49 protein-coding genes (1 of these 49 only partly in view) are annotated in these 57,081 nt (G+C 72.7%); 22 read left to right on the top strand and 27 right to left on the bottom strand.

Going from position 1 to position 57,081, the window contains the following annotated elements; all coding sequences use genetic code 11:
• Positions 1–444: the 3' portion of a winged helix-turn-helix domain-containing protein gene (locus M8542_RS12620; protein ID WP_257920296.1), read on the top strand. It extends 21 nt beyond the left edge of the window; the window shows 444 of its 465 coding nt (coding positions 22–465); its start codon lies off the left edge, out of view; the stop codon is at positions 442–444.
• Here the strand turns inward: M8542_RS12620 and M8542_RS12615 are convergent.
• Both M8542_RS12615 and M8542_RS12610 read right to left on the bottom strand, forming a co-directional pair.
• Positions 405–1,103, bottom strand: a complete 699-nt coding sequence (locus M8542_RS12615; protein WP_257920295.1) for a DNA alkylation repair protein — start codon at positions 1,101–1,103, stop codon at positions 405–407. The two genes, M8542_RS12620 and M8542_RS12615, sit on opposite strands and share 40 nt — an antisense overlap.
• Positions 1,104–1,221: 118 nt before the next feature.
• Complete coding sequence (locus tag M8542_RS12610; RefSeq protein ID WP_257920294.1) at positions 1,222–2,427, bottom strand: oxygenase MpaB family protein; 1,206 nt, start codon at positions 2,425–2,427, stop codon at positions 1,222–1,224.
• A gap of 115 nt (positions 2,428–2,542) precedes the next feature.
• Here M8542_RS12610 and M8542_RS12605 point away from each other — a divergent pair, with 115 nt between their 5' ends.
• Positions 2,543–3,208 carry a TetR/AcrR family transcriptional regulator gene (locus tag M8542_RS12605; protein WP_257920293.1) on the top strand — a complete coding sequence of 222 codons (666 nt, stop codon included), beginning with the start codon at positions 2,543–2,545 and terminating at the stop codon, positions 3,206–3,208.
• Between the two features lie 78 nt (positions 3,209–3,286).
• The gene (locus M8542_RS12600; protein WP_257920292.1) at positions 3,287–4,393 is read left to right on the top strand and encodes an acyl-CoA dehydrogenase family protein; all 1,107 of its coding nucleotides are present in this window, start codon (positions 3,287–3,289) and stop codon (positions 4,391–4,393) included.
• A gap of 3 nt (positions 4,394–4,396) precedes the next feature.
• On the opposite strand, the gene M8542_RS12595 is transcribed toward M8542_RS12600, so the two are convergent.
• The gene (locus M8542_RS12595) at positions 4,397–5,779 is read right to left on the bottom strand and encodes an MFS transporter (RefSeq protein ID WP_257920291.1); all 1,383 of its coding nucleotides are present in this window, start codon (positions 5,777–5,779) and stop codon (positions 4,397–4,399) included.
• Positions 5,780–5,872: 93 nt separating this feature from the next.
• Here M8542_RS12595 and M8542_RS12590 point away from each other — a divergent pair, with 93 nt between their 5' ends.
• Positions 5,873–6,382, top strand: a complete 510-nt coding sequence (locus tag M8542_RS12590) for a winged helix-turn-helix transcriptional regulator (RefSeq protein WP_257920290.1) — start codon at positions 5,873–5,875, stop codon at positions 6,380–6,382.
• 6 nt (positions 6,383–6,388) lie between these two features.
• On the opposite strand, the gene M8542_RS12585 is transcribed toward M8542_RS12590, so the two are convergent.
• Positions 6,389–7,165 (bottom strand): acetoin reductase, encoded by a 777-nt coding sequence (locus tag M8542_RS12585; RefSeq protein ID WP_257920289.1) that lies wholly within the window; start codon positions 7,163–7,165, stop codon positions 6,389–6,391.
• Positions 7,166–7,309: 144 nt separating this feature from the next.
• On the opposite strand from M8542_RS12585, the gene M8542_RS12580 reads away from it, so the two are divergent.
• The gene (locus M8542_RS12580) at positions 7,310–9,139 is read left to right on the top strand and encodes a glycoside hydrolase family 5 protein (protein WP_257920288.1); all 1,830 of its coding nucleotides are present in this window, start codon (positions 7,310–7,312) and stop codon (positions 9,137–9,139) included.
• A 10-nt stretch (positions 9,140–9,149) separates the two neighbouring features.
• Here M8542_RS12580 and M8542_RS12575 read toward each other — a convergent pair whose 3' ends face one another.
• Together M8542_RS12575 and M8542_RS12570 are read right to left on the bottom strand one after the other, a co-directional pair.
• Complete coding sequence (locus M8542_RS12575; protein ID WP_257920287.1) at positions 9,150–10,055, bottom strand: RIP homotypic interaction motif-containing protein; 906 nt, start codon at positions 10,053–10,055, stop codon at positions 9,150–9,152.
• An 89-nt stretch (positions 10,056–10,144) separates the two neighbouring features.
• On the bottom strand, positions 10,145–10,390 hold the full coding sequence (locus M8542_RS12570) for an ATP synthase subunit C-like protein (protein ID WP_257920286.1): 246 nt from the start codon (positions 10,388–10,390) through the stop codon (positions 10,145–10,147).
• A 230-nt stretch (positions 10,391–10,620) separates the two neighbouring features.
• Here M8542_RS12570 and M8542_RS12565 point away from each other — a divergent pair, with 230 nt between their 5' ends.
• Positions 10,621–11,703, top strand: coding sequence for a serine hydrolase domain-containing protein (locus tag M8542_RS12565; RefSeq protein ID WP_257920285.1), 1,083 nt, complete (start codon positions 10,621–10,623; stop codon positions 11,701–11,703).
• A gap of 605 nt (positions 11,704–12,308) precedes the next feature.
• Here M8542_RS12565 and M8542_RS12560 read toward each other — a convergent pair.
• The 4 genes from M8542_RS12560 to M8542_RS12545 form a co-directional block, all read right to left on the bottom strand.
• Positions 12,309–13,475 carry an MFS transporter gene (locus tag M8542_RS12560; RefSeq protein ID WP_257920284.1) on the bottom strand — a complete coding sequence of 389 codons (1,167 nt, stop codon included), beginning with the start codon at positions 13,473–13,475 and terminating at the stop codon, positions 12,309–12,311.
• A 27-nt stretch (positions 13,476–13,502) separates the two neighbouring features.
• Positions 13,503–15,302 (bottom strand): rhamnogalacturonan lyase, encoded by a 1,800-nt coding sequence (locus tag M8542_RS12555; protein WP_257920283.1) that lies wholly within the window; start codon positions 15,300–15,302, stop codon positions 13,503–13,505.
• Between the two features lie 29 nt (positions 15,303–15,331).
• Positions 15,332–17,587: a cellulase family glycosylhydrolase gene (locus M8542_RS12550; protein WP_257920282.1), complete on the bottom strand. Its 2,256-nt coding sequence runs from the start codon at positions 17,585–17,587 to the stop codon at positions 15,332–15,334.
• Positions 17,588–17,749: 162 nt separating this feature from the next.
• Entirely contained in the window at positions 17,750–18,493 is a 744-nt protein-coding gene (locus M8542_RS12545; protein ID WP_257920281.1) for a GAF and ANTAR domain-containing protein, read from the bottom strand.
• Between the two features lie 102 nt (positions 18,494–18,595).
• Here M8542_RS12545 and M8542_RS12540 point away from each other — a divergent pair, with 102 nt between their 5' ends.
• Positions 18,596–19,330 (top strand): GAF and ANTAR domain-containing protein, encoded by a 735-nt coding sequence (locus tag M8542_RS12540; RefSeq protein ID WP_257920280.1) that lies wholly within the window; start codon positions 18,596–18,598, stop codon positions 19,328–19,330.
• A gap of 5 nt (positions 19,331–19,335) precedes the next feature.
• Positions 19,336–20,667 (top strand): PP2C family protein-serine/threonine phosphatase, encoded by a 1,332-nt coding sequence (locus tag M8542_RS12535; protein WP_257920279.1) that lies wholly within the window; start codon positions 19,336–19,338, stop codon positions 20,665–20,667.
• Between the two features lie 126 nt (positions 20,668–20,793).
• On the opposite strand, the gene M8542_RS12530 is transcribed toward M8542_RS12535, so the two are convergent.
• Entirely contained in the window at positions 20,794–21,189 is a 396-nt protein-coding gene (locus M8542_RS12530; protein ID WP_257920278.1) for an STAS domain-containing protein, read from the bottom strand.
• A gap of 227 nt (positions 21,190–21,416) precedes the next feature.
• Between M8542_RS12530 and M8542_RS12525 the strand changes: the two genes are divergently transcribed.
• Positions 21,417–22,349 (top strand): PfkB family carbohydrate kinase, encoded by a 933-nt coding sequence (locus M8542_RS12525; protein WP_257920277.1) that lies wholly within the window; start codon positions 21,417–21,419, stop codon positions 22,347–22,349.
• Between the two features lie 192 nt (positions 22,350–22,541).
• Here the strand turns inward: M8542_RS12525 and ligD are convergent, their stop codons facing one another.
• The 4 genes from ligD to M8542_RS12505 all read right to left on the bottom strand — a co-directional run bounded on the left by ligD (position 22,542) and on the right by M8542_RS12505 (position 26,232).
• On the bottom strand, positions 22,542–24,107 hold the full coding sequence (gene ligD, locus M8542_RS12520) for a non-homologous end-joining DNA ligase (protein WP_257920276.1): 1,566 nt from the start codon (positions 24,105–24,107) through the stop codon (positions 22,542–22,544).
• 100 nt (positions 24,108–24,207) lie between these two features.
• The gene (locus tag M8542_RS12515; RefSeq protein WP_257920275.1) at positions 24,208–24,387 is read right to left on the bottom strand and encodes a hypothetical protein; all 180 of its coding nucleotides are present in this window, start codon (positions 24,385–24,387) and stop codon (positions 24,208–24,210) included.
• Positions 24,387–24,575: a hypothetical protein gene (locus M8542_RS12510; RefSeq protein ID WP_257920274.1), complete on the bottom strand. Its 189-nt coding sequence runs from the start codon at positions 24,573–24,575 to the stop codon at positions 24,387–24,389. The genes M8542_RS12515 and M8542_RS12510 overlap by 1 nt, the downstream gene beginning before the upstream one ends.
• Positions 24,576–24,660: 85 nt before the next feature.
• Positions 24,661–26,232: a glycoside hydrolase family 13 protein gene (locus tag M8542_RS12505; protein ID WP_257920273.1), complete on the bottom strand. Its 1,572-nt coding sequence runs from the start codon at positions 26,230–26,232 to the stop codon at positions 24,661–24,663.
• A gap of 26 nt (positions 26,233–26,258) precedes the next feature.
• Between M8542_RS12505 and M8542_RS12500 the strand changes: the two genes are divergently transcribed.
• On the top strand, positions 26,259–27,077 hold the full coding sequence (locus M8542_RS12500; RefSeq protein WP_257920272.1) for a class I SAM-dependent methyltransferase: 819 nt from the start codon (positions 26,259–26,261) through the stop codon (positions 27,075–27,077).
• On the opposite strand, the gene M8542_RS12495 is transcribed toward M8542_RS12500, so the two are convergent.
• Genes M8542_RS12495 through M8542_RS12475 form a run of 5 tightly spaced genes read right to left on the bottom strand, consistent with a single transcriptional unit; the run spans position 27,061 to position 32,815 of the window.
• The gene (locus M8542_RS12495; RefSeq protein ID WP_257920271.1) at positions 27,061–27,450 is read right to left on the bottom strand and encodes a hypothetical protein; all 390 of its coding nucleotides are present in this window, start codon (positions 27,448–27,450) and stop codon (positions 27,061–27,063) included. The genes M8542_RS12500 and M8542_RS12495 overlap by 17 nt on opposite strands.
• Positions 27,451–27,459: 9 nt before the next feature.
• Entirely contained in the window at positions 27,460–30,603 is a 3,144-nt protein-coding gene (locus M8542_RS12490) for a WXG100 family type VII secretion target (RefSeq protein WP_257920270.1), read from the bottom strand.
• Positions 30,603–30,920, bottom strand: coding sequence for a hypothetical protein (locus M8542_RS12485; protein WP_257920269.1), 318 nt, complete (start codon positions 30,918–30,920; stop codon positions 30,603–30,605). The genes M8542_RS12490 and M8542_RS12485 overlap by 1 nt, the downstream gene beginning before the upstream one ends.
• Position 30,921: 1 nt before the next feature.
• Positions 30,922–31,179: an acyl carrier protein gene (locus tag M8542_RS12480; protein ID WP_257920268.1), complete on the bottom strand. Its 258-nt coding sequence runs from the start codon at positions 31,177–31,179 to the stop codon at positions 30,922–30,924.
• Positions 31,172–32,815 carry a fatty acyl-AMP ligase gene (locus tag M8542_RS12475; protein WP_257920267.1) on the bottom strand — a complete coding sequence of 548 codons (1,644 nt, stop codon included), beginning with the start codon at positions 32,813–32,815 and terminating at the stop codon, positions 31,172–31,174. The genes M8542_RS12480 and M8542_RS12475 overlap by 8 nt, the downstream gene beginning before the upstream one ends.
• A gap of 79 nt (positions 32,816–32,894) precedes the next feature.
• Here M8542_RS12475 and M8542_RS12470 point away from each other — a divergent pair, with 79 nt between their 5' ends.
• Positions 32,895–33,380 (top strand): DUF2087 domain-containing protein, encoded by a 486-nt coding sequence (locus M8542_RS12470; RefSeq protein ID WP_257920266.1) that lies wholly within the window; start codon positions 32,895–32,897, stop codon positions 33,378–33,380.
• A gap of 1 nt (position 33,381) precedes the next feature.
• On the opposite strand, the gene M8542_RS12465 is transcribed toward M8542_RS12470, so the two are convergent.
• Positions 33,382–33,897, bottom strand: a complete 516-nt coding sequence (locus M8542_RS12465; RefSeq protein WP_257920265.1) for a bifunctional nuclease family protein — start codon at positions 33,895–33,897, stop codon at positions 33,382–33,384.
• A 160-nt stretch (positions 33,898–34,057) separates the two neighbouring features.
• Here M8542_RS12465 and M8542_RS12460 point away from each other — a divergent pair, with 160 nt between their 5' ends.
• A complete protein-coding gene (locus M8542_RS12460) occupies positions 34,058–34,525 on the top strand; it encodes an SRPBCC family protein (protein WP_257920264.1) in 468 nt (155 codons plus the stop codon).
• Between the two features lie 85 nt (positions 34,526–34,610).
• Positions 34,611–36,035: an MFS transporter gene (locus M8542_RS12455; RefSeq protein WP_257920263.1), complete on the top strand. Its 1,425-nt coding sequence runs from the start codon at positions 34,611–34,613 to the stop codon at positions 36,033–36,035.
• On the opposite strand, the gene pdxR is transcribed toward M8542_RS12455, so the two are convergent.
• Complete coding sequence (gene pdxR, locus M8542_RS12450) at positions 35,963–37,366, bottom strand: MocR-like pyridoxine biosynthesis transcription factor PdxR (RefSeq protein ID WP_257920262.1); 1,404 nt, start codon at positions 37,364–37,366, stop codon at positions 35,963–35,965. The genes M8542_RS12455 and pdxR overlap by 73 nt on opposite strands.
• 81 nt (positions 37,367–37,447) lie before the next feature.
• Here pdxR and M8542_RS12445 point away from each other — a divergent pair, with 81 nt between their 5' ends.
• Positions 37,448–38,665: an MFS transporter gene (locus M8542_RS12445; protein WP_257920261.1), complete on the top strand. Its 1,218-nt coding sequence runs from the start codon at positions 37,448–37,450 to the stop codon at positions 38,663–38,665.
• Here M8542_RS12445 and M8542_RS12440 read toward each other — a convergent pair.
• The gene (locus M8542_RS12440; RefSeq protein WP_257920260.1) at positions 38,640–40,103 is read right to left on the bottom strand and encodes an AAA-type ATPase lid domain-containing protein; all 1,464 of its coding nucleotides are present in this window, start codon (positions 40,101–40,103) and stop codon (positions 38,640–38,642) included. The genes M8542_RS12445 and M8542_RS12440 overlap by 26 nt on opposite strands.
• Positions 40,104–40,268: 165 nt before the next feature.
• Between M8542_RS12440 and M8542_RS12435 the strand changes: the two genes are divergently transcribed.
• From M8542_RS12435 to M8542_RS12425, 3 genes are read left to right on the top strand one after another with little or no spacing between them, the layout of a single operon-like run.
• Positions 40,269–41,282, top strand: a complete 1,014-nt coding sequence (locus tag M8542_RS12435; RefSeq protein WP_257920259.1) for an amidohydrolase family protein — start codon at positions 40,269–40,271, stop codon at positions 41,280–41,282.
• A gap of 1 nt (position 41,283) precedes the next feature.
• Positions 41,284–41,964, top strand: coding sequence for an iron-sulfur cluster assembly protein (locus M8542_RS12430; protein WP_257920258.1), 681 nt, complete (start codon positions 41,284–41,286; stop codon positions 41,962–41,964).
• Complete coding sequence (locus M8542_RS12425; RefSeq protein ID WP_257920257.1) at positions 41,961–42,986, top strand: NAD(P)-dependent alcohol dehydrogenase; 1,026 nt, start codon at positions 41,961–41,963, stop codon at positions 42,984–42,986. Before M8542_RS12430 ends, M8542_RS12425 begins: the two co-directional genes overlap by 4 nt.
• A gap of 75 nt (positions 42,987–43,061) precedes the next feature.
• Here M8542_RS12425 and M8542_RS12420 read toward each other — a convergent pair whose 3' ends face one another.
• From M8542_RS12420 to M8542_RS12405, 4 genes are all read right to left on the bottom strand, one after another.
• Positions 43,062–43,850, bottom strand: coding sequence for a hypothetical protein (locus M8542_RS12420; RefSeq protein ID WP_257920256.1), 789 nt, complete (start codon positions 43,848–43,850; stop codon positions 43,062–43,064).
• 87 nt (positions 43,851–43,937) lie between these two features.
• Positions 43,938–45,449 (bottom strand): CehA/McbA family metallohydrolase, encoded by a 1,512-nt coding sequence (locus M8542_RS12415; protein ID WP_257920255.1) that lies wholly within the window; start codon positions 45,447–45,449, stop codon positions 43,938–43,940.
• A 99-nt stretch (positions 45,450–45,548) separates the two neighbouring features.
• Positions 45,549–45,869, bottom strand: a complete 321-nt coding sequence (locus M8542_RS12410) for a hypothetical protein (RefSeq protein ID WP_257920254.1) — start codon at positions 45,867–45,869, stop codon at positions 45,549–45,551.
• A gap of 19 nt (positions 45,870–45,888) precedes the next feature.
• Positions 45,889–46,257: a VOC family protein gene (locus M8542_RS12405; protein ID WP_257920253.1), complete on the bottom strand. Its 369-nt coding sequence runs from the start codon at positions 46,255–46,257 to the stop codon at positions 45,889–45,891.
• Positions 46,258–46,318: 61 nt separating this feature from the next.
• Between M8542_RS12405 and M8542_RS12400 the strand changes: the two genes are divergently transcribed.
• From M8542_RS12400 to M8542_RS12380, 5 genes are all read left to right on the top strand, one after another.
• The gene (locus tag M8542_RS12400; RefSeq protein WP_257920252.1) at positions 46,319–46,762 is read left to right on the top strand and encodes a MarR family winged helix-turn-helix transcriptional regulator; all 444 of its coding nucleotides are present in this window, start codon (positions 46,319–46,321) and stop codon (positions 46,760–46,762) included.
• Positions 46,763–46,948: 186 nt separating this feature from the next.
• Complete coding sequence (locus tag M8542_RS12395; RefSeq protein WP_257920251.1) at positions 46,949–48,574, top strand: DUF6345 domain-containing protein; 1,626 nt, start codon at positions 46,949–46,951, stop codon at positions 48,572–48,574.
• A 159-nt stretch (positions 48,575–48,733) separates the two neighbouring features.
• Entirely contained in the window at positions 48,734–50,944 is a 2,211-nt protein-coding gene (locus M8542_RS12390; RefSeq protein WP_257920250.1) for a hypothetical protein, read from the top strand.
• A 94-nt stretch (positions 50,945–51,038) separates the two neighbouring features.
• Positions 51,039–51,278 carry a hypothetical protein gene (locus tag M8542_RS12385; RefSeq protein WP_257920249.1) on the top strand — a complete coding sequence of 80 codons (240 nt, stop codon included), beginning with the start codon at positions 51,039–51,041 and terminating at the stop codon, positions 51,276–51,278.
• Between the two features lie 257 nt (positions 51,279–51,535).
• Positions 51,536–57,004 carry an ATP-binding protein gene (locus M8542_RS12380; RefSeq protein ID WP_257920248.1) on the top strand — a complete coding sequence of 1,823 codons (5,469 nt, stop codon included), beginning with the start codon at positions 51,536–51,538 and terminating at the stop codon, positions 57,002–57,004.
• The last annotated feature ends 77 nt before the right edge of the window (positions 57,005–57,081 follow it).

Genomic DNA, 57,081 nt, shown 5'->3' with positions numbered 1-57,081 from the left:
GAGGTGCTCCACGTGACCGTCCGGATCGACCTGGCCGGCCGCGCGGGCGACGCGGCCCAGGTCGCCGCCCGGCTGGCGACGGCGCTGGACGGCCTGGCCGCCGTCGACGTCACGACCGCGCCGCCCCGGCACCCGCAGCTGGTGGAGGACCCGCTCCTGCACATCGAAACCGGGTCACGCCGGGCGATCCTGCTCGGCAGCGCGCTCCCGCTCACCCGGCTGGAGTTCGACCTGCTGCGGTTCCTGCGCGCGCACCCGGACCGCGTCTTCACCCGCGCGGCGTTGAAGACCGCGCTGTGGCCGCGCCAGGACGGCAACGACCGGACGGTCGACGTGCACGTCCGCAAGCTGCGGGCCAGGCTTTCCCCGCACCTGGACCCGATCACGACGGTGCGCGGGGTCGGCTACCGCTTCGAAGGTTCGGCGCCGGTGCTGTTGTCCTGACGCCGCACCATTTCCTCGATCCACACCGGCGCGTACGGCGAGGTGCACCCGGGCGAGGTCGGATAGTCCTTGAGCACGCCCAGTTCCTCGCCGATGCCGATCGCGCGGGCCCGCAGCTCCGGGTGGTGGATCCCGATGGTGGCGAGGCATTCGTTCATCGCCCACTGCAACCGTTCGGGCGCGTTCTTCAGCTCGGCCTCGACGCGGTCGAGCAGCCCGGGCAGGTCGAGCCCGTCGGGCGCTTTCGCGACCCGGTCACTGGTCAACGCCCACCCGGCGCCGGCGACAACCGGGTCCGGGTCGGCGAACCAGCGCACCCGCAGTTCCTCGACGTGCGGGTTCTTCTTGACGAGGTAGCCGATGAGCCAGTCGTGCACTTTCGGGATCCGCGCGTCGCGGAGCATGCTGTCCAGCTCGGCCGCGGTGTACAGCTTGGGCCGGCTGATCAGGATGGCGACGAGCCGGGCCGCGGAGTCACCGGTGGCCCACAGTTCGACGGCGAGATCGTGCTGGGTCTTGAGGCGCTTGGCGACCGCGCGCAGCTTGCCGAGGTTGACACCGTGGTCATCCCCGTGGCGTTCGTTGACGGCGCGGGCCTTGGGGTCTTCCAGGGCCGCCAGCTCCGTCAGCACTTCGGTGACTGCCGCGTTCGTCGCCATGGTCGCAAGCTAGCACTTGAAGAACGGGTCGTCCGCGTCCGTCTTCCCCGGTACCCGCGGTACGGCCCGACGGCGAGGTGTTCGATCTCCGAGTCACCACCGCGCCCACGCGACACCCTCAAGCCGGCCGGTTCCCGTCCGGGATCTCGATGCTGATCGGCTTCCCCTCCGAAAGGAACAACAACGCCGCCTGCCGGAGGAACTCCTCGAACGTCCAATAAGCCGCCGGGGCCAGCGGGAACGGCAACAACCCTTCCCGCACCGCGATGAACGGCCCCCAAGCGACGTCCAGCAGCGGGTCCCACACCGGCTCGCGCGGGATCCGCAGCCACCCCGCGATCCGGTCTCCCAGCATGAACCGCGTGAACGCGCCGAGGACGTGCGTGCTCAGCACCCCACCGTCCACCGACGCGCCGAGGTTCAGCAGGATGTCCGCCAGCTCGATCCCCTCGTCCGTCGGCGCCAGCACCGGGGTCAGGACCTGCTCGGCCTGGGCGTCGGCCTCCGCCCACGACGCCGGGAGGTACTCGTCCATGATGCCGAGCAGGTGCCCGGTCAGCTGCCAGGAGTGCAGGAACCCCTCCGACTCCGCCCGCGGGATCGGCACCTGCCACGCCGTCAGCTTCCCCATCACCGTCGTGGGCAGGCTGTGCCACGTCACGAGCATGTCCCGCTGGCTGATCGGCACCGTCTGGTCGGCGGTGCCCGTCCACTGCGGGGACTGCGGCAGCAGGTGGCGGACGGCGGCGTGCACCAGCCGGGTCTTCACGCACGTCACGATCATTTCGCCGGCGGGCTCGAAGGCGTTGCGCGTCATGATGTCGTAGCCGAGCTTGGCCGTCTTGGAGATGCGGTCCTTCATCGCCGCGCCGCCCTTGGAGTAGTACACCGCGCGGGCCTCGTGCGGGATGACCGTGCTCATCATCCCGCTCGCCAGCCCGTACAGGACGCCGAGGTAGAGCCCGCGCTTCTCGGTGAACGTGAACGACGAAGCCAGCTTGCCCCGGTCCGCCCAGGAAGGCAGCTGACGCGCCCGCTCGACGAAGTCCCGCACGTCCGCCGGCAGCCCGGCGGGCAGGGCCTGGCCGTTCTTCTGCCACGTCCGCAGCAGCGCGTTCACCGTGGGCACGTCGCCCCGGTCGAGCACCGACGCGAGCAGCGCGTCGGCCTCCGGATCCCACACCCACCGGGGATCCGCGCCGGCTCCGGTCCGCGCGACCGACGCCTCGGCCGGCCACGTCCACAGCGCCGTCACCGCGCCCAGCACTCCCAGCGCCCCACCGCGCTTCAACGCGAGCCGACGGTTGACTTCGTCCTTGGCCATCGCTTCTCCTCCGGGAGCCGAGATCAACACTGATACTCTGATACGCGACTTGCCTCCTTGTATCTCATCAGGTTGTGCCGACGCGGGCAAGCCCCCGAGTGGAAGGATGTGGCCCGTGGACCCCGTCGCCTCGCCTTTCACCGCCGCGCCCGGCGCGGAGTCGTTGCTGGAGCGCGCCTACACCGACGCGCTGGCGCAGGTCGACGAGGCGGACGACATTCGCGTCCGCGTGCTCGACGCGGCCTACGAGCAGTTCTGCCGGATGGGCATCCAGCGCTCCACGATGGAGGACGTCGCCAAGCGGGCCGGGCTCTCGCGCATCACCGTCTACCGGCGGTTCGCGACGAAGGACACCCTCGTCGAGCACGTCGTGCGCCGGGAGTACCGCCGCTACTTCGACCGGTTCCTCGTCGAGATCAAGCAGGCCGAGACGGTCGCCGACCGCGTCGTGCTCGGCTTCGTGAGCTCGTTGCGCGCCATCCGCGGCAACCCGCTGATCGGCGGGCTCATCGCCGCGGAACCGGGACTGCTCGCGTCGTCCATGATCACCGACGACGGCCGCACGCTGGCCACCGTGCGCGCGTTCGTGGCCGGCCAGCTCCGGCAGGAGCAGCACGCCGGCACCGTCTCCACCGGGCTCGACGTCGACGTCGTGGCCGAGCTGATGGTCCGGGTCTCGGCCTCCTTCCTCGCCATCCCCAGCCAGGTCGTCGACCTCGACGACGACGAGCGGCTGGCCGAGCTGGCGCGGCGCTACCTCGTCCCCATGCTCGAAGCCTGACCTCCTTGAGTTCCGGCGGCGTAGATATGAAGATACAAAGCACGTAATCTTGTATCTCCACGACCGCCGGGAGCACTCGTGAGCCTGACCACCGAGCAACGCGACTTCGTCGCCGCCGTCGACGACTTCTGCCGCCGGGAGGTGGGCCCGCGGACCACTCCGCACGACGACGCGCTGTACCGCAAGATGGCCGGCCTCGGCTGGCTGGGCCTCACCATCCCGCAGGAGTACGGCGGCGCCGGCCAGGGCATGCTGGACCTGGTGCTGTTCCTCGAAACCACGGCGTACCACCAGGCGCCGATCGGCGGGTTCGCGACGTCGGTGATCACCGCGGCGTCCTACGAGAAGTTCGCTTCGGAGGAGCGCAAGCGCGAAGTGCTGGGCGACTTCCTCAGCGGCGAGGTGCTCGCGGTCTCGATGTCGGAGCCGGGCGCGGGTTCGGACGTCGGCGCCCTGACGTGCAAGGCGGTCCGGCAGGACGGCGCTTGGGTGATCGACGGCCAGAAGACGTGGTGCTCGAACGCGCACCTCGCGCGGCACATCCTGCTGGTCGCCCGGACGTCGGCCGACGGCGGCAAGCACGACGGCCTGACGATGTTCTCGGTGCCGTCGGGCATCGAAGGCCTGGCGGTGCACGGCATCGACACGATGGGTGGGCGCGAGGTGAACGACCTGTACTTCACCGGCTGCGCCCTGCCGCCCGACGCGGTGGTCGGCGAGGCCGGCCAGGGCTGGCGGCAGCTGATGACGGGGTTGAACCTGGAGCGGATGATCCTGGCGGCGGTGATGCTGGGCACGGCCCGCCGCGCGTTCGACGACACGGTGGCCTACGTCCGCGAGCGCCGCCAGTTCGGTCGGCCGGTCGGGTCGTTCCAGGCACTGCGGCACCGGATCGCCGACCACGCGACGGAGCTGGAGTGCACCCGCCTGCTGGTGCACGACGTCGCCCGCAAGATCGACGCGTCGGCCGGGAAACCGTTGCCCCGCGAGGCATCGATGGCCAAGCTCAAGGCGACGGAGTTCGCGAAGGCGATGGCACTGGACGGGATGCAGATGATGGGCGGCTACGGCTACGCGACGGAGTACGGCATGGAACGGCTGCTGCGCTCGACGGTGGTGTCCACTGTGTACGGCGGGACGAGCGAGATCCAGCGCGACATCATCGGCAAGACGTACGGCTTGTAGGAATCAGGCCGCGACCGGCGCGGCGGTGCGGCGGCCGCCCAGCACTGTCAGCGCCGCGATCGCGGCCGCGCCGGCCAGCGAAACCGCGATCCCCACCCACACCGCCACGTTCCAACCCGCCACCAGGCTCGCGGCCGAACCGGCCGGGTGCACCGCCAGCACCGTCACCACCGTGACGCCCAGCGCCGAGCCGACGTACCGGCTCGTGTTGTTGATCCCGCTGCCCATGCCCGCCCGGTGCGTCGGCACGCTCGCCACCGCCTCGCGGCCCAGCGACGCGTTCACCACGCCCGTCCCCAACCCCGCGAGGATCAGGCCGCCGAGCAGCGCGCCCGGCCCCGAGTCCGGCGTCAGGAACGCCAGCGGCGCCAACCCGGCCGCCACCACCACCAGGCCGGCGCTCAACCGCGCGCCGCCCGGGACCGAAGCCGGCAGGTGGCGGGTCAGGAGCGCGGAAAGCACACTCGTCGCCGACCACGCCAGGACCACCAGGGCCGCCGTCAGCGGCGACCGTGCCAGGCCCTTCTCCAGCATCGTGCACAGGAACGCCATCAGCGCCGTCACCCCGGCGCCCGCCACGAACGCGCCGGTCGTCGCCGACAGCAACGCCGGGCGGCGGAACAACGCCGGGTCGAGCATGCCGCCCTCGATCCGGCTCTGGTGCACGAAGAACGCGGTCAGCAGCACCACCGCGGCAGCGATCAGCGTCAGCTCGAACGGGCTCGTCCAGCCCTGCCGCCCCTCGGTGAGCGCGGCCAGCAGTGCCGCGAGCCCGCCGCCGAGCAGCAGCGATCCCGTGGCGTCGATCTTGCGGGCCCGGCCCGAAACCGATTCCTCCAGCAGCACGCGCCCCAGCACGGCGACGCCGAGCGACAGCACCGTGATGACGACGTACAGCGCGCGCCACCCGGCGACCGCGTCGAGGACCGCACCCGCGACCGGGCCGATCGCGATGCCGGCCCCGAGGAACGCACCCCACATCCCGGTCGCGCGGGCCCGCCCGGCCGGGTCGGGGAAGGCCGGGCCGAGCACCGCGAGCCCGCACGCGATCAGCGCGGCCGAGCCGAGTCCTTCGACGATCCGGCCGGCGATGAACGTCGTCGGCCCGGGTGCCACCGCGGACAGCAGCGAGCCCACCGCCGTCACGACGCCGCCGGCCACGAACACGCGCCGCCGGCCGAAGTCGTCACCGATCGCGCCGGTGGGCAGCAGCGCGACGGCCAGGCCGAGGCTCATCGAGCTGAGGATCCACGCGGTCGCGACCGTGCCGGCCCCGAGCCCGCCCGCGACCGCCGGGACGATCGACAGCGGCGCGGTGAAGACGAAGAGCGCGAGGAGCGTCCCGCCGCCGGAGGCGACGAGGACAGCTCCGGAACGACCGGCCATGAGGGCTCCAGATTGATTCGGTGACCGAACTCTCTGGCGGAGGTTAGCACGTTTGGTTCGATGAACGAACTCTTCTGTGGCACACTGAGACCCATGGCACTGCCCCGCGAGTACACCAACCAGGCCTGTTCGATGGTCCGCGCGCTGGAGATCGTCGGCGAACGCTGGACGTTGCTGATCATCCGCGACGCCGTCTTCGGGGTCCGGCGCTTCAGCGACTTCGTCGAGCACCTCGGCATCCCGCGCGCGGTGCTGACCGAACGGCTGGAGTTCCTCATCGGCGAAGGTGTGCTGGCGCGCGTCGCGGGGCCCGGCAAGCGCAGCGAGTACGAGCTCACAGCCAAGGGCGAGGCGCTCTGGCCGGTCGTGCGCGCGCTGTCGGCCTGGGGAGACGAGTACTACGCCCCTCGTGGGCGCCGCCGGGTGTTCGTGCACGCCGGCTGCGAAGGCGAGGTGACCCAGACGGGCAGTTGCCTGCGTTGCGGCGCCGAGGTTCCGCTCGCCGAGACGGTGATGACACCGGGCCCGGGCCTGACCCCGCCCGGAGACCCGGTGTCCACCGTCCTCGCGGACCCGCGGCCGCTGCTGCGGCCGGTGCGCTGAACCGCCTCAGGCGAACTGGATGCCGCCGTCGATCATCACCGACTGCCCGGTCATGTAGTCCGAGTCGGGTGACGCGAGGTAGGAGACGTAGCTCGCCACGTCCTCCGGGACCGACACCCGGCCGAGGTGGATCAGGTCGGAGTACTTCGCGATCGCCTGGCCCTTCCGGAGCCCCTCGGACTCGGCCAGCTTCTCGTCGATGAGGTCCCACATCGCGGTCCCGACGATGCCCGGGCAGTAGGCGTTCACGGTGATGCCGTGCTTGGCCCATTCCATCGCCGCGGCCTGGGTGAGCCCGCGCACCGCCCACTTCGACGCCGAGTAGTGCCCGAGCAGCGCGAACGGCCGGTGCGCCACGATCGAAGCGGCGCCGATGATCTTGCCGCCGTGGCCCTGCTCGATCATCTGCTTCGCGGCGGCCTGGTAGCAGAGGAAGATGCCGCGGGCGTTGATCGCCATCATCCGGTCCCAGTCCTCCGGCGTGATCTCGAGCAGCGGCAGCACCTGCGCGATGCCGGCGTTCGCGATCATGACGTCCAGCGAGCCCAGCTCGGTCACGGTCGCGGCGACCATGGCGGTGACCGCCTCGGGGTCCGACACGTCCGCGGTGATCGCCGCCGAACGCCGTCCGGCCGACTGGATCTCCCCGACCACCGTCTCCAGCTCGGCTTTGTTGGCGGGGATGTCGTTGACCGCGACGTCGTGCCCGTCCGCGGCGAGCCGCAGCGCGATCGCCTTCCCGATCCCGCGTGCCGCGCCGGTGACCAGAACGTTCTTGCTCATGCGATGACTCCCTTGTGGTCGCTGGGCTTCCTCGCAAAGTAGGTGGGCAGGCCGGGCACCAGAAGTGCCCGGCTGTCTCATCTTGAGACGCATCCGGGGGCGATGGTCTATACAACTGGCCGGTAGCTTGGCTAACCTCCGCCCGTGAGGATCCTGGGTCTTGTGCTCACCGTCCTGTCCGCCGCCGGTTTCGTGGTTCCCCTCGCCGCACCGGCCTCGGCCTCGACCGCGACGTGGGCCGGGCCGCTCAGCACCCGCGGCCGCTACATCGTCGACGCGACCGGCGACCGCTTCAAGCTCAAGGCGGCCAACTGGCACGGCGCGAGCGGCACGTGGACCGGGTCCGGTGATCCGGCCGACCCGGCGAACAACCACGCGGGCGAGGTCGCGTACGAAACCCAGCTCGGGCTCGACCGCGCGTCGATCGACACGATCATCGACGGGCTCGAACGGCTGGGGCTCAACAGCGTGCGGCTGCCGTTCTCCAACGAGATGGTCCACGACAGTCGGCCGGTGCCGGACCTGGCGGCCAACCCGGGCCTGCACGGCTTGACGCCGCTGCAGGTGTACGACCGCGTCGTCGAGCGGCTCACCGCGCGCGGGTTCGCCGTGATCCTCAACAACCACACCACGACGTCGCGCTGGTGCTGCGGGCTCGACGGCAACGAACGCTGGAACACCGCGCAGTCCGAGCAGCAGTGGCAGGACGACTGGCTGTTCATGGCCCGCCGGTACGCCGCGAACAAGCGGGTGGTCGGCGCCGACCTGTACAACGAGGTCCGCCGCAACACCTTCGACGACCCGAACTGGGGCTGGGGCAACGGCACCGACTGGCAGCGCGCGAGCCAGCAGGTGGCCGACCGCATCCTCACCGAGGCGAATCGCGACCTGCTGATCATCGTCGAGGGCATCAACTGGACCGGGCTGCCGATCGACGGCTTCGCGCACGGCCGGCCGACGCTGGAGCCCGCCCGCACGCTGTCGCACACGCTGATCGACTCGGGGAAGCTGGTCTATTCAGCCCACTTCTACGGCTACACCGGTCCGAACCACTCGGGCGCGACCGGCATCGGCGAGACGCACGACCCGCGCTACCGCGACCTCTCACCCCAGGAACTGCGCGACACCCTGTACCGGCAGGCGTTCTTCGTCTCGGCGGAGACCGGAAAGCACTACACGGCGCCGCTGTGGATCAGCGAGTTCGGCGAGGGCCGGGGCACGACCGACGCCGCGTCGCGCGCCTGGTTCGAGAACTTCGTCGACTACCTCGCCGAGACCGACACCGACTTCGCCTACTGGCCGGCGGTCGGCTTCGGCAACGACGGCTGGTCGGTGCTCTCGTGGGACGCGGCGGGCCACGGCACCGACGTCCTGGACCCCGCGGACTGGCGCGGCCCGGCGTGGCGGCGGCTGGTGAACGCGCCGTCGCGGACCGGCCAGGTCCCGCGGGCCGAGCAGTGGTCGATGCTCAACCTGGACTACGCCGACTTCCAGGAGTCGCGCGCGGTCCGGGCCCAGCCGGACTGGGATTCGGGCACCCGCAAGGGAGCCTGCCCGGACGGCCAGCGCCTCGTCGGCCTGGCCCACACGGGCAACCGCGGCCTCTGCAGCGGCGCCCTGGCCACGCCGTCGTCGTACGTCGTGGTGCGCGACGAGTCCTATGTGGACACGGACTGGGCGTCCGGCTACACGAAGGCCCAGTGCCCGCCGGACCACGCGGTGGTGGGGTACAGCGTCCGCGGTGCGGCGGTGTCGGCGGTGCTGTGCGGCCGCTCCCCCACGCCGCTGGGCCGCACGGGCCACACCGTGTGGTTCGACCGCGGCGACAACCGGCCCGCGGGCGGCCTGGGCGGCGACTTCGCTTCGGGCCACTACAAGGGCCAGTGCGCGGCCGGCGAATACGTGGCCGGGGTGGCCTACACGGGCCGCGTGGGGTCGAGCCGGACTCCGGACGCGCTGCTCTGCCGTTCCTGACCGGGCTCGCTCAGAAGAACGACCAGGGTGACGGCAGCGTCGGCGGTTTCGGCGGCTCGGGCTCCGGCGGCTCGATGGTCGGCGGCTCGGGTTCGGGCAGGCGCTTCAGCGCACCGCGGGCGCCGTCCGGATCGGTGAAGCCGAGCAGCTCGGTCAGCACGACGTCGACCACGTCGATGTGCTCGCGGATCTTCTGCGTGTTGTCCTGCCCGTACGCGGACGCGATCGTGTCTTCGAGGACGGGTGGCGGACTCGGCAGGTTCTCGTTGCTGGTCACCTCGAGCGCGTCGTACAGCGGCGCCGCGTCCGCTTCGAGCCGGGTGCGAGCCAGCCGGACGAGCTCCCGCTCGGCCGCGTCGAGCCGCCCGGCACGCACCAGGTCCACGACCTGGCGGTCGGCGGGGCCCAGTTCGAGCTCCGGCCCGGTGACGACGTGCCGGAACACGGTGCGCTGCCGGTTGAAGTCCCCCACCTGCACGCCACGTGAGTTCCAGATCGAGACCTTCGTGTAGCCGTCCGCCGCCGGTCCCGCGGAGACGTCGGCCGCGAGCTGCCGGGCCAGCACCCGGTCGAGGGTGATCCGGACGTCCTCGACCCGGAACCGGTGGACGGTGGTCTGCGTGTTCCGGTTCCCGATCTGGATCGCCGCGCAGTTGCGCACGACGAGCGCGTTCTCCGTCGGCAGCCCTTCGGCCTCGAAGGTGGCCGGCAGGTCGACGGCGTGCGTCGTGCGGTGGGCCGCCGACAGCACCAGGACCTGCGCCGTGGCCGCCCACTCTTCGACGACGTCCGGCGCGACGACCACGACCGGGGCATCGTGCCAGGAAGCCTCGAGGACGGGCTCGTCCCGGCTCCGCCTCAAGCGGGTGAGTTCCGCCCAGGGCGCCGGTTCCAGGATCCAGCCGTCGTCGTCCACCCCCGCAGCCTAGGGCCGCAGGAGCGTTACAGTCGACAAACGCACTGGACTGCCCGCGCCCGACCGTGGCCGGGCGCGGGCGGCCCGCGTCACTTGTTGGCGGTGATGAAATAGACGACGATCCCGATCAACGCCAGCACTTCGGCCAGTACGAACGTCGAATACCCGATCGTCTGCAGTTTCCCCTGTGCTTCCGGCTGGCGGGCGGTGCCATTGATGACCGCGGCGAAAATCAGCCCGACGCCGATTCCCGGGCCGATCGCGCCCAGCCCGTAACCGATGGCCGCGAGGCCGGGGTTGATGTCGGCCGCTTGGGCCAGAATGGTGTCACTCATGGGCATTCCCCTTCACTTCGGTCCACGCGCAGGCTCGCGTGGATCAGCGGCTTGCGGGTCACGCGGGTCGAGCGATCGGAGCAACGGGAGAATCGCACCGGAAATTGACGGTGGCGGTGAGGTAGGTACCGATTGGTTCGGCCGACACCAGGATATCACCGAATGGCGATCGGCGTCGGCGGCGCGAAAACCGGTTGCCGCGGGCGGCGGTGGCGGGGTTGGCTACGCCCATGGCCCACACCCACGGCACGTGTGACGAGCGGTTCGAAGCAGTGCGTGACGCCCTCGGGGCGTCGCTGGACGGCCGGGACGTCGGCGCGTCCGTCGCGGTCTTCCTTGACGGCGAACCGGTGGTCGACCTCTGGGGCGGCTACGCCGACGCCGAACGCACGCGGCCGTGGGAACGCGACACGATCACGTGCGTGTGGTCCACCACCAAGACGATGACGGCGCTGTGCGCGCTGGTCCTCGCCGATCGCGGGGTGCTCGACCTCGACGCGCCGGTCGCGGCGTACTGGCCGGAGTTCGCGGCCGCGGGCAAGGAAAAGGTGCTGGTGCGGCACGTGCTCGGCCACACGTCGGGCCTGCCGGTCTGGCGGGCGCCACTGCGGACCGAAGACCTCTACGACTGGCCGAAGCTGACGTCGCTGCTGGCCGCCCAGCCGCCGGACTCGGCGCCCGGGACCGTGGCCGGCTACCACGCCGTCACGCAGGGGTACCTGATCGGCGAGGTGGTCCGCCGGATCACCGGGCGCACGCTCGGCCGGTTCTTCGCCGAGGAGATCGCCGGGCCGCTGGGCGCGGACTTCCACATCGGACTGCCGCCCGAGCACGACCACCGGGTCGCCCCGGTCATCCCACCGCAGACGCGGGCGCCGGAGATCGTGGCCCGCGGCCCCGGAAACCCGCCCATCCCAGCGGAGATCGCGGCGACGGAGGCGTGGCGCCGGGCGGAAATCCCGTCGGGCAACGGTTTCGGCAACGCCCGATCGGTGGCGGCGGTGCAGTCGGTCCTCTCCGACGGCGGCCGGGGCCTGCTGTCGGCGGCGGGCTGCGAGCGAGCGCTGGAGGAACAGTTCCTCGGCGAGGACGAGGTCCTGGGCACCCGCATGCGTTACGGCATGGGCTACAGCATCCAGGGCCGGTCGTGTTCTTGGGGCGGCTGGGGCGGGTCCATCGTGCTGGCGGACCTCGGCACGCGGATGACGGTGGCGTACGTGATGAACCGGATGCTGGAGGAGGGCCCACTCGGCGACGACCGCGGGCTGGGCATGGTGATGGCCGCGTACGAGGGACTGCGAAACGCGGCTTGAGTGACCGAAGTGGACGGCCGGCGGCGAGCGGGCCCGCGGCGCGGCTGCTTCGCGGCGCGCCTGCGGGCGGCCACGCACGAGTCGCCGCGCGGGGCCGAAGCCCTACGCCCGCGCGCCGGCTCACCGGCACAGCGCCGCGGCGCCACCCCCAACCCGCCCTGCTCAGCCGCCCACCGAGACCAGCACCGCGAAGCCCGCACACCTCACCGAGTTCCCCCAAAGGCATCCCCACCGCGGCAAGCCAGCGGCGCACCGCGAGCCGCACGGCCCACGCCCACCCCCCTTCGCGCCGGCCCACCGGAACACCGCGAAGCCCGCACACCCCACCCCCGAACGCCGCGCCCCGACCCACCCCGACTCAGCCGCCTACCGCGAAGCCCGCACACCCCACCGAGTTCCCCAAAAGGCATCCCCACCGCGGCAAGCCAGCGCCGCGCCGCGAGCCGCACGGCCCAAGCCCACCCCGCACGCCGGCCCACCGGCACACCGCGAAGCCCGCACACCTCACCCCCGAACGCCGCCCCCCGACCCACCGCGACTCAGCCGCCTACCGCAAATCCCGCACCTCCCCGAGCGCCCCGCGACGCGTCCCCCGCCGCGGCAGCTCAGCGTCGCGCGGTCGCGGCCACCACCGCCGCGAACACCACCAGCAACCCGGCGAGCCCGAGCAACCCGACATCCAGCGAAACCGCCGCCGCCAGTGCCCCCACCAGCAACGGCCCACCCGCGTCCCCCAGCTCCCGGCCCACCTCAGCCGACCCCATCGTCTGCCCCAAGCGCTCCGCCGGCGTCGACGCCGCCAGGTGCGCGAACCCCAGGGGGGTCGCCAGCCCGGTGCCGACACCGATCGCCACGGCCGCCGCCAGCAGGCCGGCGACGCCCGGCAGGACCGTCGTCGTCGCGATGCCCGCGGCCGCCAGCCCCAGTCCCGCCGCCATGCCCGGGCCGTCCGCTATCCGGCCCGCGTCGCGGGCCCGGCCCGCCCACGGCTGGATCAGCGCGCCCGTCGCCGCCAGCAGCGACACCACCGCCCCGGTCGCCAGTGGGCCGAGGCCGTACCCGGCGCCCGCCACCGGCAGGAACCCGACGCCGACCGCCACCGCGCCCGTCGCGCCCGCGAGCGTCGCCGTCGGGCGCAGGAAGCCGCGGGCCGTGAGGCGGCGTGCCAGGTCCAGCACCGTCTGGCGGGCCCGCGGCAGCGGCGGCACCACCGGGACCGCCGCCGCGGCCCAGGCGGCGACCGCCAGCGCCAGCCCGCCCAGCGTGCCGAACAGCAGCGGGTAGCCGCCGACCGTGATCAGGACGCCGCCCAGGACCGGGCCGAGCGTGTAGCCGAGCCCCTTCCAAGCGCCGTAGCCGCCGAACGCGCGGCCGTGACCCGTCCGAGGCGTCAACCGCGCCACCAACGCCCCGGCCGCCGGCGAGAACGCGGCCGCGGCGGCACCCTGCCCGAGCCGCGCCAACCCGACCAGCGCGGGGTTGCCGGCCACGACGAACGCCCCCGACGCGACGGCGAACGCCACCAAGCCCCCGAGCAGCACCGGCCGCGGCCCGACGCGGTCGGCCAGCGCGCCGAACACCGGCTTCAGCACCACCTCGGCGCCGTCGTAGACCGCGAGCAGCAGCCCGAGCGTGAGCAGCGACGCGTGCTGAGACTCGGCGTACCCGCCCAGCCCGGCGGCGATGCTGTGGGCGCCGAACGCGGTGACGAACCCGGCCGCGTAGACCGGCAACAGCCGCCGCTTCGGCACATCACCCGCCGGGCTGGTCACGCCTCGAATGTAGCAGCCGCGGTCGGCTCACTTCGCCAGCGCGAAACTCGGGTGCGGCGGCTGGTTGTACGCCGTGTTCTGCCACGCCACCGCTTCCCGGTACTGCCGGTCCTGCATCAGCGACACGTGCGAAATGCTCGTCGGGTCCGTGGTCGAATAGATCCGCAACGCCCGGTTGTCCGAAGTCGGCCACACGACTTCTTCGCGCCAGTCCCCGAACAGGTCCGCCTGCAACGACGGCGTGTTCTTCGTGCCGTTGTTCGCGTGCACGCCGGACGCGGTCAGCAGCCGGGTGTCGGCGCTGGTGCCGTACTTGTCGATGTGGGTGCCGTCGAGCAGCTCACGCTGGGCGTCGCCGTCCCACCAGAGCACGAAGTTCGCCGAAGACGGCTTGCGCCCGATGTTCTGCCCGCTGGTGTTCAGCAGCCCGGACACCGCGGACGACCACGACTCGGCGCCGGGGCTGCCGGCGTAGACGTCGTCCGAGACACCGCGGCCGTTGTCGCAGGCGCAGGACGCGTTCTGCCAGATGAGCTGCCCGGTCTTCGCATCGGCCATCCAGGCGGCCGGCTTCGACTTGTCCTCGTCCACTTTGAACTCTTCCAGGCCCGCCCGGCTCGGGATCAGGTCGCCGACGTGCATGGCGTCGCCGTGGCCGAGCCGCGTGTTCCACAGTGGCGTGCCGTTGTCGTCGATCGCCATCGCGCCGAAGACGATCTCGTCTCGGCCGTCGCCGTCGGCGTCGGCGATCGCCAGCTGGTGGTCGCCCTGGCCGGTGTACTGCGCGCCGGCGGAGTTCGAGTCGAACTTCCACCGCTCGGTCAGCGCGCCACCCCGGAAGTCCCACGCCGCGATCACCGTTCGCGTGTAGTAGCCCCGCGACATGATCAGGCTCGGGTGCGAGCCGTCCAGGTACGCCGTGCCGGCCAGGAAGCGGTCGACCCGGTTGCCGTAGCTGTCGCCCCACGAGGACACTGTGCCGCGTGGCGGGTCGTAGTTCACCGTGGCCACCGCGGCACCGGTCTGGCCGTTGAACATCGTCAGGTACTCCGGGCCGGCCAGGACGTACCCGCTGGAGTTGCGGTAGTCGGCACTCGCGCTGCCGATGACCTGGCCGGTGCCCGACCGCGTGCCGTCGGCGGTCTTCATCGCGACCTCGGCGCGGCCGTCGCCGTCGTAGTCGAAGACCTGGAACTGCGTGTAGTGCGCGCCGGCTCGGATGTTGCGGCCCAGGTCGATCCGCCACAGCCGGGTGCCGTCGAGCCGGTAGGCGTCGACGTAGCCGTCCCCGGTGTAGCCGGACTGCGAATTGTCCTTGGCGTTGCTGGGATCCCACTTCAGCACGAACTCGTACTGGCCGTCACCGTCGAGGTCGCCGACGCTCGCGTCGTTCGCACTGTAGGTGTAGCTCTCCCCGGACGGCGTCGTGCCACCGGGCGGGACCTGGATCGTGACGTCGCGGGTGGCCGCCGCGGCCGTGCTGTCGAGCGTCAGCGACTTCTCCGCCGCGAACGCCGACACGCGCTCGACGCCGTTCACCACCGCGCGGACGGTGTACGCCGCCCCCGCGGCGGCCCCGGCGTCCAGCACACCGGTCGGCCCACCGGGCGTTGTCCCATTGACCTTGACGCCGTCGCGGTAGACGTTGAACGCCACACCGGCCGGGTCGTCGGCCAGCAGCCGCCAGCCGACCCGGTTGCCCTGTGCCGTGTGGACACTGATCACGCCGCGGCCGAGCCGGTCGAACCGCGGCGCGGTCTCCGCCGCCGCGGTGGCGGGCACCAGTCCCGCCACGAGCACACCGACAGCGAGCATGCGCAGGAACATCGTCGTTCTCCTGTCTGCTGTGGACGGACTCAGCTGGTCGCGCAAGGGGTTCCGTTGAGGGTGAACGAGGTCGGCGCCGGGTTGGCCCCGCTGTACGTGCCGTTGAAGCCGATGCCGGTCGACGCGTTCGGCGCGAGCGCGCCGTTCCAGGACAGGTTGGTGGCGGTGACACCGCCGCCGTTCTGGGTGAAGGTGGCGCCCCAGCCCGGCAGGGTGACCCGCTGCCCCGACGGGTAGGCGAAGGCCAGGGTCCAGCCGGTGAACGCGGTGGCGCCGGTGTTGGTGATGGTCACGTTTGCGGTGAAACCGCCGCCCCCACCCCAATCGGAGGCGGAGTACCCGACCTTGCACGTCCCCGCGCCGCCGCCCGCACTCGTCGTCGCGGTGGCGATCCCGGAGTCCGCCGAGACGTTCCCCGCGGCGTCGCGGGCGCGCACCCGGTAGCGGTAGGTGGTCGACGCGGTCAGGCCCGTGTCGGTGAAGCCGGTCGTCGCGCTGGAGCCCACCAGGCCGAACGAGCCGCCGGTGGCGCGGAAGACGTCGTAACCCGTGACGCCGACGTTGTCGGTCGCGGCGGTCCAGGACAGGGTGACGCCGGTGGCCGTCACCGCCGAGACCGCCGGGGTGCCCGGGGTGGAGGGCGCCTGGGTGTCCGCGGTGCCGCCGCCGAAAACGGTGGCTTCCTTCGAGGTCTGCCGGATCCCGTTGGCGCCGTTGAGGAACCGCTCACCCCACGGGGTGAGGCTCGCCGGATCGAAGCCGTTGACCATGTCGAGGTAACCGACGTCGGCGCTGTTGCCACTCCACGACCAGCCGAGGTAGCCGAGCCCGCGGGCCTGCGCCTGGGCCATGATCGTGTCTTCGTCCGGGTCGCCGTCGGTGTGCATGCTCCCGAACTCGCCGATCACGAGCGGCAGGCCCGCGGTGCGGAACGCGTCGAAGTAGCCGGTGATCTCGGCGGCGGTGTCGTAGACGCCGTACATGTGGATGGAGAACACCGTGTTGTGCTGGGGATCCGCGGCGAGCACCGAGGCGGCGTCGTCCCGCATGATGTTCTGCCAGTCCTGGCCCCACATCGGCGCGTCGGCCATCAGCAGGTGCTGCAGCCCGGCGCCGCGCAGGCGCGTGATGGCGGCGGACGTCGCGGTCGCCCAGGTCGCGCTCACCTGCTGGTTGTTGCCGAAGGGCTCGTTGCCCAGGTTGATCACGACGTAGTTCTCTTGGCCCTTGAGCGCCCCGGCCACGCTGATCCAGTAGCTCGCGGCTTCGTCGAGGCTCGCGGCCGCGCCCTCCTCGCCGTACCCGGTGGTGTCGTGCACCTCCAGCACGCAGATCAGCCGGGACTGCTTGCACAGCGAGACGACGTTGCCCACCTCGGCCGCCGACGTCGGCCCCCACCGCTTCCCGCTGCCGAGCACCACCCGCACCGTGTTGGCGCCGAAGGACTTGATGTCGGCGAACGAGCCGGTCTGGCCGGGGTACCAGACGTAGGCGTGGCTCACCCCGCGCATCACGAACGCCGCGCCGTTCGCCTCGGTCACGTTCGTGCCGCTGACGTGCAGCCCGGTCGCGGCCTGGGCGCCCGGCAGGGCGGCGACGAGGGCGGGGTACCAGCGGGCCTCGATCTTCTGGATCCCGGTGGTGCTGTTGGGGTGTACGCCGTCGGTCGTGTCGACGGCGGTGTCGAACCCGGTCCACTGGTCGACGACGGTGATCGGGGACGCCGCGGTGCTGTGCGCCTGCGCCCAGCCCGGGATGGCGTTGTCCAGCTCGACCACCCGCTGCGCGCAGGCGGCGCAGTTGGCCGGGTTCATCGGGATGATCCGCGCGACGATCAGCTTGGTCGCCGGGTTGCTCGCCCGCAGCTGGCCCAGCAGCGTGGTGTAGGCGTCGAGGATGGTCGCCGCGGGGATGCCGTTCCACACGTCGTTGGTGCCCAGGTGCATCAGGACGATGTCCGGCCGGGTGGCCGAGAGCCAGCCGGGGAGCTGGTTGTCCCGCGCGATCCCGGTCGCCAGGAACCCGCCGTGGCCCTCGTTCTCGCCGTCGTAGGTGAACCCGCAGCCCTGGGCCGGCAACGTGCCGACGAAGTCGATGTCGGTGTGCCCGGTGTCCTGCAGGTGTTTCCACAGCAGCGCCCGCCAGCAGCCGGGCGACCCGGTGATGGAGTCGCCCAGCGCCATGATCCGCGTGGGCGCGGCGGCCCCGGCCGCCGGTGGGGCGACGACGGCGCAGGCGGCCAGCAGCAAGCCGGCCACGATCGCCCGGAACAGACGCCAGTTCATCCCGACCTCCTGGAGAAAGCTCGACAGGACAGTTCGACTGGGAGCGCTCCCAGCGCGAGAGTGTAGCCGCTCGGACACTCCGGGAGATAGGGCCGTTCACCGGCGCGCGGGTTCGACCATGTCGTCGAACCCGCGCTTCAGAGAGCGCTTTCCAGCGGCCGGTCAGGCCATGCCGCGGGCGGCCACCACACGGGCGACGAACTGCTCGGCCACCTCGCGCAGCTTCGTGTTCTCACGCTGGGACTGCTCGACCAGCACCGCGAACGCGTCGTCGGCGTCGATCCGGCGGATCGCCATCAGCATGCCCTTCGCCTGGTCGATGACCGCACGGGAGGTCAGCGCCGTGCGCAGGTGGTCCGCCGTCTCGCGGGCCTGGACGTACCGGTGGTAGACGCGGAACACCGCCTCCACCGCCGCCGTGTACAGCTCCAGCAGCTGGGCTTCGATCTCGGCGAAGCCGTCGTCTTGACGGCCGAAGCAGTTGACCGCACCGCAGTATTCGTCGTCGGCCACCAAAGGCGCCGCGAGGAAGCTGCCGAAGCCGGCGTCCCGCGCGCCGCGGGCGAAGTCCGGCCAGCGCTCGGCCGCGTCGGTCACCGACGTGCGGACGATCTTGCCGGTGCGGATCGCCTCGAGGCAGGGGCCGTCGCCGAGGCGGTACTGGTCGCGGTCGAGGTCGTGGACGACGTCGCTCGTCGCGGACGCCGTGTGCGGCTCGTCCCCGGTCGCCAGCGTGATCGACGCTTCGCCCACGCCGGGCACGGCCTGGCGCACCTGCAGGCACACGTGCCGCAGCAGGACCCGGAAGTCGTCTTCCTGCCGCAGGACGGCCGTCAGGCCTTCGAGCGCGCCGGTGACGTCGTCCAGCAGCGGTGACCCGGTCGTGGTGGGCTCCGGCAGTTCCATGTCCTCTCCTCCCGCGCGGGCGCCGAAGACACCGGGTACCCACTTCCCGCCCGGCCATGTCCGCGGGGTTTGCGCGGGGCCGCGCGATGGTATTCGGCGACCATGTCGGAGAGGGCCTCGGCGGGCGGACTGCCCCTGGACGGTGAGCTGGCCGCGGTCGCCGCGCGGATGTCGGGACTGCTGCTGTCCCGCGAGACCGTCGACTCGGTGCTGGAGCTGATCGTCTCGCTCGCCGGACGCGCGATCGACGCCGCCGCCGGCGCCGGGGTCACCCTCCTCGACGACGTCGGCGTGCCCGCCACGACCAGCGCGTCGAGTCCGCTGGTGCGGGCAGCCGACGCCCTGCAGTACCGGCTGCGCGAAGGCCCCTGCCTGGCCGCGCTGGCCGACTGCGCGCCGATGCGGATCGACGACGTCACCTCCGAAGGCCGCTGGCCGCGCTGGTGCGCCGCGGCCGCCGGCGCGGGACTGCGGTCGGTGCTCACCGCCCCGCTCGTCTCCGGCGAAGGCTGCCACGGCGCCATCAAGATCTACGCGACCAGACCCGGCGCGTTCGGCCCGGCCGACGAGCGGACGCTCGCGTCGTTCGCCGACCGGGCCGCGGTCCTCGTGGCCAACGCCCGCGCCTACGAGCGGGCGAGCCGGTTCAGCGAACGGTTCAAGGACACCCTCCACGACCGCGACACCGTCACCCTGGCGAAGGGGTTCCTCATGGGCCGGGACGGCCTCGACGAAGACGCCGCGTTCGACCGGCTGCTGGCCTTGGCCCGCACCCGCGGCCGCACCCCCGCCGAGGCCGCGGCGGACCTGGTCGGACCGGCGCCGCGGAAGGGGTGAGCGGCGTGCGCTTCCTGCCCGAAGAGGAACAGCAGCGCCAGTTCGCCGCCTGCTACGCGCGGAGCCGCCTGACGCCCGAACAGCTGTGGATGCGCTACTTCGCCCTCGGCGGCAGCTTGAGCCTGCTGGAGCTCGACGCCTACCTCAACGGCTTGACGCCGCTCCCCCGCGTCGACCGCGACATGCTCGCCCACGCCGTCAACGAACGCCTCGACGAGCTGGCCGGGCCGCCTCGCGCGCCGTACAGCCATTCGGTCCGCGACGGGAAACCGTTGCACGGCCCGCTGAAGGCACTCGTCGACCTGCTCGAGGGCGCGCACCGCGCCCCGCCCGAGCGGCTGGCCGCCGTCGTCGCCGACGCCGGCCGCGCGCTGGACCTCCGGATCGCCGTCTACCTGGCCGACTACGACCAGCGCACGCTCGTCCCGCTGCGCCCGGCCACCGCGGAGCTCGACATCGAGACCACCGTCGCCGGCGACGTGTTCCGCCGCGCGGGGACGATCGTGACCCACGACGGGCCGGCGCCCACGCTGTGGACGGTGCTGCTCGACGGCGTCGAGCGGCTCGGCGTGCTGGAGATCGTCCCCATCGACGGCGCCGACCCGGCGGACCCGGTGCTGCGGGAGCAGTGCCATTGGCTGGCGTCCCTGCTCGGTCACCTCGTGACGGTCACGACCCAGTACGGCGACGGCCTCGACGTCCGCCGGCGCCGCCGGCACCGCGGCTCACCCGCCGAGCTGCTGTGGCAGAGCCTGCCGCCGCTGACGGGCGCGACCGACAGCGTGATCGTCGGCGCGAGCGTGCAGCCGGCGTACGACCTGTGCAGGACGGTATTCGACTACGCGCTCTCGGAACAGCGGGCGTGGCTGGCGATGTTCGACGCCGGCGCGAGCTTCGCGGCGGTCAACGCGCTGGCGGCGTATCGCGCCGCGCGTCGCGACGGGGCTTCGCTGGCGGAGCAGTACGCGGCGGTCGACTTCGGCCCGGCCGTCACCGGGGTGCTCGCGGAGCTGGACCTGCGCACCGGCGAGCTGTGCTGGCTGACCGCCGGGCACCCGCCGCCGCTGGTCGTCCGGGAGGGCGCCGCATTGCCGCACGCCGGGGAGCGGGCACGGCTGCGGCCCGGGGACGTGCTCGCGCTGTACTCCCCCGGCGTGACGGAGATCGCCGACGGCGGCGGGACGGCGTTCGCGCGGGCCCGGGTGGCCGGCTACCTGGCGCGCGAGACGTTGCCCCCGGAGACGGCCCGGCTGTTGACCCGCGCGGTCGCCGATCACGGCGGCGGCGAGCTGCGGCGGGACATCGGGGTGCTGGTGGCCCGCTGGGTGCCGCACTGAGCCGGACTCGGCGGGTCAGGGCGGCTCAGCGGGGCGCTGATCGCCCGCTGAGCGGAACTCGGCGGGCCACGCCAGCAGCTCGCGACGGCGCCGGGCCCGGAGCGCTGATCGCCCACCGAACGGAACTCAACGAGCCCCCCCACCCACCTCCGCCGCCAGCAGCTCGCGGAGAGCGTCGGAGAGGGAAGCGAACATCGGGACCACCGCGGCCAGGCCCGTGATCCGGAACAGCCGGGCCAGCGTCCGGCTGGTGGCGACGACGCCGAAGCGCTGTCCCGCGGAACCGGCCCGTTCCGCGGCCGCGGCCAGCGCGCGGGCGCCGCCCAAGCCCACGAACGCGACCTGGGTCAGGTCCACCACGGTCGTCCCGGGTGGGGCGGCCGCCAGCTCGGCCTCCAGGATCGGCAGGGTCAGCGCGTCGATCTCGCCGGCGAAGGTGAGCACGACGAGGCCGGGACGGTACTCCGTCCGCCGCGCGGCGAGCGGAGCGGACCGCGAGGGGACCAGAGAGGCGGGGGACACGGGTTCGGCAGGCCTTCCGCGCCGGTCCGGGGCCGGCGTCGTGACGGGTGATCAAGGTCGGGGTCTTGATACCCAAACCGCCGGTAAGGAAACGCCCGGTTCGGCGGTAGACAAGCCGGTTTCCGACGCGTCGCTCGACCCGATCGTGCGGTTTGGCGACGTCACGCCGCCGGGCAACCAGTCTGCACCAACTCTGGAGGCGCCATGACCGACCGGCGGAACCGGTGATGTTCAGCGAAGTCGTCGTCGTCGGGCAAATCGCCCGCGACCTGGTCATCGAGGTCCCCGACGCACCCGATGCCGACTCCTCGGCGCCGGTCCGCCGTCGGCAGGAGCTGCTCGGCGGGAAGGGCGCCAACCAGGCCGTCGCGCTCGGGCAGCTCGGGATGTCCGTTTCGCTCGTCGGCGTCGTCGGGGAAGACCGCACGGGGGAGGTACTGCGGGCGCAGGCCCGCGCCGACCGGATCGGGACTTCGCACGTCGTGCGCCGCGCCGGGGCCGAGACCGCGCTGCTCGTCGACGTCGTGGACGAACACGGGCGCCGCCGGTACCTCGAGCACGTTCCCGAGGAGACGCTCGTCACCGAGACCGACGTGGTCGCCGCGTCCGCCCCGATCTCCGCCGCCGGCTCGCTCATCGTCCAGCTGCAGCAGCCCGCCCCGGCCGCGCTGCTGGCCGCCCGCCTCGCGCACACCGCCGGCACCCGCGTCGTGCTCGACGGCGCGCCCCAGGGCCTCGCGGACGACCTGCTCGCCCTCGCCGACGTCCTCCGCGCCGACGGGCACGAAGCCGAGCTGCTCACCGGGCACCCCGTCGACGACGTCCCGTCCGCGGCCCGCGCCGCCGCCGACCTGCGGGAACGCGGGCCGGCCCTGGTCGTGCTCGAAGTCGCCGGGCAGGGCAACCTCTTCGCCGGGCCGGGCGAGTCGTGGTTCGTCCCGCACGTCGAGACGGAGGTCGTCGACCCGACCGGCGCGGGCGACGCACTGGTCGCGGCGCTGACCGCGGCCCTCACCCGCCGCCGCCCCCTGGAGACGGCGGCGTGCCTGGCGGTCGCGGCCGCCGCGGCGACCACCGAGCACGCCGGCGGCCGCCCGCACCTGTCCCGCCCGGACCTCGACCGCCTGCAACCCCGGCGGCTGGAGACGGTGCACGCCTGAGACGCGGCGGCCCGGAGCCGGCCCGCCGCGCGCAACCGCCCACCCCGCGCCACTCCAGCCCGGCAACCCTCAGCCCAGCCGGACCGGCCTCCCAGTCCAGCGCCAGCCCGCCGCGGCCACACCGACCGAAACCACCCCACGCCACTGAAGCCCGGCAACACTCAGCCCGCCGACCGAAACCGCGCCGAGCCGCTACAACCCCGGCAGCCGCTGCGCCACCCCGAGCAACGCCGCGAACGGATCACCGCGCTCGGCCAGCCGGGCCGGGACGTCCCGGATCGTCCAGCGGTCGGGCGTCAGCTCGTCGTCGTCCAAGTCCGTCCAGTCCAGCGGCACCGACACCGGCGCGCCGGGCCGCGGCCGGACGCTGTAGGGCGCGACCAGCGTCTTGTTGAGCACGTTCTGCGTGTAGTCGAGCCGGGCCCGGCCCCGGCGCTTGTCCTTCGACCAGGCCCAGCTGACCAGGTCCGGCAGGACCCGCCCGATCGTCTTGGACACCGTCTCCGCCCACGCGCGCGTCTGCTCGTACGTGCAGTGCGGCGCGATCGGCACCCACACCTGGATCCCGCGCTGCCCGGTCACCTTCGGCCGCCCGGTGAGCCCGAGGTGCTCGAGCGCGGTCCGGTGCAGCCGCGCCAGCTCCAGCACCTCGGCGAACGAGGTCTCCGGGCCCGGGTCGATGTCGAACAGCACCCACGTCGGGTGGTCGACGTCGGCGGCGCACGACGTCCACGCGTGCAGCTCCAGCGCGCCGTAGTTCGCCAGCCACGCCAGGGTGGCGACGCTGTCGGCGACGACGTAGTGCCGGCTCTCCCCCGCCTCGGCGCGTTCGTTGCGCCAAGTGGTCAGCCAGTCCGGGACGTGCCGCGGGACCTCCTTCTGCCAGAAGCCCGCCTCGGTGACCCCCTGCGGGAACCGGTGGGTGTTGAGCGGGCGGCCGGCCAGGTACGGCAGCATCGCCGGGCCGACCGTGACGTAGTAGCGGACGAGGTCCCGCTTGGTCACCGGCTCGGCTCCGGGGAAGAGCACCTTGTCCAGGTTGGTCAGGGACAGCTCGCGCCCCGCGACGGACCACTCTCCCTTGGCGCCGAGGTCGTCGAGCGCGGCCAGCTCGTCGGCGGTGGCGGCGGCGAACCCGACCGCCTCCTCCGCCTGCCCGGCCGGGCGGTCGCCGTGCCACCGCGCGTCGGGCGCGGCCGCGACCTCGTCGTTGGTGCGGCCGCTCTTCACCGAGCGCGGGTGGTCTTCGGCGGTCCAGCCGGCCTCGGCGTGCTCGTCCTCCTTGTGCAGGAGGAACCACTGGTCCTTCTCCCCGCGGTTCGTGCGGACGAGGACGAACCGGCCGGCGAGCTTCTCGCCGTCGAGGTCGAAGTGGAGCGTCCCGGCTTCGATGGCGGCCGCCGGATCGGCGTCGACCGGCCGCCACACCCCGCGGTCCCAGACGATGACGTCCCCGCCGCCGTACTCGCCGCGCGGGATCACGCCCTCGAAGTCGGCATACTCGATCGGGTGATCCTCGACGTGCACGGCCAGCCGCCGGGCCTTCGGGTCGAGCGTCGGGCCCTTCGGCACCGCCCAGCTGACCAGGACGCCGTCCAGCTCCAGCCGGAAGTCGTAGTGCAGCCGCCGGGCGCGGTGCCGTTGCACGACGAACCGGTGCCCATCGCGACCGGCGGCCCCACCGGCCGGCTCCGCGGTCCTGCCGAAGTCCCGCATCTCCTGGTAACGCCGCAGTTTGCGGTCCGGCGCGTCTGCCATGCCGACGGGGTACCCCGCGCGGTCAGCTCCCCAACGCGCCGTGGACGAGGTCGCGGGCCGGTCCGTGATCGCCGCGGGCGGTTCCCCGCCCGGACGGTGGTTACGCGTCCCGGTTCGCGACGACGAGCCACACCGCGCCCGCGACGGCGAGCGCCAAGCCGGCCGCCGTCCACCAGGACCCCCACCCGAAGAACGCGACGACCAAGCCGACGGCGAGCAGCACGCCACCGCCGATCGACGCGGTGTCCTCGTCGCGCGGAAAACCACCGGCGAAGGCCATCAGCCCGGCCGCCCGTCGACGGCGGCCACGATCAGCGCCGCGCACCGGGCGACCGGCAGGCCGCGCTCCTGCGCCATCGCGACGAGGGCGGCGTTCGCGGCCGAGCCCGTCAGGCCTTGGGCCGCAAGGACTTTCCGCGCCAGACCGACGACGTCGGCGGCGGGTGGCGTGGTGGTTCGGACGGGCATCGGGGTGACCTCCGGCTCGGTCGGCGGCGCAACGACGCGACCGGATACCCCGGCACCCGGCGTTTCACACCGCCGGATTCCGGGTTCACCCTCCGCCGTGCCACACCGCGGTGTCCGGCGGCACCCGGCCACCGGTCACCGGCCCGCTCGCCAGCAGCACCCGCGCGCCGTCCGGCAACGCGCACGGTTCGGCCGACAGGTTCACCACGCAGCCGAAGCCGGGCTCGCGGGCGAAGGACAGCACGCCGGGCGGCGCGGGCCGCCACGCCATCGTCCCGTCGCCCAGCGCGGGGTGCGCCCGGCGGGTGGCCAGCGCCGTCCGGTACAGGTGGAGCATCGAACCCGGGTCGTCCGCCTGCGCGCTCGCGGTCAGCGTCCGCCAGTGCTCGGGCTGCGGCAGCCAGGTCGCCGCCCCGTCGGCCGTGAAGCCGAACGGCGGGGCCTCCCCCGACCACGGCAAGGGCACCCGGCAGCCGTCGCGGCCGCGCCGGGTGCGGCCGGAGCGTTCCCACGTCGGGTCGGCGAGCACCGCCTCGGGCAGGTCTTCGACTTCCTCCAGGCCCAGCTCCTCGCCCTGGTAGAGGTAGGCGCCGCCGGGGAGGGCGAGCATCAGCAGCAACGCGGCGCGGGCCCGCCGCCGGCCCAGCTCGACGTCGCCGGGCGCGAGCCGCGTCACGTGCCGGACGACGTCGTGGTTGGACAGCACCCACGTCGCCGGCGCGCCGACCGCGCCGAGGGCTCCGACGGTCCGGTCGATCACCTCGCGCAGCTCGCCGGGATCCCAGGCGCAGCGCAGGAAGTCGAAGTTGAACGCGGTGTGCAGCTCGTCCGGGCGGACGTAGCGCGCGAGCCGGTCGGGCCGGTCGACCCACGCTTCGGCGACGAACACGCGGCCGGGCCCGAACTCACCGGCGATCGCCCGCCACGAGCGGTAGATCTCGTGCACGCCGTCGCGGTCCCAGTGCGGGTGGTGGCTGCGGTCGGGCGGCCGCGCGATCTCTTCGTCGTCGACGCCGAGGTCGGGGAAGCGCGGGTCCTTGAGCAGGCCGTGGGCGACGTCGATGCGGACGCCGTCCACCCCGCGGGAGAACCAGAACCGCAGCAGGTCTTCGAACTCGGCGCGGACTTCGGCGTTGTCCCAGTCGAGGTCCGGCTGCTCCGGGGCGAACAGGTGCAGGTACCACTCGCCACCGGGCACGCGGGTCCACGCCGGGCCGCCGAAGACGCTGCGCCAGTCGGTGGGTGGCAGCTCGCCGGCCGCGCCGCGCCCGGGCCGGAAGTGGTACCGGGCGCGTTCGGGTCCGCCGGCCAGCGCGGCGCGGAACCAGGGATGGCGGTCGGAGGTGTGGTTCGGCACGACGTCGATCAGCACCCGCAGGCCCACCCGGTGCGCCTCGGCGACGAGCTCCAGCACGTCCGGCTCGGCGCCGAAGAGCGGATCGACAGCCCGGTGGTCCTCGACGTCGTAGCCGCCGTCGACCATCGGCGAGCGGTACCACGGCGTCGTCCACACCGCGTCGACGCCGAGGTCGGCCAGGTAGCCCAGCCGCGAGCGCAGGCCGGCGAGATCTCCGGTGCCGTCGCCGTCCGCGTCGGCGAAGCTGCGGACGTACACCTCGTAGACGACGGCGTCGCGCCACCAGTTCGCGGAGTCCATGACACCCGAGTATCTACGCTGGGGGCGTGACCGACGCGTGGGAATGGGATCCGTCCCTCTATTCGGGCAGCGCGGCGTACTACGCGCGAGGCCGGGCCGCCTATCCCCCGGAGCTGGCGGCGGCGTTCGCCACCGAGCTCGGGCTCGACGGGTCCGGGCGGCTGCTCGACGTCGGCTGCGGCCCCGGGTCGCTGACCCTCCTGCTGGCGGGTTCGTTCGAGGAGGCAGTCGGTCTCGACGCCGACGCCGACATGCTCGCCGAGGCGAGCCGGCTCGCTTCGGGGGTCCGGAACTGCCGCTGGGTGCAGCGGCGGGCCGAGGAGCTGCCCGCCGGGCTCGGCCGGTTCCGGCTGGTGACGTTCGCCCAGTCGTTCCACTGGTTCGACCGGCCCCGGGTGGCCGCGGCGGTGCGCGGCATGCTCACCGAAGACGGCGTGTGCGCGCACGTCCACGCGACGACGCACCAGGGCGTCGACGAGTCCGCGCCGCACACGGCGATCACCGAGCTCGTCCGGAGCTACCTCGGCCCGGTGCGGCGTGCGGGCCGGGGCGCGCTGCCCGGCGGCACGGCCGGCGGCGAGGCGGAGATCTACCGCGCCGCCGGGTTCCGCGGACCGCATCGGTTCGAGGTCGGCGGCCGGGTGATCACGCGAACGGCCGACGAGGTGGTGGCGAGCGTGTTTTCGCTGTCGAGCGCCACGCCCCACCTGTTCGGCGACCGGCGCGCGGCCTTCGAGGCCGACCTCCGGGCGCTGCTGCGGCGGGTGAGTCCGGAAGGGACGTTCACAGAGCGGCTGCGCGAGATCGCCGTCGACCTCTGGCGGCCGCTCACCAAGGGTTGTTGAACTCGTCCTCCTCGGCTTCCGCCGACGGCGCACGGCGCGCGCGACGCGGCGGCTCCTCCCGCGACACCGGCCGCGGCGTCGACGTCGGCGCGAACGACGGGGCCGCGCCCGGCTCGTCGCCGTAGCCGGGGTCGTCGAAGGCCGAAGCCGGCTCCTGGCCCGAGCGGTCGGTGCTCCAGCCCGACTTGGTCTTGCGCTGCGCGACCTCACGCAGGTGCGTCACGTACCGCTCGGCGGCCTGCACCTGCTTGGTCATGTACTCGTGCGAGCGGGCCTTGATCTCCTCGCCCTGCTGCTCGCGCAGCGCCCGGCGGTCGGCCTGCTCGCGGACCAGGCCGTCCAGCTCCGCCTTCATCCCGGCGATGTCGGTCACGAGTCCTCCTTACCAGGCCCGGCGGGCGGTCGGCGGGTCTTCGTCGTCGTTGAGGGAGCCGATGATCCGGCGGCCCGGCTCGCCGAGGTTGTCGAACAAGGCGCCTTCGACGTGGTAGGCGGGCGACTTGCGTTCGGAGTCTCCCCCACCACCGTGCGCGCCACCGCCCATCGCGCCCATGCCACCCATGGGCATCCCGCCGCCCATCGACGACTGGCCGGGGGCCCCTGCGGCACCCGCGGGCGCGAACGCGGCGGCCGGCTGGGCCGGGGCGGTGGCCCCGACGCCGGAGTGGACGCCCCCGGTCACCGGCGTCTCACCGAGACCGCCGCCCGCCGGGTCGAACCCGGACACCGCCGGGCCACCCCCGCCGTGCAGCGGCGAGGCGCCGCCGCCACCGATGCCGCCGCCGTGGCCGCCACCGCCGTGCCCGCCCTTGTCACCGTCGTCCGAGCCGAGGTCGTCGAGGGTGCCGTGGTGGCTGGGCAGGTCGTCGTCGAGCTTCTTGTCCGGGGTGTCGCCGAGGACGTCCGAGAGCTTGTCGTCTTCGCCGAGGGTGTAGGTCGTCGGCTTGCCGGTGCCGTCGTCGACGGTCACCACGGTCGGGCCGTCCGCGCCGTCCGGCCGCTCCGCGGTGATCTTGACGCCACCGTCCTCGATGTGGATCTTGCCGTCCGGGCCGGGGCGGTACGTGTCGTCGTCCGTCCCTTGTGGACCGTCGCCGGCCTTGTCCTTGTCGTCGTCGGACCAGTCGAGCTTGAAGTCCTTGGGGTCGCCGTGCCCGTCGCCGACCTTGATGTCCATCTGCCCGTCGGAGTCGGGCTCGGTCATCTCGAAGGTCTTGTCGCCCTGCTTGACCTTCAGGTGGTCCGGGGTGGCGTCGCCGTCGGGCTTGCCGTCCCCGTCCTTGTCGGTGTCCTTGTCGTCGCCCAGCAAGCTGTCCGGCTTGCCGTCGCCGTCCTTGTCGGCGCCGAGTGGGTTGTCCGGCTTGCCGTCACCGTCCTTGTCGGCGCCCTTGTCGTCGCCCAGCGGGCTGTCCGGCTTGCCGTCGCCGTCGGTGTCGGCGCTCGGGGTGTCGCCGAGGCCGCCCGGGTCGGTCTTGATGCCATCGCCGCTGAACTCCTTCAGCGCGTCGGCCGCCTTCTTCTTCGCTTCCTCCGCGGCCTGCTCGGCCGCGGCCTTGCCGTCGTCGCCGGACCCCGACCCACCCGAACCGGACCCGCCGCCCGAACCCGAACCCGAACCACTGCCGCCGCCGAGGCCACTGCCGCCGGAACCCGCCTGGTCGCCGGACTCCGTCTGGATCCCCGGGCCGCTGAACTCCTTCAGCGCGTCGGCGGCCTTCTTCTTCGCCGCTTCGGCGGCCGCGGCCGCGGCATCCTGGCCACTGGACGACGGCGGCGGCACCGACGACGGCGACGTGTCATCGGAGGAGCCGGACCCGGCCCCGGAGCCCGACCCGGCGCCGGAATCGGAGCCGCCACCACCGAGGCTGCCACCTCCGCTGCCGCCACCCGCGCCGTCGAAGGAACCCAGTGCTTCCGAAGCCTGCTTCTTCGCGGCCTCGGCGGCCGCGGCGGCGGCTGCCTTGCCGTCATCACCGGAGCCGGCACCCGAACCGGAACCGGAACCACCCCCGGCAGAACCCGCGCCACCCCCGGTGGAACCGGCGTCGGACGGCGTGTCCGTGTCCGGGATCGGCGGCACCGCGCCGCCACCCCCGGTGCCCGAGCCACCAGAGCCCGAACCGGAGCCACCGGAACCCGAGCCACCGCCCGGAATCCCGCTCCCGGAACCCGAACCGCCACCGGGCACACCCGAGCCCCCGGTCCCGGAACCCGAGCCACCACCCGGAATGCCGGAACCCGAACCCGAGCCGGAACCCGAACCGCCACCGGCACCGCCGCCCGGGCCGCCACCGGCACCGCCCGCGGCACCCGGGCCACCGCTGCCCGGCGCGCCCGAACCGGACCCACCGGGCAGCGACACACCCTCGAACTCGTTCTTGACCTTGCCCATCACCTTGTCGAGCGAGTCGTAGGCCTTGTCGACGAGGTCCTTGGTGTCCTTGCAGGTCTTCTCGAAGCCCTTGTAGAGCCGGTCCCACATGTCGGGGTTGAACTGGTTCTGGATCCACTGCTTGGCCAGGTCCTGGCCGTGCTTCTTGATCTCGTCGCCGTCGCAGCAGCCCTGGTCGTTGAGCGTCTTGACCAGGTTGGTGCCGAAGTTGAGGTCCATCCAGCCCGCGATCTGGGCCAGGTCCTGCTCGTTGCCGTGCTCGCCGCTGGCGACCGCGACGACCTTCTGCGCCATCGTGTAGTCGGCCTTGCCGACCAGGTCGGTGTACATCCCGATGACCGCGTCGGCCTTGCCCTTGCACAGCTGGAAGACCGTGGTGGCCGTGTTCAGCGTCGCCTCGCCCACGTCGCCGAGCGTCTGCGACAGCTTCACGGCCTTGGGCTGGATCTTGTCGTTGTAGGTGTCGGACGCGGCGTCCGCGCCGGCGCCGCTCCACGTCTTGTACAGGCTGCTCAGCTGCGAGCCGGTGTCCTGCTCGGTCCGGTCCACCGTCTCCGAGCCGGTCTTGAAGTGCGCGGCGTCGGCGACGAAGTCGGCGAAGCTGATCCCGCGCTGCTCGTCGAACGGGACGCGGATGTCCTTGTCGATGTCGATCGCGCGGGTGTTGCCGCGGCAGTCGTCCGGGATCTTCGCCAGCAGCGACCCGAACGTCTCGAACAGCTTCAGCGCGGGCGCGGCGGCGTCGAAGATCTCGTCGGACGTCTGCGTGCCGGTGGCGTCGCCGCCGTTCTCCCCGGCGGCCGGCGGCTTCTTGTCGTCGAGCTTCGTCTTGCCGTCGTCGACGGCCTTCTTTTCCTGGTCCTCGTTGTAGCTGTTCTGGTCACCGCTCGACTTGGCCTTGTCGTAGGCGTCGTCGACCGACTGACCGGCGAAGAGCGGGTTCGCGTTGTACGCGTTCGCGTACTTCTCCGCTTCCTTCCGCTTCTCCTTGATGTCGTCCGGCTCCTGGTCGGCCAGGAACGGCGGCGGGGGCGGGTTCTCCCGCAGCCAGCTGCTGATCAGCGTGCTCTTCTGCGCCGCCGGCACGCTGGGGTCGTCGAGGATCGCCTTGACTTCGCTCCACTTCTTCGCCATCAGAGCGATCCTCCGGCGTTGGTGATCGCGCCCGACTGGTTGTCCTCGTTGGCGCTGTAGGCCGACCCGGCCGTGCCGAGGTTGGTGCCGAACGAGCCGAGCGTGGTGCTGTACCCGGACACCGCGGCCCACAGCGCCTTCGCGCCGGTGGTGTACTTCTCCGCGTGCGCGGTGTGTGCCCGGCCGAACTTCTCCGCGGTCACCTGCGAGGTCTCCAGGTCCGGGTTGTCGTCCAGCAAGTGCTCCGCCAGGTCACCGATGGTCTTGGACGCCGTCGACAACGCCTCGGTCGTCGCGGTGTACCCCCCGCCGCTCATGTCAGCGCCTCTCCTCAGATCTTTCGGTTCCCAGTGCTTCGGCGAGCACGTCGGCCACGGATCCCACGTCCGTGAACCGGTCGAGCTGGTCCAGGTCGATCGTCACGCCGTAGTAGACCTCCAGTGCCGCCAGGAGCTTGATCCGGCCCTTCGAGTCGATGCCGAGCTCCTCCAGGGGAGCGTCGGGCTCGACGAGGGCCGGGTCGAGCCGGAAGGTGTCGCTGACGACCTTCGTGACCTCGGCGCGGTGATCACCCACGGACGTCACCATAACGTGCTCGCGCGGCCGACCGGGCGACCTTGCCGCTCGAGGTCCGCGGAAGGTCGCCGGAAGGGACCATCCGTACCGCACGGAGTGTGAGATCGTGCAATTTCGACACCGCGCGCAGCACCGCCCGGGTGACCTCTTTGGGGTCTGCCTCCGCTCCGCGTACCCATTCCGCGACCACCATCGCGCCTTCGCCGTCGTCGTCGGTCACGCCGAACGCGGCGACGCGGTCGCGGCGGACCGCGGGGTGCGCCTCCCCCGCCGCCGCTTCGATGTCCTGCGGGTGGAAGTTGCGGCCGTCGACGACGATGAGGTCCTTGAGCCGGCCGGTGACGTAGAGGTCGCCGCGGTGCACGACCCCGAGGTCGCCGGTGCGCAGCCAGCCGCCGAGGCCGTCGAGCGTGCCGTCGAACGCGGCACTGTCGCCGCGGCCCCAGTAGCCGGTCGCGACGTTCGGGCCGTGGATCCAGATCTCGCCGACCTCGCCCTCGGGCTGCTCGTGTCCTTCGTGGACGATCCGGACGAGCTGCCCGACCGGACGGCCGACGGACACGAGCTCCTGCCCGTCGACGATTTCGACCGCGTGGCCCTGGGCGAGGGCCGCACGGTCGAAAACCGCGCCCCGCGGCCCTTCTTCTCCCGCGCTCGCGACGTACACGGTGGCCTCGGCGAGCCCGTAGGACGGCCGGTAGGCCTCGCGCCGGAACCCGTGCGGGCCGAAGACCTCGAGGAAGCGCTCGACCGTGCGCGGGCGGACGGGTTCGGCCCCGTTGAGCGCGACCCGCACGTCCGAGAGGTCGAGGCCGTCCTCGGCGCCGGCGTCGGCCGCCAGGTCGTAGGCGAAGTTCGGCGCGGCGGTGAACACGGCCGGGTAGCCGGCCAGCTGCCGCAGCCACCGCGCCGGCCGGTGCACGAACTCGGCCGGGGCCATGAACACCCCGCGCCCGCCGGCGAAGACGGGCAGGCACAGCAGCTGGATCAGGCCCATGTCGTGGAAGAACGGGATCCAGCCGGCGCAGGTCGTCCCCTCGTCGACGGCGTAGGCCTGACTGCCCTGCCAGCAGGCCGCGACGATCGCGCGGTGCGGGATCACCGCGCCGGCCGGCTCCCGCGTCGACCCCGAGGTGTACTGCAGGTACGCGGGGCTCTCCGGCGCCACCGGGACGGGATCGGCGCCCGGCCCGGTCAGCTCGTCGGCCACGAGCAGGTGGTCGTGGCCACCGAAGTCGCGCACGCGCGCCGCCGCGGCCGACGACGTCAGCCAGACGCGCGCGCCGCAGTCGGCCAGGACGCCGGTGAGCCGCTCGGCCTGGGCGGGGCTCGACGGCGGCATCAGCGGGACGGCGACCAGCCCGGCGGCCAGCACCCCGAAGAACGCGAGCGGGTACGCCAGCTCCTGGCCCGCGAGGACGGCGACCCGGTCCCCCGGCTCGGCGATCTGCCGCAGCGCGCCGGCGACCACGCGGACCCGGGCGGCGAACTCGGCCCACGTCCAGGTGTGCTCGGCGTCGTGACTGTGGTCCTGGTGGGTGAACAGTGGGCGATCATCGTCCGCGCGGGCGAACAGGCGCTCCACGATCGAGGCGCGCAGCACCGCCTCGGGCACGGTCTCGGGCGGACGGGGCACGAAGGCAACCTACTGGGGTGGCGCGGCCACCGCGAAACCCGGTGCGCCGCCGGCGGGGCCGCGAGTAGCGTCCGTGCCCATGGCCTCACCCGAAGCGCTGGTCTCCGCCCTCGCCGACCCCGGACGGCTGCGGTTGTTCGCGCGGATCTGCGCCGAACCCGAGGGACTGCCGGCGCCGGGCGACCGGGCGACGGCGAAGCTCGCGAAGCGCTTGGTCGACGCGGGGCTCGTCACCGCCGACGGTGCTCGCTACCGGGCGGTGCCCGAGGTCTTCCGCGCCGCGCTGGCCAAGGCGCCCGCCGACCCGCTGGAGACGCTCTTCAGCCGCGGCCGGCTGGTCGCGATCCCGCATTCGGGCCGGCCGCGGCGGGCACTGCTCGCGCACCTCGCCGAGCGGTTCGAGCCCGGGCGGCTCTACACCGAGCAGGACGTCCGCGAGAAGCTCTCGATGGTCCACGACGACCACGCGACCCTGCGCCGCTACCTCGTCGACGAAGGCCTGCTGCAGCGCAGCAACGACGGCGGCGCGTACGGCCGCCCGGCCGAGGCACGCGCCGCGGGCTGACTCACAGGTCGTCGAAGTCCTCGGGGCGCAGGCCGTCGAGCTCGGCGCGGAACCGCTCGATCTCGGCCTCGGTGTCCAGCGCGTCCGACGCCGGGCCTTCGGTCTCCTGCTCGACCTCGAGCTGCACCGACGCGACGTCGAGCACCTCTTCGGCGACGCTGATCGGCGCGCCCTGGCGCAGGCCGAGCGCGACCGCGTCGCTCGGGCGGGCCGACACGCGAGTGCCGGAGACGAGCACGAGGTCGGCGTAGAAGATGCCGTCGCGCACCTCGGTCAGCTCGACCGCCGCGACGCCCTGGCCGAACGCCGCGAGGACGTCGCCGAGCAGCTCGATGGTGCCCGGGCGGGGCTGCGCGACCTGCTCCCGGGCGCGCACGAGCGCTTCGGCCTCGCCGTAGCCGATCATGATGGCCAGCCAGCGCCGGGCGCCGTCCGGCTCGCGAAGGAGCATCAGGGGCGCTTCGCCGGGCACCGGGACAGCCATGCCGACGACCTCGATCGGGATCACGCTGACCACCGCACCCTCCGTGTCGGGACTACTCCGCGCGCGAGATACCCAGAACGCCCGGTTTACAACCGGGCTTCGCGGGGCAGTTTTTTCACCCTCCGTTCTCCTGGGCTGCGGATTCCGCGCGCACACCTGGCCGGGCGCGGGGCGGCGCTGTCACCCTCGGGGCGTGAAACCGACAATCTCGCGTGCCGTCGACGTCCCGATCGACGCCGGCACGGTGTGGTCGTGGGTCACCGACCTGCCCCGGATGGGCGAGCTGAGCCCGGAGAACATCGGCGGTCGCTGGCTCGACGAGCCGGGCCCGGGGGCGCGCTTCCGCGGGCGCAACCGCAACGGCGACCTGCGGTGGTGGACGCGGGTGAAGGTGGTGGCCTTCGAGGAGCACCGCCGGTTCGCCTTCGACGTGCGGACCCCCTTCGGGTCACGGGTGTCGAGGTGGGAGTACGTGCTGACCCCGACGGCCGCGGGCTGCCGGGTGACCGAGAACTGGTACCGGATCGGCAGCTGGGTGGTCCGGAAGTTCATGGGGCCGCGGGTGACCGGCCGGGCCGATCGGCCGGGGTACAACGTGCGGTCGATCGAGCACACCCTCGCGGCGCTCAAGGCGCGGGCGGCGGAGCACGCGGCGGCGTAGTGACTTGTGTCGCCCTGAACTGGTCAGTCTCTTGTTGAGACCCACTGTTTCCGGCTAGGTTGCTCTTTCAAACCTAGGAGGACGCATGCCGCCGAAACCCGGTCTCGTGCTGCTGGTCGTCTCGACGGCGGCGTTCCTCGCCAGCCTGGACACCTTCATCGTCACCATCGCCTTCCCCGGCATCCGGGCCGCGTTCCCCGGCGACGACCTCGCGACGCTGTCGTGGGTGCTCAACGGCTACACCGTGCTGTTCGCCGCCTGCCTCGCCCCGGCCGGGCGCCTGGCCGACCGGTACGGCCGGAAGCGGCTGTTCCTGCTCGGGGTCGCCGTCTTCACGCTCGCCTCGGCGCTGTGCGCGGCCGCACCGTCGATCCCGGTGCTCATCGCCTTCCGCGCGGTGCAGGCGATCGGCGCGGCCCTGGTCATGCCGACGTCGCTGGCGTTGCTGCTGACGGCGTTCCCGCCGCAGCGGCGGCCGATGGCGGTCGGCGTCTGGGCGTCGGTCGGCGCGGCGGCCGCGGCGCTCGGGCCGCCGGTCGGCGGGCTGCTCGTCGAGGCGTCCTGGCGCTGGGTGTTCCTGGTGAACCTGCCGATCTGCGCACTGACCCTGCTGGCCGGGCCGCGGGTGCTGCGCGAGTCGCGGGACACCTCGACCGGCGTCCCCGACCTGCTGGGTGCGGCCGGCCTGCTCGTGGGTGTCGGCGCGCTGGCCTACGCGCTGGTCGAGGCGTCCGACGACGGCTGGGGCGCGCGGCCGGTGCTGCTGGCGTTCGCGGTCGCCGTCGTCGCGCTGGTGTGGGTGCCGCTGCGCTCGGCGCGGCACGCGACGCCGGTGCTGGACCTGCCGGCGCTGCGCGTCCCGACGCTGTGGCTGGCCTGCGTGACGACCGGGGTGTTCGCGGCCGGGTTCGCGGCGATGCTGTTCGGCAACGTGCTGTTCCTGACGTCGGTCTGGCACGACTCGATCCTCGTCGCCGGGCTGTCGCTGGCGCCGGGGCCGCTGGTCGTGGTGCCGGTGTCGATCCTCGGCGGCCGGTTCGTGCACCGCTTCGGCCCGGGCCCGGCGGTCGCGCTCGGCGGGCTGTCGTTCGGCGCCGGGGTCCTGATCTGGTTGCTGCGCATGGGATCGACGCCCGACTACCTGGGCTCGATGCTGCCCGGCCAGCTGCTGACCGGCATCGGGGTCGGGCTGATCCTGCCGAGCCTGTCGGGCGTGGTGGGCACGGTCCTGCCGCCGGCCCGCTGGGGTGCGGGCTCGTCGATGGTCAACACGACGCGTCAGGTCGGCACCGTGCTGGGCACCGCGGTGCTCGTGGCCGTCTTCGCCGGCACCCCGGACCTGGCGGACTTCCGCCACGGCTGGCTCCTGGTCCTGGCCACCGCGGCGGCGACTTCAGCCGGCGGGGTGGCGATCGCGGCGAGACGACGGTCGGATCATCACGTCGAGCCCCAGGCTTCGGCCAGCGCCGCGAGTCCGGCGTCGATCTCCGCCACCGGGATCGAGCCATAGCCGAGGACCAGGCCCGGCGCCGGAGATCCGCCGCACAGGTCGGAAAGCGTCTGCACCGCCACGCCCGCCGCCGACGCCCGGGCGGCGATCGGCTCCAGGTCGACGTCGGCGAGCGCGCACAGGTGCAGCCCCGCCGCCGAGGGGACCACCCGCAGGCGGTCCGCGAACCGTGAGTCCAAAGCAGACACGAGCCGCTCGTGCCGTTGCGCGTACACCTTCGTCGCTCGGCGAAGGTGCCGGGCGAACAGACCTTCGTCGACGAACCTGGCCAACGCCGCCTGCGCGACCGGGTCGCCGTGCCAATCGGCCAGCTGACGGGCTTGCCGCAGCGCGTCCCGCAACGAGGGCGGCGCCACCAGGAAACCCAGGCGCAGCATCGGGAGCAGCGTCTTCGAGAACGACCCCACGTACGCCACCCGCCCGTCGCGGTCCAGGCTCTGCAACGGTTCCAGCGGGCGGTCGGAAAAGCGGAACTCGCTGTCGTAGTCGTCCTCGACCACCAGCGCGTCCGCGTGCGAAGCCCACGCCAGCAAGGCCGCGCGGCGGGCCAGCGACATCGGGGTGCCGAGCGGGAACTGGTGCGACGGCGTCACGTACACCAGCTTCGTGCGCGGGGGCAGCGCCGCGACGTCGAGGCCTTCGCCGTCCACCGGGACACCGACGACTTCGGCGCCGTGGGACGCGAAGAGCAGCTTCGCCTGGCGGTAGCCGGGCTCTTCGACGGCGACACGGTCGCCCGGGGACAGCAGCACGCGACACAAGAGGTCCAAAGCCTGCTGCGCGCCCTGGGTGACGATGACGTCGTCCGCGGCCGCGCGCACCGAACGGGAAACGCCCGCGTGCCGGGCGATCGCCGCGCGCAGGGGCGGGTGGCCGGCCGGGTCCGCGTAGTGGGCGACGCGGTCGCGGAGTTCGCGGGCGAGGAACCGGCGCCACGTTTCGAGGGGGAACAGCCCGGCGTCGGGGACGCCGACGCGGAAGTCGTAGCGCGGTTCGCGGACCGGCGCGGTCACCGCCGGCGGCAGCGACCGCCAGATCGCTTTCGGCCGCGGCCCGCTCGCGGTGGGCACCGAACGCGGTTTCGGCGCGGGCAGCGAGGCGCAGACGTAGGTCCCGGCGCCGACGCGGCCGGTGAGGAAGCCGTCGGCGGTGAGGCGGTCGTAGGCGACCGCGACGGTGTTGCGCGAAACCGCCAGCCGCCGCGCCAGCTCCCGGGTCGGCGGCAGCCGCTCCCCCGCCCGCAGCCGGCCGTCGAGCACGGCGTCCCGCAGCTGCCGGTAGATCCGGACGGACAGGTCGCCGCGGCCGGCCAGGCTGACGTGGAAGTCCATGCGCCGAGGCTACATTGGCCCAATCTGATCCACGGGAATTGGATCTGGGATCGGGCCAAATCTCGCTCTACCGTCATCGGTATGACGCTGACCGTGGATCGCCCCGCACCCGCCCGCCCGGGCCGGCTGCTCGCCGCCGCCCAGCTGGCCGGCTCGCTCGGCGACGGCGCGTTCCTGACCTGTTCGGTGCTGTTCTTCACGCGGATCGTCGGGCTGAGCCCGGCGCAGGTCGGGCTCGGCCTCACGCTCGGCTGGGCGGTCGGCTCGGTCGCGGGTGTGCCGCTCGGCCACCTCGCCGACCGCCACGGCGCCCGCGGCTCGGCGGTCCTGCTGGCGCTGGCGACGAGCGCGTCGATACTGACGTTCCTGCTGGTCCGCTCGCCGCTGCTGTTCGTGCTGGCCGCGTGCCTCTACGGCAGCTGCCAGACCGGGCTGGCCGCGGTCCGCCAGGCGCTGCTGGCCGCGCTCGCCGACCCGGAACGGCGCACGCGCGTCCGGGCGCAGCTGCAGTCGGCGGGCAACGCGGGGCTCGCGATCGGCGCCGGCCTGGGTGGCCTCGCGCTCTCGGCCGACACGGCGTCGGCGTACCTGACGGTCTTCGTGCTCGACGCCGCGACGTTCGTGGTCACCGCGGCGCTCATGCTGGCGCTCCCGCCCGTGACGACGTCGGCTCCGCGCACGGGCGAGCCGAAGCTGGCCGTGCTGCGCGACCGGCCGTATGCGCTGGTGACGGTGCTGAACGCGGTCCTGCTGCTGCGGATGCCGCTGCTGAGCGTCGCGATCCCGCTGTGGATCGTCGAGCGGACGGCCGCGCCGGGTTGGACCGTGTCGGCGCTGTTCGTGCTGAACACGGTCGTGGTGGTGCTGGTGCAGGTCCGCGTGGCGGGCCGGCTGGCGAGCATCGGTTCGGCCGCGCGGATGGTGCGCCGGTCCGGGGTGCTGCTGCTGGCCTCGTGCGTGGCGTTCGCGTTGTCGGCGTCGGGGACCTCGCCGTCGGTCGCGTTCGCGGTGCTGGTGGTGGGCGCGCTGGTGCAGGTGTTCGGCGAGATGCTGCAGTCGGCGGGCACCTGGGAGATCGGCTTCGCGCTGGCCCCGGCCGACAAGCAGGGGCAGTACCAGGGGTTCTTCGGCACGGGCGTGTCGGTGGCTCGCGCGATCGGCCCGGTGCTGCTGAGCACGGTCGTGGTCGGCTGGGGGCTGCCGGGCTGGCTGCTGATGGGTGCGGTGTTCCTCGCCGCGGGCTGGGCGATGGGCCCGGCGGTGCGCTGGGCCGCTAGGACTTCAGCTGCCGCGCGTTGAGCCCGTACTGCGCCATCTTCCGGTAGAGCGTCGCGCGGCCCATGCCGAGCTTCGCCGCCGCGTGCACCACCGTCGCGCCTGGCTCGGCCAGGCAGCGCACGATCTCGTCCCGCTCGAGCGCCTGCAGCCGGCTCAACCGGTGCCCCACCCCGCTGAACACCTCTGCCGGCAGGTGCGCGGTGTCCACCACGTCCGACCGCGAAGCCGCTTCCCGCACCACCCGCCGAAGCTGCTTCGCGTTCTCGGGCCAGTCGTACGCCGTGAGCGCCCGGACCGCGGCCGAGGTGAACGTGATTTCCCGGCCGCGGTCGCGCCGGGCGAAGTGGTGGGCCAGCGGGAGGATGTCGTCCGGGCGGAAACGCAGCGCCGGCAGCTCGACCACCCGGTCCACCAGCGGCCGCAGCGCCGCCGGCACGGCACCGGCGTCCTCCGCGGTGAGCACGAACGGCGGCGGCCCGTCCCCGCGGACGTCGGCGAACCGCCGCGCCAGCTCCTCTGCCGCCCACGCCGGCAGGGCCTCCACGCCCGACACGATGACGCAGGTGCCGTCCTTCGCCAGCTCGGGTGTCCACAGCGTCAGCCAGGTGTCGACGTCGTCGGGTGCGGGCGGGCGCGCGTTGAGCACCCGCTCCCGGGGGCGCAGCTCGCGCCGGGCCAGCGACGCGAGGGCCGTCTTGCCCGCGCCCGGCTCGCCGACGACCGCGACGACGCGGCCCGCGGCGAGCGCGGTGTGCGCTTCGCCCAGCGCGGTGGTCCAAGCGGGTGACAGCCGGGGCACGTCACCCGGGTCGACGCGGTCGGCGTAGACGCGGAAGACCTCGCCGCGCGGGGTCGGGCGGGGGGTGCGCCCGGACGCGCGGGCCAGCATCAGCGCCGCGGTGTTGCCCGCCGCGGCCTGCGCGAGCGCCAGCAGCAGCTCGGACGACTGCGCCGACCAGGTCGTCAGGTTGACGCTGCCGGCGAGCGCCCCGGTCAGCGGGTCCAGCACCGGCACGGCCGCGCACGTGTAGCCGCGCAGGCCGGTGCAGTAGTGCTCGCTCGCCCGCACGAGTGACGGCGCCCGGTCGGCGAGCGCCAGGCCCAGCCCGTTCGTGCCCGCGTTGCTCTCGGCGAAGTAGAAGCCGGGCGCGAGGTGCACCCGGTCCAGCGACCGGTTGATGGTGGCGTCGGTGCACAACCGGCTCAGCACGAGGCCTTCGCTGTCGGTGATCATCAGGCTGATCGGCTCGTTGGCCAGCGTCGCCTGCAGGCCGCGCAGCACCTCGGTGCCGCATTCGAACAGCAGCGACCCGGTGTCGACCGCGCCGGAGAACACCGGCAGGACCTCGTCCTCGGGCACCCCGTACCGCTCGCTGCGCTGCCACGACGCCCGCAGCCGGGGCGCGATCGCCGCCTTCGCGTCGAACGAACGCGTGACGTGCACCTGCGGGTTCTCCACCTCGGCCTCCCGGGACGCGGCTCTGCGTCGGACTCCCCCACCGTACGTCCACCGATGCGCGGGCGTTGCGGTGAGCTGTCTCAAAATGGGACACGCGACGGGTCCCTGACCAGCGCCGACGTCCTTACCGTCCCCTCCAGCACACGACGACGTGGAGGGATCCGGATGTACAGCAAGGACGGCGAGAACTACTTCATCGTGGACGCCCACGTGGCCCTCTGGGACGCGCGCCCGGAGAACCAGCGCACCATCCACGGCAAGCAGTTCATCGACTGCTTCTACGACTACCACCAGAACCTCAGCCCGGCGTCGGAGAAGTGGCCCTACGAGGAGTACCTCTACCAGGGCGGCGAGCGGCTGATGCACGACCTGTTCGAGATCGGGTACGTCGACCACGCGATCTTCCAGCCCGCGCACCTCGGCGCGTTCTACAACAACGGCTTCGGCCAGACCGAAGAAGCGTTCGCGCTGACGCAGCAGCACCCCGGCAAGCTCACCTACAACCACTTCTTCGACCCACGGCTGGAGCAGGCCGGCATCGACCAGCTCAAGCAGGAGGCGAAGCGCTTCGGGCTCAAGGGCGTCAAGCTCTACACCGCCGAGTGGCAGGGGGACTCGCGCGGCTACAAGCTCAACGACAAGTGGACGTACAAGTACTTCGAGGCCTGCCAGGAGCTGGGCATCAAGAACATCCACGTCCACAAGGGACCGACGATCCGGCCGCTGGACCGCGACGCCTTCGACGTCGCCGACGTCGACCACGCCGCGACCGACTTCACCGACCTCGACTTCGTCGTCGAACACTGTGGCCTGCCGCGGCTGGAGGACTTCTGCTGGATCGCCACGCAGGAGCCGAACGTCCACGCGGGACTCGCGGTGGCGCTCCCGTTCATCCACACCCGGCCGCGCTACTTCGCGCAGATTATCGGCGAGCTGCTGTACTGGCTCGACGAGGACCGCATCCAGTTCTCCAGCGACTACGCGCTCTGGACGCCGAAGTGGCTGATCGAGCGGTTCGTCGACTTCCAGATCCCGGCGGACATGCCCGAGTACGCGCCGCTGACCGTGGCCCAGAAGAAGAAGATCCTCGGCCTCAACGCGGCGGCGATGTACGACATCCCGGTGCCTTCCGAGCTGCGGCTGCCGCAGCTCGAGCCGCAGGCCGTGTCGGTGGCGTGACATGACCACCGACGCCTACACCGCGCTGGACGCGGTGCTCGACCCGGAGCTGGACGAGCCCATCACCGACCTCGGCTTCGTCAAGTCCCTCGACGTCGACGGCGGGCGGGTGACCGTCCACTTGCGACTGCCGACGTCGTTCTGCGCGCCGAACTTCGCCTACCTGATGGCGTCGGACGCGAAGGACGTGCTGACCGCGTTGCCGTGGACGACCGAGGTCGTGGTGGAGCTCGACGACCATCACGACTCCGACCTCATCAACGCCGGTCTCGCCGCGGACGCCGGTTACCACGGGACGTTCGGCCACGAAGCCGACCAGGACCTGGCGGAGCTGCGGGAGATCTTCCGCCGCAAGGCGCACCAGGCCGCGATGGAACGCGCGCTGACCGTGCTGCTGCGCGCCGACGGCGACGTCGACCTGCACGGGGTCACCCTCGCGGACCTGCCGGAGGTGCCGGCTTCGGCGGCGCTGGTGCGGCGGCGGGCCGCCCTCGGGCTGCCGGCCGACCCGGCGTCGCCGGTGCTGGTCGACGAGCACGGGACGCCGTTCCCCCGCGAGGAGATCCCGCTGCGGCTGCGGTTCGCGAAGTCCGTGCGGATTTCCATGGAAGGCAATGCCCACTTCTGCCGCGGGCTGCTCCGCACCCGCTACCCCGATTCCCCGGTGGAGGCAACAGCATGAAGGCGGTCCAGGTCGTCGGGTACGACCAGCCCCTGCGGATGACCGAAGTCGCCGCGCCCACGGTCACCGGCCCGTACGACGTGGTCGTGCGGATCGGCGGCGCGGGCGTGTGCCGCACCGACATCCACATCCTCGAAGGGCAGTGGAAGGAGAAGTCCGGCGTCACGCTGCCCTACACGATCGGGCACGAGAACGCGGGCTGGGTGCACGCGGTCGGCAGCGCGGTCACCAACGTCGCCGAGGGCGACAAGGTGATCGTGCACCCGCTCATCACGTGCGGGCTGTGCCGGGCCTGCCGCTTCGGCGACGACGTCCACTGTGAGCAGTCGCAGTTCCCGGGCATCGACACCGCGGGCGGCTATGCGGAGTACCTCAAGACGTCGGCGCGCAGCGTCGTCAAGATCGACGGCTCGCTGGAGCCGGCGGACGTCGCGGCGCTGGCGGACGCCGGGCTCACGGCCTACCACGCGGCGGCGAAGGCGGCGCGGCGCCTGCGCCCCGGCGACAAGTGCGTCGTGATCGGCGCGGGCGGGCTCGGGCACATCGGGATCCAGGTGCTGAAGGCGATCTCGGCGGCCGAGCTGATCGTGGTGGACCGCAACCCGGACGCGGTGAAGCTGGCGGTGTCGATCGGCGCGGACCACGGCGTCGTCGGCGACGGCTCCCAGGTGACCCAGGTCCTCGACCTGACGGGCGGCCACGGCGCGGAAGCAGTGATCGACTTCGTCGGCGAAGGCGGCGCGACCCGCGACGGCATCGCGATGCTGCGGCGGGCCGGCGACTACCACGTCGTGGGTTACGGCGAGAACATCGACGTCCCGACGATCGACATCATCTCGACCGAGATCACCTTGGTCGGCAACCTGGTGGGCTCGTACAACGACCTGTGCGAGCTTATGGTGCTGGCGGCGCAGGGCCGCGTGAAGCTCCACACGGCCCGGTACTCGCTCGACCGCTTCCAGGACGCCCTGGACGACCTCGGCGCCGGCCACATCCGCGGCCGAGCCATCCTCGTCCCCTGACCACAAGGCGGCACTTTCCCTACGAAAGTGATCCGGAGTCCCCACTCCATGTCACTTTCATAGGGAAAGTGCCGCTTACTCGGTGGGCTGGGCCGCCGGGGCCTGGTGCAGGGAGAGGTCTTGGCCGGCGGCGGAGTCCTGGGCCCAGGCCCCGGACTCCGCCGTCCACGTCTGGCCGGCGTAGCTCACCTTGTCGATGCCCAGCGCCTCCGCGCGGCCCACCAGCCAGCTCGCGTACGTCCAGCCCTGCGCCGCCGGGTGGGCGCCGCTCAGGCGGGCCGTGCCCAGCTCCGCGGTGGCTGACGCCGCTATGTCTCCGGGCGCCGCCAGGGTCAGGTTCCGGCAGGTCAGCGCGGCCGGGAACTGGCCGTTGAACGCCGCCGCCAGCGCGCGGGACTGCGACTCCCACTGCGCGTACGCGTCCGGGACGCCCGAGCGCTGGATCTCCTGGGCAGCCTCGGTGATCGGCAGGGTCTCCCAGCCCGGCAGCTTCTCCAGCTTCTGGTAGAACGCCGTCGCCGCGTAGACCGGGTCGCGCAGCTGCGCCACCGTGCCCCAGCCCTGGCTCGGCCGCTGCTGGAACAGCCCGACCGAGTCGCGGTCACCGCCCTCCAGGTTGCGCAGCTTCGACTCCTGCAACGCCGTGGCCAGCGCGATCGTGGCCGCGTGCGGCGGCAGCCCCAGCTTGGTCCCGACGGCCGAGATCGTCGCGGCGCTGTCCATCTGCTCCGGGGTGAACGTGTACCCGTTCTGCCCCGGCGTCGCCACCGTGCAGCCCGGCGTCCGCACCGGGCTACGCGTCAGCACGACCACCACGACGATCCCCGCGGTCAGCACGATGACCGCCCCCAGGAAGATGGCCACCTTCAGGCCACAACCACGCACCCTGCCTCGCCTTCACCCGTTCGCACCAGTCTGCCAAAGACAGGACGCGGCACACCGGGTGGAGGTTCAGGCGCCGAGGAAGATCGGGTTGGACAGCGCGACCATGGCGTTCGGCTGAGTCGTGTTCGGGCCGCCGGACGGGCGCCGGACCTCGACGCGCACCCACCGCGAGTACCGCGGGTACGTGGTCCACGTCACGGTGGCCGTGCCCGAGTCGCCGACCGTTTCCGTGTGTTCCGGGCCCAGCTGGTCGAGGAACGTCACCGTCGTGCCCGGCACGCCGCCGACGACCGCGCGCACCGTCACCGCCGTCCCGGTGCCCGCCGGCAGCCGCTCGCCGATGCCCGCGGTGCGGCCGCCGCCGGACACCGTGAAGTCCAGCTGCACCGAAGACGACTCGGCCAGCCACGACCGCCCCGCCTTGAGCCCGGCCAGCAGCTCCTTGCGGCGCAGCCGGTCGGCGAAGACGACGGTGTGCGGCAGCGCGACCCGCTGGTCCGGGTTGTGCGCGTCGGAGTCGCCGATCGCCGGGATGAACCGGCCGCCGCGCAGCAGGCCGTCCCAGTGGATGACGCTCGCCTCGTCGTCCTGGGTCCACGGGCCGTTCCACACCTCGACGAGGTCGGCGATCTCGTACGCGAACTCGTAGGTGCAGCCGAAGCAGTTGGCGAACGGGTGCGCGGCGGTGACCAGGCCACCCGCCCGGTGCACCTGGTCGGTGAACCGGCGGAAGTCCGCGGCGTCGGCCGCGCGGTAGCGCCAGTCGATCCACGTGCCGGCGGGCAGGCCGATCGCGGGCCAGTGCCCGGAGCGCGTCGTGACCTCTTCGCCGTTGAGGATCAGCAGGTCGTCGGTGGCGTACCGGCCCCAGACCAGCTGCGAGCTGGACGTGTTGTGGTCGGTGGAGACCATGAAGTCGAGCCCGGCGGCCCGCGCGTCGGCGACCAGCTGCTCGGGCGTGCGGCGGCCGTCGGAGTGCACGGTGTGCAGGTGGCCGTCGCCGCGGTACCAGGCGCGGCCGCGCTCGCGGGCCGGCGCCGACTCCGGCGCCGGGTCCGGCTTGAACGGCGCGGCGTCCGGCCCGAAGGTGAGCGTGATGTCCACCCGGTAGTTCAGGCCCTGCGGCGCGACGGTGTACGGGCCGAGGACGACGTGCCACCGGCCGGGCTTGATCGGCCCGGCGAGGTAGCCCGGCGTCGCTTCGGACGCGCTGATCGAGAACCGGTCGCGGAAGCCGCCGGACCAGCCGCGGAACCCGCGCGCGTTGCCCAGGTCGTGGCCTTCCGGGCCGAACATGCCGATGTCGCAGGCGTTCCCGCGGGTGCCGGCGGGCACCTGGGGCTTGTCGTAGGAGTACACGACGTCGATCTGCTTGACGCCGCGCGGGACGTCGACCGGCAGGTAGTACCAGTCCGGGATGTCCGGCCGGAAGGTGCCGGTGACCGTCCTGGTCTGCGTGCCGGCGCCGCCCGGCTGGTCGGCGAAGGCGACGCCGGGCAGCATCCCCGCCGCCGCGCCCACCGCCGCCACCCCGCTCGCGCGCAGCAGCGTGCGCCGGGTGAAGTCCCCAGAACTCATGCGTACCTCCGCATCGAAAGACGCCCCGACGCTAGGCCGCGAACGCGAACGCGGACAAGAACCGGCGGTGAACTTTCGGCGCGTGGCCGCGGTGCCCGGTCAGGACCTGGCGCGGCGGGCCAGGATCCACGCGAGCGCGACCACGGTGGCGCTCGCGGCCGCCCCGAGCCGGGTGACGTCGACCGCCGGCACCCAGGTCACCGAGCCGCCCCGGACGACGAACGCGCCGACGGGCCGGGCGTGCACCCCGAACCCGGCGCCCTCGCGCACCGGGAGCCGGTCTCCCCCGCCGCCACCCCCACCGCCGAGGACGGCCGCCGCGGGGAGCACGACCGTCCCGTCCCGCTCCACCGGTTCGCCGTAGACCAGGTTCGCGGTGAAGACCTCCCGCGCCGCCGACGCCAACTGCCCGAGTTTCATCCCGCCATCCTGCCCGCCATCAGGCTCGGTCGTGGAGCGTGACCTGGTAGCCGTCGGGGTCGGCGAAGGTGAAGGTCCGCCCGAAGGGGCCGTCGATCGGTGCGGAGACGATCCGGTGGCCGTCGGCGACCAGTGCGTCGTGGATGGCCTGGACGTCCGTGGCGTGCAGCCAGATCGCGGCGCCGATGCCCGGCTGGGCGACGGCGGCGAGATCGGTGCCGGGGACGACGTCGCGCAGCGCGAAGGCGATCGGCTTCGTTTCGAAGACGACGGCGTGCGGCGGTCCGGCCGGCGAGCGGACGAGGCCGAGGTACCGCTCGTAGAACGCCCGCGAAGCGTCGAGGTCGCGCGCCTGGAGCGAGATGAAGTCGGGTCCGGTGACGGGCATGTCGGTGATCCTTTCGTCGTGTCAGGTTCCTGACACGCACACCGTATGTCAGAATGCTGACATGAGTCAAGACGGGGTCGACCTGGAGACGTCGCTGGGCTACCTGCTGAAGGAGGCGTCGAGCGCCTTGCGCGTGGCCATGGAGGAGGTGCTGCGGCCGCTCGGGATGAACGTGACGCACTACTCCTGCCTCGAGCTGCTGGCCCAGCGGCCGGGGTTGTCGAACTCCGAGCTCGCGCGGGGCGCGTTCGTCACCCGGCAGTCGATGAACGTCCTGCTGCAGGCCCTGGAGCGCGACGGCTACGTGACCAGGCCCGCCGAAGCGCCCGTCGGGAAGGCGCTGCCGACGCGGCTCACGCCTCGCGGCCGGCGCAGCCTCGAGAAGGCGACCGTGGCGGTCCGGTCCGTCGAAGTGCGGATGCTGGGCGGCCTGACCGAGACCGAGCAGGCGGCCGCGTTCCGGCTTCTGGGCGCCATGATCCGTGCCCTGCGGGACGACAGCTGACGCGCGTCCACTGTGGCCGGTTCCCGCTGACCGGCTCCCCGCCCCGGCCGGGAATGCTCCACGGAATCGGTGCAGCGCTGAAAAAATTCCGCTGAAGGTGTGGCAAAAAGATGTATCCGGCGGCTTTTCCCGGCTGCGGAGTTAGCGTCACAGCGCTCGTCCGAAAGCCACATCCGGGGAGGAACCATGGCATTGCTCAAGAACGGCGCGGTCTCCGCGCCACCGGGCGCACCCACCGCCGCGCGGGCGCTGACCTCGGGTGATCCGTTCGCCGCCGGCGGGATCGCCGCCGAGCGGGGCGCGAACCGGTACGGCGTCTGCTCGATCGAAGACTTCCCGCCGGGAATCAACGACCTGTCCGCGACCCACGAAGACGCCGGCGGTTTCTACAATTACGTCAAGCAGTTCACGGCGCCGAACTTCTGGTACACCGACGGCGGCGTGCTGTCCTGGATCTACGGCGAGCAGTACGACGACTGGCAGGGCACCTACGGCTTCGACGCCTGCGTCGCGGAGTACCACTCCGGGCACGGGACCATGGACGGCAACGGGGTCTTCTGGATGCCGATGGGCGGCACCTGGGGCGGCACCGCCTGGGCGAGCTCGAACGACATGCGCCTGGGCAACGAGGTCGCCCGCTACCTGTTCTTCTCCACCTGCCTCTCCCTGCGCATCGGCGACGGCAACAGCCCGATCCGCACGTGGGACGCGGCGAACCTGGGCCTGCGGATGATCTTCGGCTTCGAGACCACCAGCGTCGACAGCCCCAACTACGGGGCCTACTTCTTCAGCAAGTGGAACGCCAACGGCCACAAGTTCGGCAAGGCCTGGCTCGACGCGTCGTGGGACATCGACCACCACCAGGCGCCCTCGGTCGTGGCGTGCGGGGCGACGCAGGCCGAGGCGCAGGACCGGCTGTTCAACGAAGGCGCGTTCAACACCGCCGCCGCGTCGAAGAACTGGTGGTGGTGGACCTGGTACGACGCCGCCAAGAGCATCAGCCCGCCGCGGGTGGAGCTGCCCGGCACCCCGCAGACGGCCCGGTTCGCGCCGCACCGGCTCTCGCCCGCGCGGCTGAGCGAGCTGGCCGGGCACTACGGCGTCCGGGTCGGCGGCGGCCAGGCCGAGCCGGCGATGGGCCCGCACGGGCTCGTCCTGGGCGACGGCCAGGGTGGGCCGCGGCTGACCGTCGACCACCGGGGCGTCCGCGAGATCACCTTCGCCGAGACCGACGGCAGCGGCCGCGACGCGCCGAGCGCCGCGGAGGCGGTCCGGATCGCACAGGACGCCGTCGAGACGTTCGGCCTGGCCGACCGCGTCGACCTGGTCGCGGACGCGGTGCGCCACCAGTACCACGCGGGCGGCACGCCCGAAGAGGTCGCCGAGCCGCGGGTGCGCGAGACACACGTGGTGTTCACGCAGCTCGTCGACGGGCAGCCGGTCGTCACGCCCGGTCTCGGCGAGGTCCGGGTCGCCATCGACGGCTCGGGCACGGTGACCACGATCGCCGACGCCACCCGCGAGGTCGACCGGCTGACCGCGGGCGCGCCGGCCGCGCCGCCGTCGACGGCGGGCGCCGGCCGTGATCCATCCACTGTGGACGAGGCACTGGACGCGCCGCTGCAGCGCCTGCTGCGCCGGCTGTCCGCGGGCGGGCGCGTGCCGGCCGAGGTCCGCGCGATCCCGGACTCGACGACCGTGGGCTACGCGATGCGCGGCGACGACGGCGCCCCGGTGGCCCGCCGGACGGTCGAGGTGGACTGCGGCGAGGGGTTGGCGAAGCGGTACGTCCTGGAGGCACCGCTGCGCTGAGGCAGGCGGGCCGGCACCACGTCGGGGGGTGCCGGCCCGTTTCTCGTCCCGCCCACCGAGACATTCATCAGATGTCTGACGCAGCTTCTTGCACGTCGAGGCTGCTCTGCCGCTGAAAGGCGCGTTGACATCTGATGTATGGGGTGCCAGCGTCGTGCCATGCACCTCGGACGACTGGGCACGGCCCTGGGCGCGGCACTGCTGGCGGCCGTCACCCTCACCACGCCGGCGGGCGCGGCTCCCGGCCGGACGCTCGTCGTCGCGCCGGACGGGCGCGGCGAAGCCTGCTCGCCGCACCGCCCGTGCGCGCTGGAAAGCGCTTCCCAGCGGCTCGCCGTCGAACGCGGCGACGTCACGGTCCTGCTCCACGGCGGCACCTACCGGCTGTCCCGGACGCTCGAACTCCCCCGCACCGCCGCGAAGGTCGCGTTCCGCGCCGCCCCGGGCGAGACACCGGTGCTCACCGGCGCGCGCCGCGTCACCGGGTTCACCCGCACCGACGGCACGCGTGACATCTACACGGCGCGCGTCCCCGCCGGCACCGACACCCGGCAGCTGTTCGTCGACGGCGTCCGCGCCGAACGCGCCCGCACCGCGCTGAACCCCGCGACGTTCACCGCGACCGCCACCGGCTTCCGCACCCCCGACCCGGCGTTCGCCGCGCTGACGAACCAGCCGGGGATCGAGGTGGTGCAGGAGAACAAGTGGAAGCACCTGCGCTGCCCGCTGACGTCGATCACGCCCGACGGCGGCGGATCCGCGCTGACCGTCCAGCCGGAGTGCTGGCGCAACAACAACACCGCCGTCATCAACCGGCAGTTCCCGTTCAACGGCAACGGTCTGCCCAAGCTCGACGGCGTCAGCTGGGTCGAGAACGCGCCCGAGCTGCTCACCCGGCCCGGCCAGTGGTACCTCGACCGGGCCGCGGGGAAGCTGTCCTACATCCCGTTGCCCGGCCAGGACATGACGCGGGCCGACGTCGAGCTGCCGCTGCTCGAAACGCTCGTCGAGGCGTCGGGCACGCCCGGCCACCTCACGCCGGTCGACGACGGCGCCGGGGCCTACACCGGCGCGTGGACGACGTCGGCGAACCGGGCGTTCGGCGACTACCAGGACGGCGTGCACGTCACGACGACGCCGGGCGCCTCGGTGAGCTACACCTTCAGCGGCACCGGGCTGGACGTGCTCGCCGAAACGAACACCGGCCAGGGCGCGTTCACCGCGACCGTCGACGGGCGCCCGGATCCCCGGCCGCACACCGAAACCGGCGACGTCCGGCTCGCACAGCAGGTCGTCTATTCGATCGGCGAGCTGCCGAAGGGCCGGCACACGGTGACCCTGACCAGCCGGAGCGACCGGCCGTTCCTGGTCGACGCGTTCGTCGTCACCCCGGAGGCGGTGCGACCGGTGCGGGACTTGAGTTTCACCGGGCTGACGTTCACCGGCACGACGTGGACGCTGCCGTCGCGCGACGGCTACGTCGACAACCAGGCCGGCGTCCAGTGGGCCGCGGCGGCGCCGCACGCGCCGATCCGCCCGCCGGCCGCGCTCGAGATCCACCGCGGCCGGGACGTTTCGGTCGGCGGCAGCACTTTCCGGCAGCTCGGCGGCGCCGGGCTCGCGTTCGCCGACGGGACGCAGTCCTCGCGCGTCACGCGCAGCCGGTTCGAGGACATCGCCGCCGGCGGGATCGCGATCGGCGAGGTCGACGACTACTACCTGACCGATCCCGCGCGGATGACGCTGGACACCACGATCGCCGACACCACGATCACCGACGTCGGCCGGGACTACCACGACGCGGTCGGCGTCTGGGCCGGGCACGGGCGGCGGATCACCCTCGAGCACAACGAAATCGCGCGCACGCCGTACTCGGGCATCTCACTCGGGTGGGGGTGGGGCTGGGCGTCACCGTGCGAGCTGCAGGCGAAGCAGGGTCTGCCGGCGTGCCGCCGGGGCACGCTCTACTCGGGCGACAACCACATCGTCGGCAACGACATCCACGACGTGATGCGCACGCTGCTCGACGGCGGCCCGATCTACACGCTCGGCGGACAGGACGCGACGGCGGAGTCGGTGACCGCGGGCAACTGGGTGCACGACGCGCCGAACAACAACAACATGCTCTACCACGACGAGGGCAGCTCGTACTGGAACACGTTCGGCAACGTGGTGAGCAACCCGACCGGCCGCTGGGTGGGCATGTGGACGCCGACCATCCACGACATCCGGGTGCACGGCAACTTCACGGACAACACGGTGGTGAAGAACCTCGGCACGAACGTGCTCATCACCGACACGACGGTCGTGACCGGCGGAAACTGGCCACCGGCTGCGAAATCCGTGATGGCGGCGGCCGGTCCGCGCTGACTTTTCACCGGGATCGGGTGTGAACGGGAGGTATCCGGGGCATTTACCGGTGACACCTGTGCCCGGAGGGTGTGCGTACCGAGGGGAGAGCGCGATGACTTTCGACTTCGTCGGCCGCTGGCTGGGCAAGCATCGCGAACAGCCCGGGGTGACGGTGGACCTGTCCTGCGGCGGCCGCGTGACCCTGCGCGAGATCGACGGCCACCCGGTGCTGGCGATCACCACGGCCCCGGGCCCGGACGGCCACTGCGCGGTGGCGGCCGTGCCGTTGTCGGAGGCCGAACGCCGCGAACTCGGCCACGTGCTGGAGTCCCACGTGCTGCTCGCCTCCTGATCGCGTCCGCGTCACCCGCTGTTCTCCTGGTCGTAGGCTGATCCCTGTGCTTTGTCGCAGACCTCGCCCAAAACCCCGCCTCCGCGGTGTGGCGCGGGTCGCTTTTTGTAGGGTTGCCACAAAGCAGCCGCCTCGGCATGCGCCATGGCGGACATTGGTCTACCCGGCGGTAATCCAGCAGGGTGTAGACAGGTGCAGGCGACGCCCCAGAACAGGTGCGTCGCCTTCTGTGCGTGGGTACTTGGGAGGCTCAGCCGGTGTTCAGTCGTGTCGCCATCGTCAACCGCGGAGAGGCCGCTATGCGGCTCATCCACGCCGTCCGGGATCTGTCGGCGGAAACCGGGACGCGGATCGAGACGGTCGCCCTCTACACCGACGCGGACCGCACCGCCACCTTCGTGCGTGAGGCCGACCTGGCCTACGACCTCGGTCCGGCGTCGGCCCGCCCCTACCTCGACCTCGCGAAGCTCGAGACGGCGCTGGTCGAGACCAAGGCCGACGCCGCGTGGGTCGGCTGGGGCTTCGTCGCGGAGGACCCGGCCTTCGCCGAGCTCTGCGAGAAGGTCGGCATCACCTTCGTCGGGCCGAGCGCCGAGGCGATGCGCAAGCTCGGCGACAAGATCGGCGCGAAGCTGATCGCCGAAGAGGTCGGCGTGCCGGTCGCGCCGTGGAGCCGCGGCGAGGTCGCGACGCTCGAAGACGCGCTGGCGGCCGGTGACCGGATCGGCTACCCGCTGATGCTCAAGGCCACCGCGGGCGGCGGCGGGCGCGGCATCCGCATGGTGGCCTCCGGCGAAGACCTCGCCGACGCCTACGAGCGCACCAGCCAGGAGGCCCTGCGCGCGTTCGGCTCCGGCGTCGTGTTCCTGGAGCGCCTGGTCACCGGCGCGCGGCACGTCGAGGTCCAGGTGATCTCCGACGGCGCGACGGCGTGGGCGCTCGGCGTCCGCGACTGCTCGGTGCAGCGGCGCAACCAGAAGATCATCGAAGAGTCCGCCTCCCCCGTGCTCGCGCCGGAGCAGACTGCCGAGCTGAAGACGTCGGCCGAGCGGCTCGCCGTGGCGGTCGGCTACCGCGGCGCGTGCACCGTCGAGTTCCTGTACCACCCGGGCGAGAAGCTGTTCGCCTTCCTCGAGGTCAACACCCGCCTGCAGGTCGAGCACCCGATCACCGAGATCACCACCGGCACCGACCTGGTCAAGCTGCAGCTGCACGTCGCCGGCGGCGGCAAGCTGGCGGGCGACCAGCCCGCCGAGCTCGGCCACGCCGTCGAAGCCCGGCTCAACGCCGAAGACCCCGACCGCGACTTCGCGCCCTCCCCCGGCCGCATCGCGCGCCTGGCGCTGCCCGCCGGCCCCGGCATCCGGGTCGACACCGGCGTCAGCGAAGGCGACACCATCCCGGCCGACTTCGACTCGATGATCGCCAAGATCATCGCCTACGGCCGCGACCGCGACGAGGCGCTGGGCCGCCTGCGTCGCGCGATGGCCGAGACCACCGTCATCATCGAAGGCGGCGCGACCAACAAGAGCTTCGTGCTCGACCTGCTCGACCAGCCCGAGGTGATCGACGCCAGCGCCGACACCGGCTGGATCGACCGCGTCCGCGCCGAGGGCCGCCTGGTCACCCACCGGCACTCCGCGATCGCGCTCGCCGCGGCCGCCATCGAGGCCTACCAGGACGAGGAAGAGCTCTCCGTCCAGCGCCTGCTGGCCACCGCGCACGGCGGCCGCCCGCAGGTGCAGCACGAGGCCGGCCGCCCGCTCGACCTCAAGCTCCGCGGCGTCGGCTACCGCGTCAGCGTGTCCCGCGCGGGCCAGACCCGCTTCCGCGTCGGCATCTCCGCCGGCGGCTCGGACGTCCACCACGCCGACGTCGAGCTCAACCGCTTCGACGCCCACAGCGGCCAGATCGTGGTCAACGGCCGCCGCTTCCGCCTCGTCGCGGCCACCCACGGCCCGATCCACCTGGTCGAGGTCGACGGCGTCACCCACCGCGTCAGCCGCGACGAAGGCGGCGTCGTCCGCTCCCCCGCGCCCGCGCTGGTGGTCGCCACGCCGCTGGCGGTCGGCGACGAGGTCGAGGCGAACGCGCCGATCCTCGTGCTGGAGAGCATGAAGATGGAGACGGTGCTGCGCGCGCCGTTCCGCGCCCGCGTCCGCGAATGCCCGGTGTCGGTCGGCAGCCAGGTCGAGACCGGCGCGCCGCTGATGCGCCTCGAGCCGCTCGCCGACGGCGCCGAGGAGGAAGCGGCCGACGAGACCGAAGCCGTCGAGATCGAGCTGCCGTCGGTCCCGGACGGCGTGTCCGCGGCCGAGCGCGTCGAGCGCGGCCTGCAGGACCTGCGCAGCCTCCTGCTCGGCTTCGACGTCGACCCGGCCGAGCGCAAGCGGCTCCTCGCCGCCTACGTCGAGGCCCGCACCGAGCTGGGCAACCGGCCGGTCGAAGGCGAGCTGGGACTGCTCACCGCGTTCGCCGACCTGTCAGAGCTGAGCCGCAACACCCCCGGCGGCGAGGACACGGTGCCCAACGGCGCGGTGCACAGCCCCCGCGAGTTCTTCCACAGCTACCTGCAGAGCCTCGACGTCGAGCGCGCCGGGGTCACCGAAGGCTTCCAGGCGAAGCTGACGAAGCTGCTCGCCCACTATCGCGTCACCGAGCTGGAGCGCACGCGCGAGCTGGAGTCCGCGGTCTTCCGGATCTTCCTGGCGCAGCAACGGATGCCGGCCGACGTGGCCGTCGTCTCCGAGCTGCTGCGCCAGTGGCTGGCCGGGGCGCCGCCGGTCGAGTCGCTCAGCGAGCGTGCCGGGCTCACCCTGGAGCACCTGATCGAAGCCACGCAGGTGCGCTTCCCCGCGGTGTCGGACCTGGCCCGCGGCGTGGTCTTCCGCTGGTTCGCCCAGCCGCTGCTGCGCCGGCACCGCGCCGAGGTGTACGCCGCGGTCCGCACCGAGCTGCGCTACCTCGACCAGCACCCGGACGCCGCCGACCGCGCCGAGCGGATCCAGGCCATGATCACCGGCTCGCAGCCGCTGGTCCGGCTGATCGGGCAGCGCATCGGCCGGCCCGGCCGCGACCACGCGCCGCTGCTGGAGGTCCTGACCCGCCGCTACTACGGCAACCGCCGGCTGTCCGGCGTCACGGTGCGCGACGCCGGGGGCTGCCGCTGGCTGACCGCCGAGCTCAACGCCCCCGACGGCGTGCTGCCGCTGGTCACCACCGCCGTCGACTTCGCGGCCCTGCCCAACGCGCTGGACGCGCTCGGCGAGGTGGCCACCGAGGGCGTCGTCGCCGACCTGTACCTGCGCTGGGAGGACCAGCCGGACGCGGACGCGACCGCCGAGCGGCTCGCCGCGCTGCTGGCCGAGCACGCGCCGCCGGCGAGTGTCCGCCGGATCGTGGTCACCGTGGCCGGCACCGGCGGCGCGGTGATGCACCACCACTTCACCTTCCGCCGCGAAGGCGCGGGCTTCACCGAGGACAGGCTGATCCGCGGCCTGCACCCGCAGATCGCGCAGCGGCTGCAGCTGGAGCGGCTGCACGAGTTCGACCTCACCCGCCTGCCGTCGGCGGACGAGGAGATCTACCTGTTCAAGGCCGTGGCGAAGACCAACCCGGCCGACGAGCGGCTGATCGCGATGGGCCAGGTCCGCGACCTGACCCCGCTGCGCGAGGCCGACGGCCGGCTGGTCGCCCTGCCCGCGCTCGAGGACGCCGTCACCGCGTGCCTCGACGCGATCCGGAACATCCAGGCGCTGCGGCCGCAGAACAAGCGGTTCGACACCAACCGGATCATGATGTACGTCTGGCCGCAGACGGAGCTGACCACCGACGAGCTGAACACCCTGGTCCAGCGCATCCTGCCGACTTCGGTCGGCGCGGGCCTGGAGGAGGTCCAGTTCCTGGGCCGGCGGCGCACCGACGCGGGCAAGCTGACCGAGATCGCCGCCCGCATCACCTTCGACGCCGGGCACGGCGCGCGGCTGCACGTCGGGCCGCCCTCGACCGAGCCGGTCCGGCCGCTGGACGACTACCGCCTGAAGGTGCTGCGCGCGGCGCGGCGCGGCAACGTCTACCCGTACGAGCTGACCGACCTGCTCGCCGGCACCAGCGGCTCCTTCGTCGAGCACGACTTCGACGCCGAGGGCGGCCTGGTCCCGGTGGACCGGCCGAAGGGCCAGAACAGCGCGGCGATCGTCGCCGGTGTCGTGACGACGCCGACCGAGCGGCACCCCGAAGGCGTCACGCGGGTCGTCCTGCTCGGCGACCCGACGAAGTCGCTGGGCGCGCTGTCGGAGCCGGAGTGCTCGCGCGTGATCGCGGCCCTCGACCTGGCCGAGCGGATGCGCGTCCCGCTGGAGTGGTTCGCGCTCTCCTCGGGCGCGCGGATCTCGATGTCCTCGGGCACCGAGAACATGGACTGGGTCGCCGCGGCGCTCAAGCGGATCGTCACGTTCACCCAGGACGGCGGCGAGATCAACATCGTCGTCAACGGCATCAACGTCGGCGCCCAGCCGTACTGGAACGCCGAAGCCACGATGCTCATGCACACCAAGGGCGTCCTGATCATGACGCCGGACTCGGCGATGGTGCTCACCGGCAAGCAGGCGCTGGACTTCTCCGGCGGCGTGTCGGCCGAGGACAACTACGGCATCGGCGGCTACGACCGCGTCATGGGCCCGAACGGCCAGGCCCAGTACTGGGCGCCGAACCTGGCGGCCGCACGCGCCGTGCTGATGTCGTACTACGACCACACCTACGTCGTGCCGGGCGAGGCCGGGCCGCGCAAGGTGGGCACGGACGACCCGGTCGACCGCGACGTCTCGGCGTTCCCGCACGCGGTCGTCGGCAGCGACTTCACCACGGTCGGCCAGATCTTCTCGGCCGAGCACAACCCGGACCGCAAGAAGCCGTTCGACATCCGCACGGTGATGCGCGCGCTGTCCGACCAGGACCACCCGGTGCTCGAGCGCTGGGCGGGCATGGCCGACGCGGACACCGCCGCGGTGCAGGACGTGCACATCGGCGGGCGGCCGGTCTGCCTGGTCGGCATCGAGTCGCGTTCGGTGCCCCGCCGCGGCTTCCCGCCCACCGACGGCCCCGACACCTACACCGCGGGCACGCTGTTCCCGCGGTCGTCGAAGAAGACGGCGCGGGCGATCAACGCGGCGTCGGGCAACCGGCCGCTGGTGGTGCTGGCGAACCTCTCGGGCTTCGACGGCTCGCCGGAGTCACTGCGCAAGCTGCAATTGGAGTACGGCGCGGAAATCGGCCGGGCGATCGTCAACTTCCGCGGCCCGATCGTGTTCACCGTGATCTCGCGTTACCACGGCGGCGCGTTCGTGGTGTTCTCCAAGGCGCTCAACCCGAACATGACGGTGCTGGCCGTCGACGGCTCGTTCGCCTCGGTGCTGGGCGGCGCCCCGGCGGCGGCGGTGGTGTTCGCCGGCGACGTGGCCAAGCGCACGGCGAACGACCCGCGCGTGCTGGAACTGCAGAACCAGGTCACGGCGGCCGACGCGGCCGAGCGGGCCGCGCTCAGCGCCAAGCTGGCGGAGGTCCAGTCGTCGGTCCGCGCGGAGAAGGTCAGCGAGATCGCGGCGGAGTTCGACAAGGTGCACAGCATCCGGCGCGCGGTCGAGGTCGGCTCGGTGGACGCGATCATCAGCACCGCGGAGCTGCGGCCGCGCATCATCGAGGCCATCGAGCACGGCCTGAAGGACTGACGCTGTCGTGAGTGTTGCGGGGGGGTTGGAACCCCCCGAAAACACACCACCGGTCGAAACGCGGTGGGGCCACCCCG

Origin of the sequence: Amycolatopsis iheyensis (genome assembly GCF_024703995.1) — a bacterium.
Taxonomy (GTDB): Bacteria; Actinomycetota; Actinomycetes; order Mycobacteriales; family Pseudonocardiaceae; genus Amycolatopsis; species Amycolatopsis iheyensis.
The sequence above is the reverse complement of the archived record's forward strand: the minus strand, read 5'-3'. Positions and strand labels throughout refer to the sequence as shown.

Coding starts and splice junctions, on each gene's coding strand:
- M8542_RS12570 (WP_257920286.1), bottom strand. CDS start 10,390: ATGAGTGACACCATTCTGGCCCAAGCGGCCGACATCAACCCCGGCCTC.
- M8542_RS12435 (WP_257920259.1), top strand. CDS start 40,269: ATGTACAGCAAGGACGGCGAGAACTACTTCATCGTGGACGCCCACGTG.
- M8542_RS12425 (WP_257920257.1), top strand. CDS start 41,961: ATGAAGGCGGTCCAGGTCGTCGGGTACGACCAGCCCCTGCGGATGACC.
- M8542_RS12445 (WP_257920261.1), top strand. CDS start 37,448: ATGACGCTGACCGTGGATCGCCCCGCACCCGCCCGCCCGGGCCGGCTG.
- M8542_RS12405 (WP_257920253.1), bottom strand. CDS start 46,257: ATGCCCGTCACCGGACCCGACTTCATCTCGCTCCAGGCGCGCGACCTC.
- M8542_RS12555 (WP_257920283.1), bottom strand. CDS start 15,302: ATGTTCCTGCGCATGCTCGCTGTCGGTGTGCTCGTGGCGGGACTGGTG.
- M8542_RS12590 (WP_257920290.1), top strand. CDS start 5,873: ATGGCACTGCCCCGCGAGTACACCAACCAGGCCTGTTCGATGGTCCGC.
- M8542_RS12595 (WP_257920291.1), bottom strand. CDS start 5,779: ATGGCCGGTCGTTCCGGAGCTGTCCTCGTCGCCTCCGGCGGCGGGACG.
- M8542_RS12510 (WP_257920274.1), bottom strand. CDS start 24,575: ATGCCCGTCCGAACCACCACGCCACCCGCCGCCGACGTCGTCGGTCTG.
- M8542_RS12525 (WP_257920277.1), top strand. CDS start 21,417: ATGTTCAGCGAAGTCGTCGTCGTCGGGCAAATCGCCCGCGACCTGGTC.
- M8542_RS12490 (WP_257920270.1), bottom strand. CDS start 30,603: ATGGCGAAGAAGTGGAGCGAAGTCAAGGCGATCCTCGACGACCCCAGC.
- M8542_RS12540 (WP_257920280.1), top strand. CDS start 18,596: ATGTCGGAGAGGGCCTCGGCGGGCGGACTGCCCCTGGACGGTGAGCTG.
- M8542_RS12410 (WP_257920254.1), bottom strand. CDS start 45,869: ATGAAACTCGGGCAGTTGGCGTCGGCGGCGCGGGAGGTCTTCACCGCG.
- M8542_RS12390 (WP_257920250.1), top strand. CDS start 48,734: ATGCACCTCGGACGACTGGGCACGGCCCTGGGCGCGGCACTGCTGGCG.
- M8542_RS12470 (WP_257920266.1), top strand. CDS start 32,895: ATGGCCTCACCCGAAGCGCTGGTCTCCGCCCTCGCCGACCCCGGACGG.
- M8542_RS12485 (WP_257920269.1), bottom strand. CDS start 30,920: ATGAGCGGCGGGGGGTACACCGCGACGACCGAGGCGTTGTCGACGGCG.
- M8542_RS12565 (WP_257920285.1), top strand. CDS start 10,621: ATGGCCCACACCCACGGCACGTGTGACGAGCGGTTCGAAGCAGTGCGT.
- M8542_RS12455 (WP_257920263.1), top strand. CDS start 34,611: ATGCCGCCGAAACCCGGTCTCGTGCTGCTGGTCGTCTCGACGGCGGCG.
- M8542_RS12415 (WP_257920255.1), bottom strand. CDS start 45,449: ATGAGTTCTGGGGACTTCACCCGGCGCACGCTGCTGCGCGCGAGCGGG.
- M8542_RS12395 (WP_257920251.1), top strand. CDS start 46,949: ATGGCATTGCTCAAGAACGGCGCGGTCTCCGCGCCACCGGGCGCACCC.
- M8542_RS12385 (WP_257920249.1), top strand. CDS start 51,039: ATGACTTTCGACTTCGTCGGCCGCTGGCTGGGCAAGCATCGCGAACAG.
- ligD (WP_257920276.1), bottom strand. CDS start 24,107: ATGGCAGACGCGCCGGACCGCAAACTGCGGCGTTACCAGGAGATGCGG.
- M8542_RS12585 (WP_257920289.1), bottom strand. CDS start 7,165: ATGAGCAAGAACGTTCTGGTCACCGGCGCGGCACGCGGGATCGGGAAG.
- pdxR (WP_257920262.1), bottom strand. CDS start 37,366: ATGGACTTCCACGTCAGCCTGGCCGGCCGCGGCGACCTGTCCGTCCGG.
- M8542_RS12610 (WP_257920294.1), bottom strand. CDS start 2,427: ATGGCCAAGGACGAAGTCAACCGTCGGCTCGCGTTGAAGCGCGGTGGG.
- M8542_RS12615 (WP_257920295.1), bottom strand. CDS start 1,103: ATGGCGACGAACGCGGCAGTCACCGAAGTGCTGACGGAGCTGGCGGCC.
- M8542_RS12515 (WP_257920275.1), bottom strand. CDS start 24,387: ATGGCCTTCGCCGGTGGTTTTCCGCGCGACGAGGACACCGCGTCGATC.
- M8542_RS12545 (WP_257920281.1), bottom strand. CDS start 18,493: ATGGAACTGCCGGAGCCCACCACGACCGGGTCACCGCTGCTGGACGAC.
- M8542_RS12505 (WP_257920273.1), bottom strand. CDS start 26,232: ATGGACTCCGCGAACTGGTGGCGCGACGCCGTCGTCTACGAGGTGTAC.
- M8542_RS12550 (WP_257920282.1), bottom strand. CDS start 17,587: ATGAACTGGCGTCTGTTCCGGGCGATCGTGGCCGGCTTGCTGCTGGCC.
- M8542_RS12400 (WP_257920252.1), top strand. CDS start 46,319: ATGAGTCAAGACGGGGTCGACCTGGAGACGTCGCTGGGCTACCTGCTG.
- M8542_RS12430 (WP_257920258.1), top strand. CDS start 41,284: ATGACCACCGACGCCTACACCGCGCTGGACGCGGTGCTCGACCCGGAG.